Source organism: Aliidiomarina soli, assembly GCF_003986975.1.
GTDB classification, from domain to species: Bacteria; Pseudomonadota; Gammaproteobacteria; order Enterobacterales; family Alteromonadaceae; genus Aliidiomarina; species Aliidiomarina soli.
Genome location: NZ_PIPO01000005.1, coordinates 169,819 through 227,489 on the forward strand (window position 1 = coordinate 169,819; position 57,671 = coordinate 227,489).

Here is a 57,671-nt window from a genome sequence, read left to right on the forward strand (position 1 = left end):
GCGGAGACGGAAAAAGCGGTCACATATTAGTTCAGGCTAGTACGCTGGACGCCAGTCGGAACCTGAATATCGCCACTGGTCAGTTCGATGTGCCGGCCAGTATTGTAAACCTGATATTGTATACCGGAATGCCGACGGCCAAGTTGGGTTTATTGAAGTTAAAACCGGCAAGGTAGGGTTGAGCAAGAAGCAAGCTGCTATATTCCAGCGGGTTGGAGAGAGTGATTATCGTATTCCTCCGGACAGGGTGCTGAGTCCTCAGGCCGCTGCAGCGATAGGTGCTAGATATCAACCGGGTCTGACAGTGGCAGATGCGGGTTACCCGAATGGTATTCCGGTGGTGATACAACGAGAAGCAGGCGTAGGAGGTTAAAGTGATGAAGAAAGCCGAATTAATAAAGTATTTTAAAAGTCGCTACCCGGCAGTCAATGAGGGTGGAGGGGACTGGCGTTTTACTCTTAAAGACGATGATGCAGGTTACTGTATTTTTTACGCTAAGTTAAGAGGTGTACCTAGTAATCAGATAATTGGTGTAGCTCCGGCTATGGGTCCACGCTGGTTTGAGTGTCTAACGAATGATATTTATCAAAATAATGGCGGTTCTTATTTATTTACTACTGGGGACGGCAATATTTTTATTGAAACAGGAGGAGAAGTCACCGAAACGCATCTAGCGGAAATTACCCAAATGGCGCTGGATTGGTTTAATAAGTGCTGTACTGAAGAGGTTATTGCGCCGGAGTTAAAGCGTAAATACGAGATTTATAATCGCCCGGGCGGTTGGCAGTTTACTCATATTATCGCCTGTGTTCTTAAAGGCGACGTCGAGAAGCTGCAAAGCTACTTAGACGCGTTCAAGCGTGGCGACCGAATGGAATTCATTCCTATCATTCAGCAAGAATACTTCGAGCGAGCAATTCCGTTGGCAGAAAAGTACCGTTCAGGTGAGTTGGTGTCTCCGGTAGACTTTTAATTACTGAATACAGAATCTTTTAACCTGAATTCAACTATTACCTAGCTGATGGCCAGCAAGGCATAGACTAGACGTTCGCCGCCGCGCGGCAAGGGCGAGGGGATGATGGATGATCTCGGGACCCCCAGAGCTAGTTCGTCAAACCTTTACCGGGATGGAGCGGAATATTCTTTGGAACCGAGGATGGACTTTTGACGGCGAGTTTTGTCGACAGCCGGTAAGTGATTGATTTTTAAATTAAGAGTTGATTCTGATGATACATGGGCAGCAATTTGTAAATCTTGTTAAACGCTACTTTTATTTTCTTGTAGATGATTATGGCTTTTCATTGATATCTGAAAAGCAAGTTAACGATACGGGAAGCGTGCGCTATCAGTCGAGCGATGTGTATGTGAATTTATCCGTTGATCAGCCGGGTTTTGAACTCAACTTCGTTTTCGGGCGCATCGGAATAGACGATCAGGCTAATTCGTACAGCTTTGAACAAGGCGACCTTATATTATTAGAGTGCTGCCATTCATGGGTTTGGCATCAAGGTCCAGAGAGTGGTGTTGAACTTATGATTAAAGAGTTTGCGAGGCTTTTAAAAAATTGCGGGGACGCTTGTCTGCGGGGGGATTCAGCCGTTTATTCTGAAATGCGAACACGCCGAGACGAATGGGTTGGACGAAGGTTGAAAGAACAGTGTAACAGTTCGTTGAGAAAGGATGCTGAAAAAGCTTGGCAGAACAAAGACTACCAGACAGCTGTTAAGATCTACCGACAATTGTCTGACAGTCTTACTGACGTGGAAAAGAAAAAATTCGTTATCTCCGAAAAATTCTAATATTCCTTCATATGTACCCATGCCGCTGCCCAATGCCATAGCGCAAATCAACCAGGAGGAAATCCCCAATGAAAAGGTTTAGCTTGATTATCGCTCTACTATTGTTTGCTTCGGGATGCTCAAGCCTAAGCTATGACATTGCACATCAAAACATAAGCGACCAAATGATATGTGTTGAAAAAGGCATATGGACCCGGGATACCTGGGGCGGTGGTTGTATAGGCGCCTTTACCGAAGAGATGCTGTTTCCCGTGCAAAGAGTGAACGGAGATCGCCGCGAAAGCCTACCTGATTCAATTGGTGTTGTCTGGACGAATGCTGAGGAGGATGTGTTAGAGGAGCATATCCCCCTTAACAAGGAAAGTCTGCCAAAACTGCGGCGAGGCGAAAGCTATAAGTTTGTTGTATCTTTGACGCAGGAGCGTATTCAACAATTGGAAGTAATAGTTATCCCTACCGGTAATGTTAGACAGAAAAAAAGGAAATCCATGTTGTATTGCGCCAATGGTGAAGGCATGTGTGAATTCCTTACTCCTTTTACGACAGACTCCTACTACGACCCGGATACATTGACAGTTCCCCAGAAAGAGAAGCTAGAAAGGCAGCGAGAAGTAGGGAAAAAACTTAGAGAGGGTTAAGAGAGGATTTGGAGGAAGTACCTGGTACTACTCAAAGACCTGGGATGAAATCCCGAAGGACGAGAATGAAGTTAAGTGATTTTATCTGGCCTGAGAAGTGGATTCCTTTCAATCTTCGGAAGCGGGGCAGATAGTTAGAACACTCTTTTCTTTGATGGCGCTGGTTGTATTTTTTCTCGTTCAATTTTTTGGTGACTGGTAAATAGCCTCTAAGAAGATGCAGCGCCTTTTGAAGACTGATCACTGCAACACTTATGCGAGAGGGGGGACTGTCAATGTGCTGATTATTGAGTCACCTTACTCCTTGAATTGCATAAGTTTATTCCAAAAATATGACGAGAAAAGTGATGTGATTAAGGCCCGAATTAAATTACAATGCTGATTGGTAAGCATGGCCAAGAAGCATGCGCACGTACAGTCGGATTTGCACCACGGCTTTAGTTTGGCTGCGAAGATCGAATTGCGTTCTAAAAAAACAAAAAAGGAAAGAATAGTGAAACGTTATAATATTTTTCTGGTGATTTTTTTATCATTCCTGTTAGGGGGATGTTCAATGATGAATGTATACAGGAATGCATATGAGGCACCAGATAGAGAAGGAAAGGAAACATGGGCGTTAGTTTCAGCTGAGGAAGGACCGGTAGGTAGAATTTTAATTAGTCCACGGCCTAGAGATAATAAATTTAAAGCAGCAGTATCGGCGAATAACATGCAAGCTCGGAGCCAAATCCTACTTGAACCAGGGGTCAGAGATATAAACGTTTACGCGTTTAACGGTGGGGGAAATGCAATTTTTTCCGTAAGTGACATTGCTGTAGAAGAAAATGAAGAATACGTTGTGCGATACAATGTTGACGGTAATAGAATTACTGCATGGGTTGAAAACGCTGACGGAGAAAAAGTTAGCGAGTAAAACTGGTTGTAATGAAAAGGTAAATTTGCCGCATATTAGACTTTAAGCCAATAGCGAAATCCGCGCGAAGCACGCAAACTTAGTAGTCAACGCCAGGATGAAGGAAGGAGAGCGCTGACGTGCAGTGTACTTTGGCATTTGATGTCTACGGGACTTTATTTGATCCTCAGGGGATCGAGCGGGCAGTGGCTGCGTTTGCGCCGGAGCGGGCGACCGAGGTAGCGGCGATGTGGCGGCATAAGCAGCTTGAGTACGCGTTTCGCCGTGGCTTAATGCAGAGGTTTAAAGACTTTTCGGTGTGTACGCGGGATGCGCTTCGCTATTGCAACGAGCTATATGGGTTAAAACTGACCGACACCGATGAAGCGGTGTTGATGGAAGCCTACAACCTGCTGCCGTTATTCGACGACGTGCAGCAGGCGTTGCAGATGCTTGGCAAGCAGCATCGTATTTATGCGTTCTCTAATGGTTGCAAGCCGATGGTGGAGTCGCTGCTGGAAAACGCTGGTATTGCCAACGAGTTTAATGGCGTGGTGTCGGTAAGCGATGTGAAGTCGTTTAAGCCGGATCCTAAGGTCTATACGCACTTTCTGCGTGAAGCGAACAGCCACCCCGAACAGACCTGGCTGGTGTCGGCCAATGGTTTCGACATTATTGGTGCGGGGTCGGTGGGCATGCGCACGGCCTGGGTAAAACGTGATCCGGCCGCAGCATTTGACCCTTGGGGGGCACAACCCGAACTGGTGGTTGAGTCGCTGATCCGGTTGCCAAACCAGCTGCCTGTGCGATAATCGTGGCCAGTAATTAAGCTTCTTCCACTTAATAGAGAATTATCGTGAAACCAGGCTTCCTCCAGAAACTAGTCTTTTTTGCGCTGCTTATTGTGGCGCTTGTCTTTGGCGTCTTCGTAGCGAGCGCATTTTTGATCCTTGGGTTGCTGTTGGTGCCTGTTTTTCTGCTCCGTGTTTACCTCCAGCGTAAGGCCTTTCAAAAGGCCTGGCAGAAGCAAAAAAGACAGGCTAACAGCGCTGGTGCGGCTGACTTTAGCTCATCGGAGCAGCGCGGAAAGACCCGTGGTACAGTAATTGAGGGCGAAATCGTCGATAACGATAAAAATTCTCCTTAAGCCCCCTCTGTTGTTCCCGATACATAGATAAAGAAACCTAATAAAGGGATTAGGTTTGCTATGTTAAAGAGGAACAACCATGCCAAAACTGCTAACCAGCATCGTAGTAATTTTGCTGGCCGCTCTGAGTATTGAGCGAGCTCACGCACAAACATCTGAAGATGTAGATATAGAAATTTATGGACGGGCCCATTTGTCACTGGATCAACTCGGTGATGGCGAGAGTTCCGGCCTGAATGTGTCCAGTAACCTCAGTCACCTGGGTTTTCGCGGTGACTACGATATTAATCAGGACTATGAAGTATTTTTCCAGATTGAGCAGTTGATCCGTTACGGTCAGCGCGGCTCAGAACTGGCTTCGCGCGACAGCTTCGCAGGCATTCGCAGTGACATGGGGTCGGTTCGTATTGGCTACTTTGAGCCTCCGGGAACCACCCTGCGCTCGCGTGTTGACATGTTCAACAGCCGTATTGGTGATGCCCGTAATATTGCCAGTGGCAACAATATGGCGTTCGATGTCCGTTTCCGTAACGGCATTCACTACACCAGCCCAACCCTGCAGGGGTTTACCTTTGACCTGCAGTACACCCCCCATGATGACACCGGACCGACGGTCAGCAATGACCAGGAAGGGCTTAGTGCCCGGGTAACCTACACCACAGACGCGCTCTATCTGGGCCTCGCTTATCAGGAGTACGAAGAGTTTGCGCTGACCCCGCAGGCATGGCGTCTGGGCATGGAATATAGCTTCAGTTCGAGCTGGATGATGACGGGTTACTATCAGCGTGCTGAGCAGCTCGAAGGCGGGCCCCGTGATGTTTACGGTGTTGGTCTGGCCTATCTGTTTGGCGACTATGCACTGCGTTCGCAGTGGTATACCTCCTCGGCCAACAACGACCCCAACACCGGGGCCAGTATGTGGGTGGTGGGGCTGGATAGACGCTTTACCCGTCGTTTTTCCGGTTACCTGGTGTATGGCTTAACCGATAACGAACCGGCCGCTGACTTCAGCGTCTCCGCAGGCGGCCGCGACACCGGCCTTACCCCCCTTCTTGGGGAAACAGCAACCGCGCTGTCCTTAGGTATGATTTTTAATTTCTAACTTCTGGTAACGACTTAACCCTAAGTAGCTGGTAGCTATTGGAGAGACTCATGAAAAAATTCTGGAATAATTTAGGTTTTGGGGGCCGCCTGTCAGCGATGATTATCGCGCTGGTGTTGTTCTCGGTGGTGATTGTTGCTGCGATGGTATACAACGAATACCGCAGTACCTCAAACGAAGCAGCGTTGAACCGTTTGCAGGGCACCAGTGAAGGCGGCGCTCAGTCGTTTATGGACTGGTTGCTGGCACGTCAGGACGAACTGCGCCTGTACGCTAGCCTGGATGCCTTTGTTGAGCAGGATGAAGCACAGATGGAAAACCTGCTGGTCAGGCTTGCCGAAGAACACGGTTACTGGGACACGATTTACTTTGTCGATACCAGGGGCGTCGGTCAGTTTGCTGTAAGTTATGATGGCAACGCTGAGGTGCTCTCGCAGCAGCAGGCAAATCAGTTTGTGGTGGCAGACAGAGACTGGTTCCGCAGTGCGATTCGCGGCAATGAAGTGTTCTCTGAGCCACTGGTGTCCAGAGCCTCGGGTAATCGGGTCAGTACGGTGGTGATCCCGGTCTATCGTGATCGTGAGATAATCGGCGTGCTGCGCGGCGCTGTGATGCTGGATACGGTCACTGACCGGGTCCAACAGTTGCCGGTCAGTGACGATGCCGAGGTATTCTTATTGGCGGCCGACGGTACTGCAATTACCCGTAGTAATTCGATTCGTAATCTTGATGATGCCATCGATACCCAGGCCTCCGGCGCGATTCGCAGCAGCCAGGACGGCGTAGGTATATACCCCAATGCGCAAGGCACTATGGTGGTGGGTGCGTACAACTACATTGACCTGTTGGGCTGGGGGCTGGTGGTTGAGGAACCGCAAAGCGTTGCCCTGGCTGCGGTCAGCCGGATGTTCTGGTTACTGGTGGTGGTGGTGAGCATTATTGTTGTGATAGCGGCAGCTATCTGTATCGCGATTGCGCGCAATGTGCTCAGCGTGATCGGCGGCGAACCCAGTTACGCGTCTGCAGCGGTTTCTAAAGTGGCCGAAGGCGACTTAAGCACGCCTATTACTCTGAAGGCAGGCGACGATAGTAGCATTCTGGCGTCAATATCTGCGATGCAGCAGCGCTTGCGTGAGGTGATCAGCGATATCAGCAGCTACTCAGAGCAGGTGGCTTCGGCTTCGACCCAGTTAAGTCAGGTCAGTGACGCGACCCAGCGCGGTATTACCGAGCAGAACGCGCAACTGAGTAATGCGGCGACGGCGATTAACGAAATGAGCTCAACCGCGGAAGAAGTTGCCCGTAATTCGCAGGATGCTGCGGATGCAGCGCAAGCGGCGAACACGGAGGCTGACAAAGGCCAGAACGTGGTGGGTGAAACTGTGGAAACGGTGCACATGCTGTCGAAGGATATCGCCCATAGCAGTGATGTGGTGGGTCACCTGAAAGAAGACAGTGACAAAATTGGTAAAGTGCTGGATGTCATTGGCCAGATTGCCGAGCAAACCAACCTGTTGGCGTTGAATGCGGCGATCGAAGCGGCCCGGGCTGGCGAAAGTGGGCGTGGCTTTAGTGTGGTAGCGGATGAAGTTCGCACGCTGGCGTCGCGCACTCAGGCCTCAACACAGGAAATTCAGCAAATCATCAGCACCCTGCAAAACCGTGCGGACAGCGCTGTCCAGGCAATGAAGGGCAGTTCTGAAGCGGTTGATCAGGCGGTTCATAAAGTCAGTTCAGCAGGTGAGTCGTTAAGCAATATCACCATGGCTGCGAATAAAATTAATGAGATGATCCAACAGATAGCCAGTGCTGCCGAAGAGCAGACCATGGCCACCCGCGAGATCAATCAGAGTATTCATTCGGTGAGTGATATCGCTGAACAGGCGAGCGGACATGTCAAAGAGTCGGTTGAGTCGAGCGAGTCACTGGCTCGACTGGCCGAACACCTGCAGGACATGGTCAAGCGCTTCCGGCTGTAAATTGCGGTAACACTTACTAGCAAAAAGACCAGCAAAAAAGATCAGACAGCGACCTATTCGGTCGCTGTCTGCATTTGTGGGGCAACAAAACCACTGCCACTGGCTTCGAGTATGCGGGCCAGCTCCAATAGTTGATAGTCGCTGTAGTTGGGCCCAATCAGGCTGATACCCAGCGGTAACTCATTCTCAAACCCGGCACGCAGGGTCACTGAGGGGTATCCGGATACCGCCCCAGCGGTAGAAGTACCAAAGTTAAAACCATCGCCGTTTTCGTGGTCAATCGGCCAGGCTGGGCCATAGCTTGGGATAACAATAGCGTCTGCGCCATGCTGCTCGAGTAAGTTGTCAAGAAACTCACTGGCGAGTTGTCGCCCTGTCTGCAACGCTTGCAGATAGCTGTCTTCACTTGCTTCAAGATCAATGGCGCTGGCCTGTTCAAAGTATTCCTGGCCGAAATGAACTAGCACGCGATCAGCATGTGTATTGTTGTAAGCGATCACAGCATCGATAGTTGCCGCTTGCAACGGTGCATCGTAGTCACTTAACCACTGATTGAGGTCACGCTTAAATTCGTACAGCAAAACCTCTAGTTCGGCGTCGCCAAGTCCGTCCGGGAGCTGCCACTGGTCAGTACTGACCACGTCAATGCCGACTTGCTCTAATTGCAGCTCGACACGTTCGGTCATCGCTTCCACACCCACAAATTGCTCATCGTAGGCACGTACTAACAGGACTTTCTTCGTATCCCCTTGTTGCTGTTCCATTTGCTCGCGTGCCACGGGCGTTAGCATGGCATTTAGCAGCAGGCGGGCGTCGTCCACATACCGCGCCATTGGGCCGGCGATATCCTGCGCCGAGGCTATCGGAATAATACCGTCGCCGGATACACTGCCGCGGGTCGATTTAACGCCGACCACTCCATTTATCGAGGCCGGGCACATAATCGAGCCATCGGTTTCCGTGCCAACGGAGAGTAAGCTAAAGTCAGCAGCAACGGCGACAGCGGAGCCGGAGCTGGACCCACAAGGGGTGTGAGTTGGCAGGTACGGGTTACGCGCCTGGCCACCAAGCCCTGACCAACCGCTGGACGAACTAAAACCACGGAAATTTGCCCATTCAGAGAGATTGGCTTTACCCAGTACGATCAATCCTTGTTGGCGTAACTGGGCGACCACCTCGGCGTCACTTGCGGTGTAATGATCCTGCAGGACTTCAGCTCCGGCGGTGGTTGGCAAACGGTCAGCGGTGGCGATATTCGCTTTTAATACCACTGGCATACCGTGCAGCGGTGAACGCAGGGTGCCGTTAGCCCGTTCCTGATCCAGCTGACGGGCAATTTGTAGTGCGTCCGGGTTTAGGTCAATGATGGCTCTGAGCTGCATACCCGTTTCGTTATTCGCGGCAATTTGTGCCTGGTAATAACGGACCAGTTCCTCGCTGCTGAGCTGATTGCTGCTATACAGTTGCTGGATCTGCGCCACTGAGGCGAAGGCCAGTTGTTCTTTTACTGTTGGTTCTGTTGAGGCACAGGCAATTAATGAGGTGGCCGCTAACAGCGCGAAAAATTGCAGATAACACCGACGTAAGACGGTCATGCGAAGCTCCTGAATTGAATAACGTTCATTACCATGCCTTAAACAGACCTGAGCAGACAAGAAAAAACGGTTAAAAAGGAAGCGTGGCTGTGGATAACTTATTCATGTCATCAAAACGGTCATCAAAACAACACAGGACTGACACGGCATGGTCAAATAAACGCAATAAAAATGTCAAATTGTCATTTTAGTGTCACAAAGTGTAACTATAGTATCTCTCCAGCAACCCCTTACTCGAACTTTGCTGGAGACAACACTGTGAAACTTAACCCTATTTTTGCTGCATGTGCAGTAACACTTGGCCTTGCGAGCGCAATGCCAGCGCAGGCGACTGACATTGAAGTGTATGGGCGTGCTCATATCAGTACCGACATACTAGGCGATGGCAGCGACTATGGTCTCAACGTTTCAAGTAACTCGAGCCGTTTAGGTTTTCGGGCGAAACATCAGGTCGCTCCTGGTCTCGAAGCCTTTGTTCAACTGGAACAAAACGTTCGCTTTGATCAGCGTGGCGGTGACTTCGCGACTCGTGACTCCTTCGCCGGCTTGCGCGGCAGTTGGGGACAGATGCGCTGGGGCTCATTTGATACCCCAGGTAAAATATTACGCGCTGATGCGGATGTCTTTAATGACCGCTTGGGTGACTTGCGCAACGTTGCCCAGGGGCCGGGAATGAACTATGACCAGACCACTGGCCTTAATAGTGACCCAAACTATGATCAGCGTTTCCGTAACAGCCTGCATTACCGCAGCCCTTCATTCAATAATATTACCTTTGACCTGCAGTATTCTCCGCACAATCAGACAGATGCGACAACCGAGAACGACTTTGAGGCAATCAGTGTGGCGCTGAACTATGAAGCCAATGGGTTGTGGCTGGCCGGCTCGTACGAGATGACCGAAGGTGCTGAGCTTGACCCGAGCGCGATGCGGCTGGCGGCAAGTTACTGGTTCACGGAGCAGTGGCAGGGGATAACCTTTTACCAGAAAAGCTCTGACATGCTGTTTGGTGACCGCGACGTGTTCGGTGGTGGGTTCAAATACCTGTTTGGTGACTACGGGCTAATGGGCCAAGCCTACCAGGCTAGTGGTAATGACCTTGACGACACCTCAGCGACATTGGTTGCCCTGGGTCTCGACTATTATATGCATGAAGACTTCACTCTATACGCAATTTTAGGTCTGACGGACAACGACGACCAGGCGAATTTCCTCGTATCTGGTGGTGGCCGGGACGTCAAATTAACCCCTGCGGTGGGTAACCAGGCGACCGGTTTGTCACTCGGGTTTATTTACAATTTCTAACCGACGAATTGTCATATTGCTGCAACATTGGTGCGGCATTATGACAGCAATCTTACTTGCTAGACCCTAAGGGGATGTACTTATGAACATGAAACGATTTGCGACACTGGCTTGCGCCACAGCGGCTTCGCTGGCAGTTTTTTCTGCTTCAGCACAACAACGTGATGTGATTCAGATTGCTGGTTCTTCGACTGTATTACCATTCAGCTCGATTGCAGCGGAAGAGTTCGGTAACAACTTCACCCGCTATCGCACGCCGGTGGTTGGCTCTGGTGGTTCTGGTGGTGGTTTACGTCAGTTTTGCCAGGGTGTTGGCGCGAATACCATTGATATCGCCAACTCGTCGCGGGCAATTCGCCCTAACGAACTGGAAAATTGTAAATCGAACGGTGTTGAAGAAGTCATCGAAGTGAAAATCGGCTATGACGGCATCGTATTCGCTTCCCGCGCTGGCGGTGGCCGTTTTGAGCTGGAACCAGAGCATGTCTTTCTGGCCCAGGCACGACGTGTTCCGCAAGACGGCGAAATGGTGATGAACCCTTATTCCAGCTGGGCTGAAATCGATTCGTCGCTGCCTGATCAGGAAATCGTATTGGCTATCCCAGGTTCCAACCATGGTACCCGCGAAGTCTATGAAGAGAAGGTAATTCTGGAGGGCTGTAAGAAGTTCGAGCAAATTCAGGCGTTAGACTCATCAGCGCAGAATGATGCCTGTCTTGCCATGCGCACCGACGGCCGCGTGGTTGAAATTGCCGGTGATTACACTGAGACTCTGGCGCGCCTGGAATCCAACCGCAATACCGTGGGTGTCTTTGGCCTTAGCTTTTACGAAAGCAACCGTGACCGCCTGCAAGTTGCCACGGTGTCAGGAGTGACTCCAAGCATTGATAATATCATTGCTGGTGACTACCCGGTTTCGCGTCCTTTATATTTCTATATCAAAGGCGCGCACATTGGCGTAATCCCGGGCTTGCAAGAGTTTGCTCAGTTCTTTGTCAGCGACATGACCTCAGGCTTTGGCAGCATTCTTGAGTCGGCTGGGTTGATCCCACTGTCAGACGAAGAGCGCGACCAGGTACTCCAGACCATTCGTGAGAAAGAGTCTCTGTAACAAGAGCTTATAGACCATTCAAAGGCCACCAGTCAGTGTGGCCTTTTTTAATTTGAACGAGTGAAAGCATGCATCTTTGTCATATTGCTGTCACATTTGTGTCTTAGACTCGTCATCATGATGTCATAACCCTTGTTGCCAGTTATGGAGCAAACATGAGTAACCTCACCGTAATTGCTGTACTGCTTATATTGATGGGCCTGGCGTATCAGCTGGGTACTACCAAAAGTAGTAAGCAGGCTTCGCGTGCAGCACGCGATAAGACGACCCCCCCGATGCATTCCAGGCCACACCATCATGGTGCGTTAGTTGCGTTCTGGACGGTGGCACCAGCGCTGTTGCTGGTGTTGTTGTGGAGTTGGTTCTCGCCCTGGATGATAAACCAGATGCTGATTAGTCAGTTGCCAGAACCTATGGCGAGTTTCAGCGGTAGTGAGCTGGACGCCATCTTGCGGCGTGTACACAATGTGGCGGGCAATTTCGTCGCGGCTGGTGTACTGGCCGACTGGGAAATGCAGGCGGCGCAATATTATCAGGAGATGCGTGCGCTGAGTCAGGCGATCATGGTGGCGGCGGTGAGCGCCGCGGCGGCAGCCGGTTTATTTCTAAGTTACCGCCGGGTCAACCCGCAGCTACGTGCGCGTAATGCGATGGAGCGGGTGATTAAGGGGGTGCTGATTGCGTCTTCCACGGTGGCGATTCTGACCACCATCGGCATTGTGTTATCAATGGTCGGTGAAACGCTGCGTTTCTTCCAGTTTGTCAGCCCCATGGACTTCTTCTTTGGCACCACCTGGAACCCGCGTTTTTCCACCGTAGGTGGCGGCGATCAGGGCGAGTTTGGCCTGTTGCCGTTGTTGGTCGGTACTCTGTTAGTCGCGTCAGTGGCCTTATTGGTCGCAATTCCACTGGGTCTGCTCACCGCTATCTACCTTGCTGAGTATGCACCGTCGCGTTTGCGCAGCATTGCCAAGCCGGTCATTGAAATCCTCGCGGGTATTCCGACCATCGTCTATGGCTTCTTTGCTTTGGTCACGGTGGGGCCGTTTCTGGCCTCACTCGGAGCCAGCGTTGGACTGGATATCAGGGCAACCTCGGCGTTAACCGCTGGGGTGGTGATGGGCATTATGATCATTCCTTTTATCTCCTCACTGTCCGATGACATTCTGACCCAGGTGCCAAAAGCACTGCGGGACGGTTCATTGGGCTTAGGTGCAACGAAGTCAGAAACGATTCGCAAAGTGGTGCTGCCTGCGGCCTTGCCAGGTATTTCCGGAGCGGTGTTATTGGCCGCCAGCCGTGCGGTTGGTGAAACCATGATTGTGGTGCTCGCAGCAGGTAACAGCCCGGTTCTAACCGCCAACCCGTTTGAAGCGGTGTCGACCATGACGGTTACTATTGTTAACCAGCTGACCGGTGATAATGACTTTTCCAGCCCGCAGTCGCTGGTAGCGTTTGCCCTTGGCTTAACGCTGTTCGCGATTACGTTGGTACTTAATATCATTGCACTTCTGATTGTTCGGAAGTTCCGTGAGCAATACGACTAAGGCGGCTTTAGTATGTCTCAGGATAATTCAAACTTAACTGTGCAGGATAAAGTAGTGGCGTCGCTAACCCGTCGCCGCCGTCAGGAGAAGCTGTTTCGCACTCTGGGGCTGGGCAGCGTGATGGTAAGCCTGGCGCTGGTAGCTATTCTGTTTATCAATATTTTCTCCAAAGGTATTCCTGCATTCTGGCAAACCAGTATGACGGTAGAGGTCTATTTTGATCCTGACGTAATCCGTATTTCTGAAAAGCCGGAGCAGCAACCCAATGAAACGTTCGAAGACTTTGACGAGCGTTTACTGGAGTGGGAGACGCAGCTCGGTTTCGTTAACTTCAACCGTATTCTCAGCGACTCGATCACGCCGTTGCTGAGCGACTTTGAACGCTCACAAACCCGTTATGTGACGCAGTTGGTGACCTCGGGTGAACGACATGCCTTACGTGATATGGTGATGGAAGACCCGTCAATTGTGGGTGAAACCCGTAGTCTGACATTGTTAACCTCAGCCGATGTGGATGTCTGGCTAAAGGGCAACATTGACCGCTCATTGCCGGATGAACAGCTGCAGTTGACGAGCGTGGTTCGGGAATGGGCGGATGAACTGCATGCTAATGGACATATTCAGAATCGTTTTAGCACGGCGCTGTTTATGAACCCTGACTCTCGCAGTTCTCTGGCATCGGCAGGTCTGGCGGGCGCGTTCGTTGGCTCGTTCTACATGCTGCTGATTGTAATTTTCCTCGCTATTCCGATGGGAGTGGCTGCAGCTATCTACCTTGAAGAGTTCGCGCCGAAGAATAAACTGACCGATATTATTGAAGTGAATATCAATAATCTGGCTGCGGTGCCTTCAATTATCTTCGGTTTGCTTGGTGCGGCTGTGTTCATTAACTGGTTCAAGCTGCCAATGTCAGCGCCTGTGGTGGGTGGCCTGGTATTGTCACTGATGACCCTGCCGACGGTGATTATTGCGACCCGCGCCACCTTGCGTGCTATTCCGCCTTCGATCCGCGCAGCAGCGCTGGGCCTGGGAGCGTCGAAAACCCAAACCGTGTTCCACCATGTGCTGCCGTTGGCGATTCCGGGCATTCTGACTGGCTCGATTTTAGGTGTGGCGCAGGCGTTAGGGGAAACGGCTCCTTTACTGTTAATCGGAATGAAGTCATTTGTGGCCAGTATTCCGCAATCACCGATGGACCAGGCAACGGCGTTGCCAGTGCAGATTTATCTTTGGCAGGGCAATGAACTGCGTAACTTCTTTGAAGCGCGAACCTCGGCGGCAATTATTGTATTGCTGATGCTTATGATTAGCCTCAATAGCCTGGCTATCTGGCTGCGCAGAAAGCTCGAAGTGCGTTGGTAACTCATTCAATATTGATCACAAAGGTTTTAAACTATGCAGAATTCACAATCAGCCCCGGATATCGCGTCTCAGCAGACCGCAATAAGAGCGCGCAATGTTGAGGTGTTTTATGGCGATACCCAGGCGATCAAGGGTATTGATCTGGATGTTCGCAACAACGAAGTGCTGTCATTTATCGGCCCGTCAGGGTGTGGTAAGTCAACTTTCCTGCGCTGCCTGAACCGGATGAATGACACCATCGATTCCTGTCGTGTTACTGGCAGCATTGAACTGGATGGGCAGGATATCTATCATTCTTCAGTCGATGAAGTCCTACTGCGGGCTAAGGTTGGTATGGTTTTCCAGAAGCCAAACCCCTTTCCTAAGTCGATCTACGATAATATTGCTTATGGCCCTAAATTGCATGGCCTGGTTGAGCGCAAACCTGAACTGGACGAAATTGTGGAGTCGAGTTTACGCCGTGCCGGTCTGTGGGAAGAAGTGAAAGACCGCCTGACTGAACCCGGCACTGGTTTATCGGGTGGTCAGCAACAGCGTTTGTGTATAGCACGAACCATTGCGGTAAGCCCGGAAGTGATTCTGATGGATGAGCCATGTTCGGCGCTGGACCCGATTGCGACCGGCATTATTGAAGAGCTGATCCACGACCTGAAAGAAAAATTTACCATTGTCATTGTGACTCACAACATGCAGCAGGCGGCGCGGGTTTCAGACCGCACGGCATTTTTCCATCTGGGTGAAGTGGTGGAAGTGAGCGAGACCGATGACTTGTTCACCAACCCGAAACATAAGCGTACCGAAGATTACATTACCGGTCGCTACGGCTAAGACGCTAAGAGGCAAAGAGACAGCTATGGAACATGTAAATAGTGGCAGACATATTTCTTCGCAGTTTGACGAAGAGCTAAAAGAGGTGCGCAACGCTGTCCTGTCAATGGGCGGCGTGGTGGAAAAGCAACTGACCGATGCGATTCAGGCTATCAAGGCCAGTGATCATGAACTGGCTGACAGAGTGCTGAGCAATGATACCCGGGTCAATGCCCTGGAGATGGATATCGACAATGCCTGTACTCAGCTTATCGCCAAACGTCAGCCGACGGCGCGCGATCTACGTCAGATCATCGCGACCTTCAAAACCATTGCCGATCTTGAACGGATTGGCGATGAGGTGAAACGTATTGCGGCGGTAGCAAAAGAGAGCTTCAGCAGCGAACAGCAGCACTTGCTGGCGGCGCTGGAGAACCTTGGCCAGTTAGTCCTGAACATGTTGCGTACGGTGCTCAACGCTTTTGCCCGCATGGATGCTGAAGAAGCGCTGGAAGTGCACCGCACCGACCAGGGCATCGACCGTCAGTACGAAGGCATGCTGCGTCAGCTGATGACCTATATGATGGAAGACCCGCGTAGTATTCCTAAGATCATGGATGTGGTTTTCTCTGCCCGTTCGTTAGAGCGGATTGGTGACCGTTGTCAGAATATCGCCGAGTACGTAATTTACAACGTGCATGGCAAGGACGTCCGCCACACCAGCGATGAAGATATGGAACAAACTGTGCGCAAGACCCGTTAACCATGCTGTTCAGCCAGCTGTCGCCCGCAATCCGCCAGTACCTGCTTGTTACTGGTAACTACTGGGCGTTCACCCTGACCGACGGTGCGCTGCGCATGCTGGTGGTGCTTCATTTTCACCAGCTTGGTTACAGTGCCCTTGAAGTGGCCATGCTGTTCCTCTTTTACGAGTTCTTTGGCATTGTCACCAACCTCTTTGGTGGCTGGCTGGGCGCTCGCTGGGGCCTGAACAGGACGATGAACATTGGCCTCGGGGTGCAGATCCTGGCGCTGGCGATGTTGCTGGTGCCGGCTGGGATGCTGACTGTAGTGTGGGTGATGGCGGCGCAGGCACTGTCCGGCATTGCCAAAGACCTGAATAAAATGAGTGCCAAAAGCACTATTAAGCTGTTAGTGCCGGACAACCAACAGCAGCAGCTGTACAAATGGGTGGCGATCCTTACTGGTTCGAAAAACACCTTAAAAGGGGTAGGTTTTTTCCTTGGTGGCCTGCTACTTACACTGCTTGGCTTTACTGGCGCAGTGTTGGTTATGGCGCTGATGCTTAGTGTGGTCTGGCTTTGCAGCCTGCTGTTTCTTAAAAAAGAGTCTGGCAAAGCGCAGTTTAAACCGAAATTTAATGATATCTGGTCGAAAAGCCGACCTATCAATGTGCTCTCAGCCGCGCGCTTTCTCCTGTTTGGTGCCCGTGATGTCTGGTTTGTGGTGGCCTTGCCTGTATTTCTGGCCAGCCAGCTTGGCTGGGGCAACTGGCAGGTTGGCAGTTTTCTTGCGTTGTGGGTGATTGGCTACGGGTTCGTTCAGGGGCTTGCGCCAAGACTCACTCAGCAAGCGGATGCCAGCCCGCGGAATCAGGCGGTATTGTGGGGCGCTTTACTGACCCTCAGTCCGTTACTGTTATCGCTGGCGCTTTGGCAGGGGTGGCCGGTCGCAACCAGCATTATTATTGGTCTGGCCGCTTTCGGTATTTTGTTCGCCATTAACTCGTCGCTGCACAGTTATCTGATTGTATCCTACTCGCGTGCCGATGGTGTGTCCCTGGACGTGGGTTTTTATTATATGGCCAACGCGGCGGGCCGATTGCTTGGCACTGTACTCTCCGGCTGGGTTTATCAGCAGTGGGGGCTGCTTGCGTGTCTGCTAATCTCTACTGCGTTGATTTTCTTCTCTACCATTGCCATCAGCGCGCTACCGCAGCGTAGCGCCGGTCCGGCCGGGCCAATGCCTGGCGAGCCAAACCAGAACGGCGTAAACTAAAGCCAGGATAAACCAGATTCGCGCAACCCGCGCGAATTTGGTATATACAATCAGGCTTTCAAAATACGTCATATAAGGTTTTGCTATGAAATCGATTACATACCTCTCGCTGGCGGTCGCGGCTGCCTTAAGCGTCGCAGCCTGCAGCGCTGAACGCAGCCCGTCAGAGCAACCCGGGGCTGGTCATACGCTGGTTGCTGGCGCGGAACAGCGTCTGGATATTTACCAGCCAGTTCGCTTAGATGCGGATCTGTCGCACTTGTCAGACAATCAACGGCAAATGGTAGCGACCCTGATCGAAGCCTCAGAGATTATGGATACCCTGTTCTGGCGGCAGGCCTACAGCGGTGACCGTGAGGAGTTGCTGAATGGGATTAACGACCCACAAGTACGTCGCTTTGCCGAGATCAATTATGGGCCATGGGACAGACTGAATAATAACCTCCCATTTTTAGCTGGTTACAGCGAAAAGCCGCTGGGCGCCAATTATTACCCGGCTGATATGAGCCGCGAAGAATTCGATGCTGCGCAGTTCGACGACAAAGACAGCCTGTATACACTGGTACGGCGCAATGACCAGGGCGAGTTGTATGCATTGCCCTACCATGAAGTCTATAAAGACGAACTGCAACGCGCGGCGTCACTGCTAAATGAGGCTGCGGATCTGGCCGATTATGAGCCCTTTGCTGACTACTTGCGCGCCCGTGCTGAGGCGTTCCTTAGCAGTGACTATCAGCCATCGGACATGCAGTGGATGGACCTTGAGGACAACCTGGTTGATGTCATTATCGGTCCGATTGAAGTCTATGAAGACCGTCTGTTCGGCTACAAGGCAGGTTTTGAATCGTATGTATTGATTAAAGATCTGGAGTGGAGTGAACGTTTAGCGGTGTACGCAGAGCATCTGCCAGCCCTGCAGCGTGGCTTACCGGTGCCAGAGCAGTACAAAGCGGAAGAGCCGGGCAGTGATGCACAATTAAATGCTTATGACATTGTGTACTACGCCGGTCATTCCAATGCCGGCAGCAAAACCATTGCGGTTAACCTACCGAATGACGAGGAAGTACAGCTGGCCAAAGGAACCCGGCGTTCGCAGCTGAAAAATGCGATGCGGGCGAAGTTTGACGAGATCCTGCTGCCAATTGCAGATGAGCTGATTGTACCTGAGCAGCGCGACAACATTACTTTTGATGCGTTCTTTGCCAATACCATGTTCCATGAAGTAGCCCATGGGCTGGGAATTAAAAACACCATTGATGGCCGTGGTACGGTGCGGGCGGCTCTGCGCGAGTACAGTTCACCACTGGAAGAAGGCAAAGCAGATATTCTGGGTTTGTATATGGTGACGCAATTGCTTGAAGAAGGCGTTATCAGTGAAGGTGAGCTGGAAGATTACTATGTTACCTTCCTCGCTGGTATCTTCCGTTCGGTGCGCTTTGGTGCGTCAAGCGCGCACGGGCAGGCCAATATGGTGCGCTTCAATTACTTTGCTGATGCCGATGCCTTTACCCGCAATGACGATGGCCAGTATTCAGTGAACATGGACAATATGCGTGCAGCCATGAATGATCTGTCGGCACTGATTCTGCAATTGCAGGGTGACGGCGACTATCAAGGTGTCGGAGAATTGTTTGCCGAGATGGGTCATGTTGGCGAAACGCTGCAGTTTGACTTAGACCGTTTGCAGCAAGCGCAGATCCCGGTTGATGTGCACTTTGAACAAGGTAAGTCGGTACTGGGTCTGAATTAAACCGCCCGTTCCCGATGTTGGATATGCAAAGGCCCGGTCACATGACCGGGCCTTTTGTTTTCAGGCTTTGTCTTTGCCGGTGTCGCTTTCTTTGTCGTCGTCACCGTCGTTGCCATCGCTACCTGCCAGTTTATCTTCCCAGATAGCTTCCGGATCTTCTTCTATATCCAGCTCTTCATCATGCTTCGCCATATCCCATGGCAGCGTACTTGGGCTGATCTTAAGGAAGGCGAGGTAGTTTTCGAACTGATTGAGAACATCATCCATCAGGTCTCGCTCGTTGTAGCCGTAGACGTCGTAGGCCTGGCCACCCTGGCGCAGAAACACCTCTGCGGTTGAGTAGTGTTCTTTTTCCTTAATGTTGCGGCGCAACATCGGGTAGGCGTAGTCCGGCAGTTCATGCTCGCGCAGACGCACCTCGTAGAAGAAATCGAGCTGCTCTTCGAGCTTTACTTCCAGATAGACACGCTGATTTGATTCGTCCCAGATTACTTCGGCTGGCCATTTCTTTTCTACCAGGGAAGCTTTCAGCTTATCCAGGGTTGCCTGGACGTCGTTCTCAATATACTGCAGCACCTGGTCCTTATGCGGGAAGTCGACCAGACTGCTCAGGCGTCGCTCCCAGGACCCTTTGCCAGCGCCACTGTTGGTGCGGGCACCTTTCATATGGCTGCGCAGGCTGCCGGACTGATGCCCTTCAATGATCAGGGCGCGCCACATACCAAAGGCTGCAATCAGCATGATGATCGCAAACGGCAGGGCACTGGCGACGGAGGCCGCTTGCAGGGCACTTAAGCCACCGGCAATCAAGAGTACCGAGGCGACTACCCCTTCCAGCGTGGCCCAGAACACACGTTGCCAGACAGGTGTGTTCATCACCCCACCTGAGGCCAGCGAGTCAACCACCAGTGAACCTGAGTCAGACGAGGTGACAAAGAAGGTGATAATCAGAATAACTGTCGCTATCGAAATCACCGTGGTAAAGATCGGCGGGTAGCCGTCTAACAAGGCTGAGTACATTCTGAATAAGGCGACCGCTTCATCTGCCTGTACTTCTGCAATGAGCGAGGTATAGCCCTGCTGCATAATCAGGTTGAGTGCGGTGTCGCCGAATACACTGAACCAAAGGAAGGTGAACATGGTTGGCACAAACATAACACCGAACACGAACTGACGAATGGTGCGGCCGCGACTGATTTTTGCAATAAAGAGGCCGACAAAAGGTGCCCAGGCAATGGTCCAGCCGAAAATGAACAGGGTCCAGTTACCGATCCAGTCACTGCGCTCATAAGCCTGCAGGTTAAAGGTCCGCTCCACAATGTTATTAAGGTAAGAGCCGGTGTTCTGCAGGAAGGTTTCGAGCAGGAAAATGCTGGGGCCGAAAATAAACACAGAAACTAGTAAGAACAGCACCAGAGTCATGTTAATGACTGAGAGTCGTTTAATCCCCTTGTCCATGCCGGCCGCCACAGAGGCAATCGCTGCCAGGGTAATGATACCGATAAATATCACCTGCACCGTGGTATTGACCGGGACCCCCCATAACTCGTTAACCCCGGCATTAATTTGCGCCACCGACAGCCCCAGGGTGGTGGCGATACCAAACATGGTGCCGAGAATGGCAAAGGTGTCGACGGTGTGGCCAATAGGCCCGTAAATTTTATCGCCGATAAGCGGATAGAGCGCCGAGCGCATCGACAGCGGTAAACCATGGCGAAAGGCAAAGTAGGCCAGCACCAGACCGGTCAGGCCATAAATAGCCCAGATATGAAAACCCCAGTGGAAAAACGAAATCTGCATCGCTGCTTTAGCGGAATCAAGGGTTTCAGGTGCTCCCATGGGTGGTGTTGAATAATGCAGGACCGGTTCGGCCACGCCGAAAAACAGCAGGGCGATACCATAACCAGCTGAAAACAGCATAGCGAACCAGGCAGGGAAACTGTACTCTGCGTCCGCGTGATCAGGGCCTAGTTTTATCCGTCCCCATTTGGTCAGCGCTATACCGACGACAAAAACCAGAAATATTGCCACCGCCAGCATATAAAACCAGCCGAACCGGGAGGTGATTTCTGCTAACGTGGTTTCAAAGATGCTTCCGGCCAGGTCAGGATTACTTATGGTACCAATAATGAGTAGAGCAATGACTATAATGGCAGGAAGGAAAACCGGTAAAAGTAGTGTGCTTTTTACCTTTGAGGACGTTGCACCCATGCAAATACTCCCTAAAATGAAGAACTTATTAGCGTAAGTTTATGTAAAGACTAGCAGCACCTGACTTGAATACAAGAAACAAGGACAACAGATGTTTCACCTCAAACTGATTGATCACCTCAAGTTTTACCTCGAACGCCAGCTGGCAAAAGGGGCTTTCTATCAGTTGCTGGTGGCCTGGATGCTGGTGGTGCTGGTGTCGGTAACCGGCGGTGTTCTGGTAACGGCTCTGCATGGTCCGCAAGAGGTTTACGCGGAGAATATATGGTGGGCTTTTCTACGCCTGACGGACCCGGGTTACCTGGGCGATGACCAGGGGGTGATGCGCCGGGTCATTTCCACGATACTGACGGTATTAGGTTATGTGCTCTTTATGGGTACGCTGGTCGCGATTATGACCCAATGGCTGTCTGCCAAAATGCGCACCCTGGAGCAGGGCCTGACGCCGGTGTCGTTGCGCCGTCATATCGCGGTGTTGGGCTGGACCTCGCGGACCATACCGATCCTACTCGACGTACTTGGCCGGGGGGCACTGTTGGATGAGCGTGATAAGCGGACCCAGACCCGGATTACGGTGCTGGCTGAAGACATTACTGAGGGTGCGACGGCGCAGTTTTACAGCAATGCTGAACTCTCCCGGCAGCGCCGTCAGGTTATCCTGCGTTCTGGTTCGATGCTTAACCCTGAGCACCTTCACCGTGTCGCGGCCGCCAATGCGCGGGTGGTCATTATTCCGTCGCCGGCGGTAACCCCGGCAGAGTTGCTGTCAGCCGATGCGGAAGCGATTAAAGTGCTGTTGTACCTCAGTGCGCAACGGCCACCGGAGCAGTTGCCGTTGGCGATTGTTGAACTGCAAAGCGCAGAAAAAATAGCCTTAGCCCGCCATTCGTATCGCGGACCTTTGCAACTGGTAGCAAGCGATATCGCGATTGCCCGCGCTTTTAGTCAAAGCGTACTTCAGCCTGGGGTTTCCGACATACTCGATAACCTGCTGGTCGACGCCTATGGTTGTCAGTTCTATACCAGCCCGGCCACAGCGCTGCAGGGACAGCCGTGGCGTACGGTGAGCCAACATTATAAAGCCGCGATACCCTGCGGCTTGATCCGACGTGAAGAGGGTCGTAGTTTCCCGGTACTGGCGCCAGCGCATGATCTGGTGATTGGCCGCGACGACAGCCTGGTGCTGCTGGCTAAAGCTGAACGGGATATTGTACTGCTGCCGCCTGACGAGGCTCTGGAGCCCCAGTTACCGGCACCGGACTGGTCTGATTATCCGCCTGCAAAGGCGCAACGGTCAGTGCTACTGCTGGGCTGGAACGGACGGGTGCCGAGATTTGTTGAGCACATTGCGCAAGCGACCTCAGAGCAACTGTCGTTAACCTCAATTTCGACCATGCCAGCCACAGAGCGCGCGCAACAGCTTGAATCCCTGGTTTTGGATTGCCAACTGATAGAAGCGGATTACACACGACCTTCTGTGCTAAGCAAGCAAAGTCTGTCGACCTATGACAGTATTGTGGTGTTTGCCAGTGACCGGCTGGAAAGTGGTGAAGAAGCGGATGCGCGCAGTATTGTTGCGAATCAGCTACTGGACTTACTGCTCGATGACGAACAGCAACGGCCACAGGTGGTGGTTGAACTGACCGACCCGAACAATGCAGTCTATGTTAGTGCGAACAAGTACAAGTTACGCAGTGAAGTGGTGCAGAGCTCAGCGATTATCAGCCACTTATTGGCGCAGCTGGCGGTTTACCCTGAACTGCGAGCCGTGTATGACACCCTGCTAAGCCCGAAAGGGGTTGGTTTGCAGGTGCGGCCTGTGCCGCACAAATGGCTGGGGCAACATTATTTTCGCACCCTGCAGCAAGCGGTAGCCGCCGAAGGGGCTGTTTTGCTCGGGGTTAAACATGCAAAAGAGCGTGCTCAACTGAACCTCGCGCCCGGCTTCAGCGTAGACTGTACAGAGCAGACCAAACTGGTCGTCATGGGCTAGCAAGGTTAGCGCGTTTTTTATCTCAATTGGTTTAGTAGGTGTAATGTGCAATATGCAACCAGGCTAAGTAGTCCGCTTACACTCGTGTTGTTGCCGGTGGTGGTACTGCTGGCTGCATGTTCACGTGACGCTGATGACAGCGACACCACGCAAGCAGCTGAACGGCGCACACCAATTGCGGTGTACGAGGTGTCTCCCCGTGACTTATCACGTCAGGTGCGATTGTCAGCAAGCGTTCGTCCTCGATTTCAGATTGCAATCAACAGCCGTCTGCATGGGTCGCTGGTTGAAGTGCTGGCTGAAGAGGGTGACCGTGTCGAGCAGGGGCAGCTTCTGGCACGCTTCGATGTGCAGGAAGAAAGCGTCGAGTTGCAACGCGCCGAATCGAGTAAAGAAGAAGCCCGCTTAGAGTATCAACGGCTTGAGCAATTACTGGAGTCACGCAATATTAGTGACGCCGAGCTGCAACGGGCACGGGCGGCCTACGAAGTAGCCAGAGCCGAGCAGCAGTTATGGCAGACCCGGGTCGATTTTGGTTCGGTACGGGCACCGCAGAATGCGGTGGTAACGGCCCGCCATATTGAGCCCGGTGAAGTGGCCGAGTCGCAACAACCTCTGTTCGAACTTGGGGTGATGGAAGAACTGGTGTTGTTGCCCGGCATTTCCGAGCGCGATGTTCGCCATTTACGTGTCGGTCAGGTGGTTCCGGTGCAACTGGATGCGTTACCGGAGCGAACCTTCAACGGACGCATTCGGCGCATTTTCCCCATGGCAGATGCGACTACGCGAATGGTTACGATTGAAATAGCGCTGCCCGAGGACAGTTTTGCGCAGGGCGTCCGACCGGGTTACTTAGGCCGCATCCCGATGGTGATTGACGCCCGCCCCGATACTATTGCTGTGCCCGCCGCTGCAGTAGGGGAAGGGGATGACGGTCACTATATCTATGTGGTGGAAGAGGAACGGCTGGTTCGTCGTGAGGTCACCGTCGGCATTACCCGTGGCCAATGGACCGAGATAGAACAAGGGCTGAGTGCGGATGAGCTGGTGCTTGCCAGTAATCCGATTGATATGGCGGAAGGGACCGCTGTACGAATTGTCGGTTACCGGGGGTAGCGCATGCAGCACCCGGACGGACAACCACGCCGTGGTCTCGCCAGTTTAGCTATCCGGCGTCCGATAGGTACCCTGTCAATTGCCTCGGTGATTTTTGTCCTTGGCTTGTTCTTTGTGCAACGCCTGCCAGTCGATCTGCTACCGCATATTGAATACCCGCAAATTACCATCACGGTGAATTACCCCGGGGTGGCACCTGAAGTCATGGAAGAGCAGGTCACTCGTGTCGTTGAGCGTAATATGGCGGCGGCAGAGAACCTGGTGTTGATTGACAGTCGCGCTTCCGAAGGGCGCACCAATGTGAATCTGCACTTTGAGCTAGGCACGAATCTGGACCTCGCGTTGCAGGATGCAGGCCGTTTGCTGGAGCTTGCCAAAACCCAGTTACCCACTGACATTGAGCCGCCTCGGCTGTACAAACGAGATCCGTCTCAAGACCCTGTGTGGCAGGCTGGGTTTAGTTCCAGTGTGCGCAGTGAGGTTGAGGTGGATAATTGGGTGACCAACCAGTTAACACCGCAGTTAAATGCGATTCGTGGGGTCGCCTCTGTGGAAGCAGCCGGCGGTCAGGAACGCGAAATTCAGGTGGTGGTGGATCAGCATCGACTAGCCGCCTTTAACCTCAGCATGAATGATCTTATCGAGCTGTTGGCGGCAGAGAATGTGGATATTGCGTCAGGCTGGATGACCTCAGAAAGCTTTGATGTCATGGCCAAAACCGATGGCATGCTGACCTCGGCCAGTGAAATCGCCAATTTGTTGCTGACAGTACCGGGCACAGACCAGCGTATTCGCCTTAGCGAGGTCGCCGAGGTTTCTGACGGGCATGCTGAACAACGTTTGTTTTCACGCTTAAATGGTGTTCCCGCTGTACAGGTGTCGGTAACGAAATTGCCCCAGGCGAACACAGTTGAAGTGACCGAGGCCGTTCAGCAGGTGATGCAACAGCTGGAGCGTTCAGGGTTCCTGCCCGACGATATTGAGTATCAGGCGGTGGATGACCAGGCCTATTTTATTCGGGGTGCTATTACCAGCGTCGGAACCGCCGCCTTGCTGGGCGGAATACTGGCGATGTTGGTGGTATTTTTGTTCCTCGGTTCATTGCGTAAAAGCTTTGTCGTCGGGCTATCGATTCCGATTGCGATCATGGCCACATTCAGCCTGATGGGGTTAAGTGGATTAACCTTAAATGTGATCAGTTTAGGTGGCCTCGCGTTGGGCGTTGGTTTGTTACTGGATAACGCCATCGTGATGCTGGAAACTATTTTCCGCAAGCTCAAAGAAGGTGCCGCAAGCGGTGAGGAAGCGGCTCACGAAGGGGCTCGCGAGGTCACCTCGGCCATTACCGCGGGCACCTTAACCAACTTAGCGGCGGTCCTGCCGTTTTTACTGATTACTGGCTATGCGGCAATTATCTTTCGTGAGCTTATTCTGACTATTTCATTCGCTATTCTCGCGACGCTGGCGGCAGCATTAACCGTGGTACCTATGCTGGCGGCGCTATTGGTGAAGGTGAAATGGCAAAGTGGACTTGCACAGAGCCGCCTTATTACTGGCTTTGACCGGTTGATTCAGGTGTTAAGCAATGGCTACGCCCGCGCACTGTTGCCATTGCTGCGGATGCCGTACCTCAGTCTGCTGGTGACTGCGTTGGCGCTGTGGGGGATTATCGCTATCGGCAGTAAACTGGGCAATGAGTTTCTGCCTCAGGTTGATGATGGTGGAGTCAGTGTGCGCATGGTCTTACCCAGTGGTACGCCGCCGGGCGAGACAGACGCCGCCGCACGCCAGATAGAGGCGGTGGTAATGGATATGCCCCATGTCGACACTGTATTTTCGCTGGTTGGTGGTCACCTTGGCGGTGGCATTATTAACCCCCGTCCAGGCACCAGTAATATCGGTATCCAGCTAACCTCAGCGTCGCAGCGACCTGACATGACGGCCGGACAATGGGTCAGTGAAGCGCAGCAGCGGCTTGATCAGCTTGACTTACCGGGGGCGCGGATTAGTGTGCGGCCCCCTTCAATTTCGGGTTTGCAGTTTAGCCCGGGCGGAGCGGATTTCTCCCTCACCCTGGTCGGTGATGAGCTGCAGTTGCTGCGCTCGTACGCTCGTGATATCGAGGCTTTGCTGCAAGGTATTCCGGGTTTGGACGGACTGGAAGTAGGCCGTGAAGACCGCAGTCCGTTAATGCGTATCGTGGTCGACCGCGAGCGTGCCGCGGATTTGGGCTTGCGTGTATCCGAAGTCGGAAATGCGGTGCGCAACGCGGTCGAAGGGGCAGTTCCGACGCGGTTTATTGACGGCTCCTATGAGTATGATGTGCGGCTGTTGCTGCCACGCGAGCAAATTTCTGATGAAGAGACCTTGGGTAACATGATTTTGTTTCGCCATCAGGGGGAGCCGATTTTCTTACGTGATGTGGCGTCATTTTCATTAGGCGAAGGGCCCGCCCATATTGAGCGTGAGAATCAGAACCGGGTAGTTCGGGTTAACGGCGATATTAATACCGAAGCCTCGGATGTTGGCACCATTATGGCCGAAGTTGAAAGGCGCATGGCTGACTTCGAGATGCCGGATGAGGTCGCGGTAATTTACTCTGGCCAGTGGGAAACGATTCAGGAAACCAACGCGGAATTACGCACTGTGGTGTTGCTGGCATTGTTTCTGGTTTTTGTGGTGTTGGCGGTGCAGTATGAACGCTTGAGTAATCCTTTGGTTATTCTGACTGCGGCGCCACTGGCCTTGCTCGGCGTGGTGGCGATGCTGGGCGTGACAGGTACTGCAATGTCAGCGCCGGTGTTAATTGGTGTGGTGCTGCTGATAGGGATCGTGGTGAATAATGCGATTCTGCTGGTCGAGTACATTGAAATTGGCCGTCGGCAGCAGAATATGGCGGTTATCGACGCGGTGCAAAGTGCGGCGCGGGTGCGCTTACGACCGATCCTGATGACCACACTGACGACAGTGCTGGGCATGTTGCCGCTGGCTTTAGGTCTGGGTGAAGGGGCCGAAATCATGCATCCGCTTGCGCTTGCGGTGGTCGGCGGCTTGAGCGTTTCAATGCTGTTAACGCTATTTTTGATCCCCGCCTTTTATATGATTGTCAGCGGGTTAAGTGAGCGTTTGGCGAGCTTACTGACAGGGCGTTAGGCTGATCGGATGTGAGACAAAGCAACAGACAAAAAAAGGTCGGCAAATGCCGACCTTTTTCGTCAAAGATTCTGTGACTCCTTAGATAGGAGTGACGTTCTCAGCTTGAGGACCTTTTTGACCCTGGGTAACTGTGAAAGAAACTTTTTGGCCTTCGGCCAGTGAACGGAACCCGTCCGCATTGATCGCACTGAAGTGTACGAATACGTCTGGACCGTCTTCGCGCTCAAGGAAACCAAAACCTTTAGACTCGTTGAACCATTTAACGGTACCAGTAATTACGTCAGACATAATGTATCCTGAAATTTAACATATTAATTGCGTAGCCTTGCGGCTGATTTAGCTGGAAGCAGCTAGGACTTATTTAGAACCGGACGAGAATCTTCTGAAGGGAAATCGTACGTGTTTATAAATTCGAGCTGGTATTCAAGCTATTCTCAGTATACATCCGATAGGGCACTGGTCAAATTAAATAGCCTATTATTTCAGCACTATCGCGTAGGTTATGGCGTAAAATAACGAACCTTTACAAGAGGTGATACCGGACCAACACTGCTTTATACTAAACGCCTGTTATCAGTGCATTTACCCAGCTAGGGAGTTTCATCATTATGCCCGGATTACGCCGTGCTACCAATCAGGCTGAATTAATTGGCAACACCGATTTACTGCGAATTTCATCATTATCTGAATTATCCGGCAGTGATATTTTCGTCAAGTGTGAGTATCAGAACCCGGGTGGTTCAATCAAAGATCGGGCGGCGTTGCAGATGGTGCAGGACGCTCTGGCGCGAGGTGAACTGAAACCCGGAATGACCATTGTTGAGGGCACAGCGGGAAACACAGGTATTGGCCTGGCGGTGGTAGCCAAGTCGCTGGGACTCAACTTGCTGGTGGTGATGCCAAATGATCAGGCCGCTGAGAAAACCCGTATGATCGAATTGCACGGGGCCAAACTGATGGCGGTCGACCCGGTACCATTTAAAAACGACAACCACTTTTACCACACAGCGCGTCGTCTGGCCGAAGAGAACCCGGACTATTGGTGGGCGAACCAGTTTGAGAACACCAGTAATATGCGCGCCCACTATTTGAATACTGGCCCTGAAATCTGGCAGCAGATGGAAGGTAAGCTGGATATTCTGGTTTCCGTGTCGGGAACCGGCGGCACTATAGCTGGCAACTCGCGTTACCTCAAAGAGCGCAACCCGCAACTGGAAGTCTGGCTGGCTGATCCGGACGGCTCAGGCAGCTATAACTTCCTCAAAACCGGCGAATACAAAGCCGAAGGCGGCTCAATGACGGAAGGCATTGGGATCATGCGTCGGGTTGAGAACTTTCGTCAGGCAGAAATCGATTATGCACTGAATCTACCGGATCAAGATTTGGTCAGCATCGCTAATTATGTGCGCGAAGAGGATGGTATTGTCCTTGGAAGCAGCTCAGCGCTGAACGTGGCAGCGGCTTACTTCGCTGCACTGCAGCGACCGTCTGGCCAGCGCATTGTCACCTTTTCCTGCGACCTTGGTGAGCGCTCCGGTTCAAAACTGTATAACCCCGATTATCTGGTCAGTCGTGAGTTGAACCCTAACGCTGAGCCAATAGCCAGTTTAACTGAGCGCTACCGGCAGGGCGGTGAGCGGGTATTAAAAGTTAAGCGCAACTATAAAAATTAGATAAACCGTTCTAAAAAACCAATAAGAACAGATGGTTTTTTGATGGAATTTAGTTAAATACCATATAAGCTATAAAATCAGGATTGGTTTGTTTATTCTATGTTGCATTTAGGGGCTGAAGAGCCCTTATATGCCATATTAAATGTTGATTCCTTATTCAGATCCTGCTGAAACACCTGGTTTTATTGGTTTGTAATATAAATCCAACCTATTTCATTCATTTCTCCGCTCTATTGCTCATAATGGTACTCTTATGCCTTTAAGGTAATCAGGGTAAACAGTAACGTTATGCAAGCAACGACCAGCTCCTCTGCTCAACTGAATGACGACAGCGTTTTTGTGTTCTCTCTTAACGTTAAAGGCTCTGTACGGACTGCCTTGCCGTCGTTTCAGACCCTTATGGGGAGCGACCAGACTCAGTTAAAATCACGCCACCTGCACGATTTAATTGATGCAGCGCCACAGGCTGTGTTGAATGAAATAGCCAATGCGCTGGAGAGCGACCTTCCATGGCGTGGGGTGCTGTGCTTCAAAACACGGGCCTGGGGCAATGTCTGGCTGGATGTTTTTGCCCGGCCAACCTACCGCGCTGGCAAGCGCAACGGGAGTCAGTGGTTACTGACCAAAGCCACGCCAGAATTGGCGCAACGTGCCAGCCAGCTGTACCGTAAGAAGAATCCGGCGCAACTGTTCAACTGGCAAGGTTACAGCGCGCTGGCGTTAGTGCTGTTAGCTGTGCTTATTACCAGCAGTGTTGGTCCGTGGTGGCTTGGCGTGGTGCCATTATTATGTTCTGCCATTATGCTAATGCTGTTAAGGCCGCATGCCCATGTGCGCAAAGTTATGGCTGAGCTGGATGGGCGGCACAATGTGATTCAGCGCCAGGTATTTGCCGGCCAGGATCTGGCGGGCTCATTAATATATGAGATCGCGTTACGTGACAGCTCGATCATGGCCATCACTTCCCGTCTGGAATACGGTACGGAAGATCTTGCGTCGACCATGAACTCGACCCGTCAGCGCTCCGAGAAAATCCTTGATAAGACTCAGTTCAGCGTCGACTCCGTGACTCAAATAGCAACCGCGATGGAAGAGATGTCGACCACGGTGCAGGATATTGCCAGTAACGCATCGGATTCGGCCCGGGTATGTGAAGAAACCACCAGCAATATAGACCGCAGCGCGGCCATTATCGCCAATACCGCGACTCGCATGAATGAGCTGGTTGACCGAGTGTCCAGTGCGGCTGATGAAACTGCCACCCTGGTAGGGCATTCCGAGCAGGTCCGTGCGGTAAGTCAGCAAATCGATGCGATTGCCGAGCAAACCAACCTGCTGGCGCTGAACGCTGCTATTGAAGCGGCCCGCGCCGGTGAGTCAGGACGTGGTTTCGCGGTGGTTGCGGATGAAGTGCGTAATCTGTCTCAACGTACTCAGCATGCGGTGAATGAAATTGAAAATACCATTTCGTCGATGAGTAACGCCATGCAGCGATGGGAGCAGGAAATGCACTCGCAGCGTGAAATGGCGACTGAATGTGGTGAGTTAAGTCGCGAATCTGAAAAGCATATGACCAGCATTACTGGCGACGTGCGGGCAATTAATGACCGCATGATTCAGATCGCAACGGCAGCTGAAGAGCATAGTTCTGCAGTGGGCGAAGTACAGAGCAGTGTGCAACAAATTAATGATGCCTCACAGGATACCCACCAGCTAGCGATTGAGTCGGCCAGTGACGTGGAAAGTGTCGGCAAACGTATCCAGGAATTCCGTTCGCTGGTGGAAGCTTTCGAAGAAGATGATTAACAGAGCCTGACTAACGCCTAGTTCCAGCTGAGCTGCATTTTATAGCCGTCAGTACCATCTGAGTAGTAGCCGGGCAGTATATCGGTCACTTCAAAGCCCAACTGGCGGTACAGAGCAAGCCCAGCCTGGTTGTCGCATTTGACCTCAAGGCGCATCCCCTCCGCCTGAGGTTTTGCCTGCTCAAGCAAATAGCAAAGTAATGTCTTACCCAGCCCCAGGCCGCGCGCCTGGGTACTGATAGCCATCGAATACAGCCGCCAGTAGTGACTGCCCCGACGGGTAAGGATAATGGCATAGCCGACAAGCTCGCCGGCGTTGCTGCCATGGGCAGGTTCAATCACATAGACCTGAGCGCTGGGACTGCGCAGCAAATGAGCAAAGCTGCGTCGACCCAGCTGATCATAGCTGAAGGTGGCTGACTCAAGGGCACAGAGTGCGTTCAGATCAGTTGGCTGTGCCTGGCGAACTCTGTGTTCAGCGGCCATCAATGCTCCAGACGGCGCACGAAGTCGGCCATGATGATGCGATACAGCTCATCACTAAGGTGCAGGTCTTCGACCCCATGATCGATAGAGGGGTTGTCATTGACCTCGATGATAACCGGGCCACCCGGGGCTTCTTTCATGTCGACCCCATAGAGTCCGTCACCAATCAGGCGGGTCGCCTGCAATGCGACTTTAATCACTTCTTTAGGCACCTGATGCACGCCCATGCACTCAAAATCGCCGCTACGATGGCGCGAGCTTTCTGCATGGTTGTATATTTGCCAGTGATTGCGTGCCATGTAGTACTTACAGGCATAGACGGCCCGGTTATTGAGGACCCCAATGCGCCAGTCGAAGTCTGTGCGCATGAATTCCTGTGCCAGCAAAATGGTCGATTTTTCAAATAACCGATTTGCGGTGGCACGCAGTTCGTCTTCGTTACTGGCCTTTTCCACCCCAATCGAGAATGCGCCGTCTGGAATTTTTAGCACCACCGGGTAGCCAAGTTTGTCGCCAATTGCGGCATAGTCCAGATTGTCGCCGTCGATAAGTAACTCGGAACGGGGCATCGGCACTTTATTCTTTTCCAGCAACTCATGTAAAAAGACTTTATTGGCGCATTTTAAAATTGCTTGCGGTGAGTCAATGACCACCAGCCCGTTGGCCTGCGCTTTTTTGGCAAAGCGATAGGTATGGTGATTTATACGGGTGGTTTCGCGAATAAAAAGAGCGTCAAATTCAAGCAGGCGGCTGTAGTCATCGGCCGTGATCAGCTCAGCGTCCATGTCATTGTAGCGTGCGGCCTGAATAAATTTTTGCAGCGCCTTTTTATCACTGGTCGGAATTTTTTCATCCGGATCATGCAAAATCGCCAGATCGTAGCGGTACTCTTTGCGCGCACGGGCTTTGCGCCAGACCCGCTTGTTGAACGCGTCCAGTGCATTGGCAAATAAAGTCTGCTGCTCGTCGTTAAGCTCGTTCAACGGTCGGTTGCTAAGCTTCTCGATCGTCCAATTCTGCCCGTTACGGATAAAGGTCGCTTGCAATGTCGGGCATGGATAGGCTTCAAATAAATGGCGTGCCAGCTCAGTTAACTCGCTGGACTCTGTTTGTCCGAAACAAATCAGAATGCTGGCGCGCTCGGCGTTGCTCATGCTATCTGTGACATAGCGGTTCAACTGGCGGCTCATGTCCCGTAAAAACAGCTGGTAGTGATCCAGGTTAGCCAGGTCGTTCATTACGCCTGCCGACGGCAGTGCACGCTGACCTCGCGCTTCGGCAAGCAGGCTGACATAGTAGCCGGTCGAAAGATAAGACAAATCGGCACATAAATTAATAATAGTACCGCGATGTCGCGCGCCCGCCTGTTGCATATATTCACGGGCACTCATAACCGATTGGCTCGGGTGGTAGGGCTGCCAGTCGGCCAGGTCATCAACGATGATCAACGCTGTATTACGCATGTTACTCCAAAAAAATGAACCCACAATTTCAGCTTAAAACCAGGCCAGGTATGAAGTCTGTCAACGAACTGAACTTTAGATTAAGCTAATTCGTATTAAGCGGACTTAATGGCCAGGATTGTCGTTTATAATGGCGCAAATTTTGTAGAAAGGAAAACAGAATATGAAGTACAACGGGCGGTCTGACTTTAAACATGGTGAACGCGCGAAAATTGGCGTGCTGATTACTAACCTGGGCACACCTGAAGCACCAACCAAGTCGGCGTTACGACGCTATCTGGGCCAGTTCCTGTCCGACCCGCGGGTGGTTGAAGTACCGCGTTTGCTGTGGAAAGTTATTTTACACGGGGTGATTTTGCGTATTCGCCCAGCCCGTTCCGCAAAAGCCTATCAGACTGTATGGACTGACAAAGGCTCGCCACTGATGTTTCACACTCAGGCACAGCGCGACGCCTTAGCGGTCAAGCTGGCGGACGAGTTCGGAGATGGCGTCGAAGTCGCCTTCGCCATGCGTTATGGGCAGCCGTCTATTCATAATGCCATTGAAGGGCTAATGCAGGCCGGTGTACGTAAATTGGTGGTGCTGCCTTTGTATCCGCAGTATTCAGGGTCCACCTCGGCGTCTACCTTTGATGACATTGCGGCGGACTTTACCCGGCGTCGCTGGTTACCGGATTTTCGTTTTATCAGCCATTACCCGGATTACCCGCCGTACATTGCCGCTGTCGCCGAGAAAATTAAGGCACATTGGGCCGAACACGGACGCACCGACAAGCTGCTGTTTTCCTACCATGGCGTGCCCAAACGTTACCTGCTTGAGGGCGACCCGTACCATTGTGAATGTTATAAAACCACGCGGCTGGTGGCAGAATACTTAGATTTGGGCGAAGATGAGTACATGACAACCTTCCAGTCGCGCTTTGGCCGCGAGGAATGGTTGCAGCCTTATACCGATGAAACGTTAAAGGCGTTGCCTGCTAAAGGCGTCAAGTCGGTGCAGATGGTTTGCCCGGGTTTTTCTTCTGATTGCCTTGAAACTATTGAGGAAATTGGTGAGGAGAACCGTGAGTACTTTATCGAAGCCGGCGGCGAAACCTATCAGTACATTGAATGTCTCAATGCCGACAGTGCGCACATCGATATGATGGCGCAGTTGGTATTGGATAATACACAGGGATGGCAGCCTCAGGATCTTGCGCTGACAACACAAACCGCGCAGCGGGCCAAAGAGCTTGGGGCAGCTGACTAACCAACCATTACTTTAACGAGGGTATTCTATGTTAGGAATGCTTGCCCGTTTGCTCAAAGCGCTGAACTCGGAGTCGGGGCCCTGGGCAATCGCCTGGGCCTTTGTCCTTGGCATGATCATGGGGCTGACGCCGCTGTTTAGTCTGCATAATTTAGTGATTCTATTTCTTGCCATGTCGCTGCGGGTTAATTTCAGCGGCTTCCTGCTGGCCTGGATTTTCTTTTCCGGTGTGGCCTATTTGTTTGACCCGGTCGCGGACTGGATTGGTGAGGCCTTACTTCAGGCCGATGCCTTGCAAGGGCTTTGGGTCAGCCTGTATGACAACCCGCTGGCGCGGCTGCTGCAATTTAACCACACCATCACCTTAGGCTCGCTGGTTTTTGCATTGGCGTTTGCACCAGTCTGGTTGTTTATCAGTTATTACCTGATTATTAATTACCGCCAGCGGGTCCAGGCATGGTTTGTGAAACTGAGAGTGGTGCAGGGGCTGAAAGGCTCTAAATTCTGGAGTGTGTATCAGCGTGTTAACGGACTACGAGGAGGCTAACCATGAATAAATATATTCGTTGGCAGGGCCTGCTGACATTCGTTGGATTTTTTGCTGTTCTATTTCTGCTGGTGTATTTATTTGCGGCACCGCTGATGCGTTGGGGCCTGACCACCGGCCTGACCCGAGTAAACGGGGCTGAAGTCAATATTGATAAACTTGATTTACGCTGGTCACCTTTCGCGCTGGAGCTGCAAAAGGTTCAGTTTACAGACCCTGAAACGCCTGAGCTAAACCGCTTTCAGGCTGATCGCGTCGCCTTTGAAATGCAGCTGTTGCAAGCGATGATTGGGCGTATCTATATCGATGAGCTAAATGCTGATGGCATTGTGATGGGGGTTGAGCGCGAGAGCCGGGGTAAAGTTCGCGCCGATTATATTGCTGAGCGGGAAGCTGAGGGTGACACACCGACCTGGGGCGAGCGCTTCGCCGAGCTTGGCTTTGAATTTCCGGACGTCGATGAGTTACTTGAGCGCAGTGAAATTCGCACCCCTGAGGTTATTGAAACTACCTCAACCCGCAGCCGCGAAAGCCGTGACAATGTTGAGGGTAGTCGTGACCAGCTGCCGGATAGCGAGCGCATAGAGAGCTATGAAGAACGGTTAGATGCACTGCGTGAAGCACGGCCGCGCTCGATAGAAGAGTTCGAAGAATTGCGTCAGACCTTGAGTGAACTGCGTGATGACATGCGTACGGATCGTGATGCGGTACGCGAGTTTAAAAACTCAGTCGAAAGTGCGTACCAGCAGGTTAGTGAAGACGTCCAGCGTTTGCGTGATGCGCCTTCGGCAGATATTGACCGGGTCCGCAGACTGATAGCGATGGATGATGAAGCTATTAGTGATATGGCTGGCATTTTATTCGGGCCGCAGGTGCAGCGCTGGACCGATTATGCACTGGTCGCTTATGACTTTGTCGCGCCTATGCTACAACGTGAAGCGGAAGATAAGCCTACTCGCTGGGAAGGGCGCCATATTGATTTCGACCGTGGTAACCGGCCGGTATTTTTGATTGCACTGGCTACGACCTCGATGCGTATCGGCGAAGTTGACCTGGCGCTGCGCTGGGACAATATTACCTGGCAGCATGAGCGTATCGGCAGCCCGACCACCTATCGTCTTGAGCTTAGTGAAAGCCCTTACTGGCAGAGTCTGAATGCAGACGGTAACTTTTTTATTAATGAAGCCATCGAATTCAGCGGTCAGCAACAATGGGCGCTGCAAGGTGCTCAGTTGTCGGCGCAAACGCTGCTTGAGCAGCGTGATATTCGCATTGATATGGCCGAGGCGATGATTAATAGCCGGGGTGATATCCGCATTGAGAACGGTCGCTTTAGTGGTGGTGGCAACGCTGACCTAAGTGCGGTTGACCTGAGCACAGAAGGAGAGCGCAGCTGGACCGCGATGCTTGGCAGTGCGTTACAGCAAATCAATGCCTTTGATCTCGATATTGGCCTTGAAGGGCGCATTGGTTCACCGCGACTGCGGATTGATTCTGACCTTGATAACCAGTTGTCATCCGCCTTATCAGGCGTTGTTCAGGAGTATGCCAGTAGTCAGTTGGCTGATGTACAGGCCCGCTTACAGGGCCAGGTGGACGAAGCATTAGGCGATATTCAACCGCGTCTGGAGCAGATCCAGCAACTGCGTAGCCTGGCTGAAGAGCGCGAAAGCACCCTTCAGGGCATGCTTGATGAAGAGCTGGATAATTTGCGTGACAGCGCCCGGGACGAATTAGAAAACCGTTTGCGCGACGTAATCCGGGGTCGACTCGGGGGCGGTTAAGCAGAGTTGTATATGGCAGAACCCATCGCCTGGTAGAGCAGGCGATGGGTTTTTTATTACTCTGAACGCTGCCGCTTCTCGGCGAGAAAGGTTTTTAGCCGATCCGCCTGAGTCGCAATAGAGACCAGACCGTCTAAATGCCCCCAATCTCCTTCGATTTCGACATACTGACTCTCTTTGCCAAGTCGCAGCAGGCTTTCATGGGCGTGCCGGGCCATACTCGGATGTAGCAACAAATCATTCTTCGCTGGCATAAACAGAGCAGAGGCTTGCAGCCTGGCTAACCCCTGATCCAGGTTGTCCTGCATACCCGCGATAAATAACTGATTCGCCCGTATCAGGTAAAGAATATGGTTGGCGTCGGCGTAACGGGCGCGCTCAGAAGCTCGCTGCCGCAGCCATTCTACCTGTGGGTGAACGGCAAGGGGATCCTCCAACGCGGCGGTGTCGAGAGTATTAAAATCACTGAACATCGCGTTGATTGCCCGAGGGTGCATAGCCTGTAAGCTGATTTGCATAATGCTTTGGCGGAGTCCTGCCTGCGGACCGACGCTGGTAGTCTCGTCGTCATTTCTTTGGCTATAGTAGTTGCCCTGATCCCAGTTGGGGTCGTTAAGAATAGGCTCGGCCCATTGTTGCAATGACAATAGCGTCCAGGGATCGGTTTGCGCCATACCAATCACAGACACCATACGGTCCACTTTATCCGGATAAGCGACAGCCCATTCAAGTGCCTGCAACGAGCCCATGGACGCTCCGATCACGGCATGTAAGCGTTCAATCCCGAGGCTTTCTAACACCTCTTTTTGTACATTGACGAAATCGCGGATAGTGACAACCGGGAATTCAAGTGCATAAGCCTGACCTGTATTCGGGTTAATACTGGCGGGACCTGTGGTGGTCACATAGGGGTTATGCGGCTCTTGATTGACCAGCGTGTCGATGCTGATAACAAAGTATTTGTCGGTATCGATTGCCTTACCGGGGCCGACGATGGCGTCCCAATAGCCAAGTGCGCCGCCGTCTTCATAGCGGCCCGCGACATGGCTGGAGCCGGAGAAAAAGTGGGTAATGAGAATGGCGTTATCGGCCTCTTCGTTGAGTTCACCATAGCTTTGCCAGCCGACTTCGAACTGATCGATTTGTTGCCCGTTAAAAAAAGTAAATGCACCGCCCTGATAAACCTGTTTGCTCACCAGTTGGTCGTTCGCTATGGCGGACAGGGAGAGTGCGCTGACCAGGCACAACGCGCTGATAACGGAGTTGATTAGTTTCATAACGATTCCTTATTCGGCAGCTCAGACTTGCTGGCGGCAGGCATTAAATAATCGGCGTACTGATCGCGCAGCACGTTCTTGGTTAGTTTACCGGTGCCGGTGTGAGGCAGACTCTCGACGAAGACAATGTCATCCGGCGTCCACCATTTGGCGATCTTCCCTTCGAGAAACTTATAGATCGCGGCTTTGTTGTCGCTTTCGCCGGGATTTAGCACCGTTAGTAGCAAAGGACGCTCATCCCACTTCGGATGACGAACGCCAATGACACAGCATTCGTTGACCGCAGGATGTTGCGAGACGATGTCCTCAATTTCCAACGAACTAATCCATTCGCCACCACTTTTGATCACGTCTTTCTTGCGGTCGACCACTCGCATGTAGCCATTGGCTGCGATCACTGCGATATCACCGGTCGCTAGCCAGCCATTCGGGAAGCTGCTGAGATCGCTTTGTTTATAGTACTGACTGCAGATCCAGGGCCCCCGTACTCTAAGTTCGCCGCGGGTTTCACCGTCATGGGGCAGCGCACGGTCGTTGCTGTCAAAGATTTCCATCTCGACCCCAAATACGGCACGTCCAGCGGTGGTTTGAATCTGATACCTGTGGGCATCGGGTAACCTCAGAATTTCCGCCGTGGGCGGCGCTGAGGTTGCCAGCGGACCCGTTTCGGTCATGCCCCAGATAGGTTGCCAGTAGACGTTGTAACGGGTGTCAAAGGTTTTCACCAGGCCCATCGGCGAGGCCGCACCTCCGACACAGACCCGCTGCAAGGGAACATCGGTAATCGCCTGTTCCGCCAGGTAGTTATGCAGGGTAAGCCAGATCGTGGGAACCCCGAGACCAATGCTAACCCGGTAGTCGCGGATTAATTGCCAGACGGATTCACCGTCCATGCCATTGCCCGGTAGCACCAGTGCGCAACCGGCCAGCGGCGCAGCATAAGGGGCACCCCAGGCACCAGCATGGTACATAGCGACCATTGGCATCAGTACACTGTCCTGACGCAGCCCCAAAAGTGCCTCCGAGGCGGTAGCCTGCGCATGTAAAACCATCGCCCGGTGTGAATAGAGCACACCCTTGGGGTGGCCGGTCGTGCCGGATGTGTAACACAGCAAGGCTCCGAGGTTTTCATCCAGCATGGGCCAGTCGTAGTCGGTGGGCATTTTCGCTAGTAGTTGCTCGTAGCATTGAGTGGGTAAGACGGTAGCTGGCATGTGCTCATCGTCGGTTAGTACGATCACGCCTTTGATTTTTGGCAGTCGACTGAAAATGGGTTCCAGCAACGGCAGAAAATCGAGGTCTACAAAAATGTAGGTGTCTTCTGCATGATTGATAATGTATTCAATCTGCTCGCTGAATAGCCTTGGATTGACGGTGTGAAGGACCGCACCAATGCCGCTGACGGCGTAATAAAGCTCAAGGTGACGATGGGTATTCCAGGCCATGCTGGCAATGCAGTCGCCGGGTTCAATGTGCAACCGGGTCAATGCGTGGGCCAGTTGGGCGCTGCGCTGCAGTGTCTGCTCGTAGTTGGTATGGTGAATCTCACCTTCCACAGTCCGGCTTATAATGCGCTGCTGTGGATGGTTGCGCGCAGCATGGCGCAGCAGGTCGATGATCCGTAAGGGGGTGCGCATCATATTCGCGGAGATCCCCTGGCTGGATGACAATGAAGGTTCAAACGATTGCATGAGAGCCCCTTAGAATAGATTGAACAGTGCAATAGCCAGCGCCAGACCGATCACCGGCACCACGACGGTCACCGCAGCAACCGGACCATAGGCGGCGCTGTGGGTTTCGTTGCAGATGGCGCGAATGGTGGTGACCACGTAACCATTGTGCGGCAGGGAGTCGAGCGCACCTGAGGATATCGAGACAATCCGGTGCAGTTCGTCAGGGTGCACGCCGGCATCCAGATAATGGGGACCGATTTCCGGCAGGGCGATTGCCTGTCCACCGGATGCACTGCCGGTTAACCCGGCAATAACGCTCACCGCGATGGCCGCGCCAACCAGTTCATTGCCCGGAATTGCAGTCATTGCTATAACCGCCGCCTCAAACCCCGGTGTCACCTTAGCCACCGAACCAAAACCGACTACTGCAGCGGTGTTACCGATTGCAATCAAGGCCCCTGTGGTAGCGTCGCTCATGGCATTTTGAATATTGTTAAAATAGCGCCAGTTAATCAAAGTCAGGCTCAGAACACCGCCTAATAAGGCAACGATAAGCGCCATTTGCTGCAGCCGTTCGTGAAAAAAGAATGACAGTGCAAGCACCACTAAAAGTGGAATAAGACCAGTAATCGGGTGTGGACGTCGACGGTCAGCTACCTCAGGATCGCTGGCCCGCGACTGAAAATGCTCACCGCGGGAAATCGCCGCCAGAATCATGTGGCGCAACCACCAGTACCCGATAATAGCCATAAATACAGCCACCACCAGACTCACCTCCCAGGCTGCGTACGGCGAGGTGCCAAGGTAGGCAATCGGAATCCAGTTCTGGATCTCCGGTGAACCCGCTGAGGTCATGGTGAAGGTGACTGAGCCAAACGCCAGCGCGGCAGGAATAAAACGGCGGGGCAGATTGGCGTCCTTAAATAGAGACAATGCCATCGGGTAAACGGAAAATGCGACGATAAACACGCTGACGCCACCGTAGGTTAAAATGGCACAGGCGAGGACCACTGCAAGCACCGCGTTTTTCATTCCGATACGCCCAACAATCCACTCTGCAACGCTGTCGGCGGCACCAGTGTCTTCCATGAATTTACCAAACATAGAGCCGAGTAAAAACATAAAGAACCAGGCGGCAACAAAGCCCGCGAAACCATCCATATAGTTTTCTACGAAGTTTATCTCACCGAGAAAAACCGGAATACCGCTGGTCAGGGCGACAAGCAGCGCACACAGTGGTGCACTTATGAAGAGGTTCCACCCCCTCAGTGTCATTACAATGAGCAGCACCAGGCCGCCAACCAATCCTATGATACTTAACATGCGTTACCTCAAACTAGTGATTAACAGTCCTGCCATGACGTTAAGAGCACCTGCCGCTATTGTGCGTCAGGTTCGGATAATGCCCCATAGTACTATGGTACAGATCACAAATTGCCAACATTCGGTTAAAGTCTATCCGCCATGACATAAGAATGAGTACCAGAACACAGAATCTGGATATCTAATAATTAGAGGAAACACTCATGAATAAGCAGACATTTAATCGCTCTCTGATTGCATTAACCGTTGCATCGGTTACTAGTGGGATCAGTATGTCGGTGTCAGCGCAGGACCAGGCGGACGCTGAGGACGAACAGGGGTTGGAACGGATTCAGGTGACCGCGCGACGTTCGGTTGAGAACCTGCAGGAAGTGCCTGTGGCGGTGACCTCGTTTAGTGCAGCAGATATGGATCAGGTTGGGTTAGGCGACATTACTGAACTGCAGCAACGCTTACCGAATACCACGCTGCAGGTAAGTCGGGGCACCAACTCGACGTTGACCGCCTACATCCGCGGCATTGGTCAGCAGGACCCGTTGTGGGGCTTCGAACCAGGGGTAGGTATTTACATCGATGATGTCTACATTGCCCGGCCACAGGGGGCGGTGCTTGAAGTCTTTGATGTAGAACGGGTCGAGGTACTACGGGGCCCTCAGGGGACCTTGTACGGTAAAAACACCATCGGTGGTGCGATGAAATATGTTACCCGCGATTTAACCGGTGATACTGAAGGGCATATTCAGGGCACCGTCGGGAGCTATAATCAGCGCGACCTAAAACTGAGCGGCCAAACGGCACTGACTGATAACTTCTATGTGGGTGGCGCTTTTGCCACCCTGAACCGCGATGGCTTTGGTGAATTCCGCAACACCGGTGATGAAAACTACAACAAAGAACTTATGACGGGTCGTATTAGTGCCCTGTGGAACGCCAGCGACCGGATCCAGCTGCGTTTTTCGGCTGACCGCACCGATGACCATTCTAATTCGCGTGGTGGCTACCGGCTGACGCCGAGCCAGGTCAGTGAGCAACAGCCGTATGACAGTGTGTTTGATTCCGATACCGCGTTGCCCGTGCGCAACCGTGTCCGCACCGAAGGCGCGTCAGTGACTGTTGACTGGGAACTCAATAACGACTGGATGTTCAAGTCAGTTACCGCCTACCGTGAAGGGTATACTAATACCAACATCGACTTTGACTCGACGCCAAATCCGGCACTGTTGGTTCCGGCTATTTATGAGGATGACCAGTTTACGCAGGAGCTTCAGTTAAATTACAGCAGTATCGATTTCAACTTCGTTGGCGGGCTCTATTTTTATGAAGGTGAGGCCTGTGGGGTGTTTGGAACTATTCTTGGACTGGCTGGTGTGACTGTGGAAAACGGTGGCTGTGTGGATACCTCAAGCCAGGCCATTTTTGGTCAGGGTACCTATGATTTAACCAGTCAGTGGTCGATTACTTTGGGTGGCCGTTATACTCAGGATGACAAAACCGCCGATGTATTTAGAGCAACCTATCTGGGAATGAAGTTCCTCGACGATGAAGCAGAGCCTTTCGCCGTAAACTCGAACTTTGAGACAGAGGCCGACTGGAGTCGCTTTTCACCCCACGCCAGCGTTCGTTATCGGGCAAATTCAAACCTGATGTATTACGCAAGTTACAGCAATGGCTTTAAGTCTGGCGGTGTTGATATGCGCGCAGATGCTAGCCTGAACCCGGATGCGAGTGAGCCATATGACCCGGAAATTGTTGACACCTATGAAGCTGGTATAAAGGCAGAATTCTGGAACCGTAGAATGCGCATGAATGCGGCCGTTTTCTACAGTGACTATCAGGATATGCAGGTGACCGTTCAGCGTGCTGTTGAGAACGGTGTCGCTTCGCAGGTTCTGAATGCTGCCGATGCAACGGTGCAGGGTTTTGAAATTGAAAGTATTTTTGCCCTGACTGACTTGTTGTCAGTTAATGCCACCATAGGTTTCGTCGACGCCAGCTTTGATGAGGTAGCCTTCTTTAATCCGCAGACTCAGCAGGTTGATGACGTTTCTGACCTTTGGTCATTTGCAAATACACCGGAGTGGAGTGCTAACTTGGGAATCACTCATGAGTTCCCAAGCCAGTATGGTGATTTTGTCTGGTCAGGGAACCTCGCGTACCGCAGCGATACGCAAATCTTTGAGGTTCCATCGTTACTGGATATGGATGCCTACACCCTGGCGAATACCAGCGTGGTCTGGTACTCCAATGACGGGCGCTGGAATGCAGGGTTACATATCAAGAACCTGTTTGATAAAGAGTATCGCTTAGCAGGCTACAATTTCGCAGCACCACGCGATGATCAGGGCAATGTTATAGGCCCGGGCCTGGGTGGTGAAGATACTATCGTTGGTTATTACGGTGAACCGAGAACTGTGTCGCTCTCTGTGGGCTATCGCTTTTAAGTCGGATAATTAAAAGCCAGCTCTCAGCTGTTGCCACCGGCTCGGGAAACCGTTCCGGTGGCTTTTTTTACGCTGCTTGTTTTAAAGTCCTTTTTTGCCAGCAATGCCGTTACACTAGAAAATAAAGGTTGAGGAGACTACGTATGACCAATCAGGCTAAAGCAGTTATCGCAGATGACCATCCGTTGTTCCGTGCCGCTTTGCACCAGGCGTTATCGGCAAGCCTTGGCGATGCTATTGAAGAAGTGTCGAGTTACGCCAGCCTGCGTGATTATTTGCAAAGCACACCACGCGCAGACCAGGTAGAACTGATATTTCTAGATCTAAATATGCCCGGGAATCAAGGGCTGACGGGGCTCGGCGCGCTGCGTAACGCATACCCTGGTATTCTGGTGGTGGTAGTGTCGGCCAACGAACAGCTTGACGTTATTCGTCGTGCGTTGGACCTTGGAGCCAGCGCCTATATTCCAAAGTCAGTGCCGCTGGAGGCACTTAACGAGGCAGTCGGGCAAGTGTTAGCAGGCGAAACCTGGGTCCCGCAAGCGATTCGCCGCGAGCTTCAGGCGCAGCCGCAGAATACAGCGAAGAGTATAGCCGAGCAGGCATTTGCAGCGCAGCTTGAACAACTGACTCCGCAACAGTTCAAAGTGCTGCAATGCATTGCGGACGGGCTGCTCAATAAACAAATTGCCTACCAGCTGAATGTTCAGGAGACCACCATAAAACAGCATGTGTCGGCGATTCTGCGCAAGTTTGCAGTCAACAACCGGACGCAGGCAGGTATATTGTTCCGCCAGATGTTACGGGTAGAAGACGACACGGCGGTGACCGAGCTTTGAAATTCAAGCTTTGAACTTCAAGCTTTGTTAAGTAAGCGTTTGAGCAGTCGTTTGAGGGCGGCGGTCTTTACCGGTTTGGGAATGAATAACGCATCTGCATCCGCTGCTGCCTGACGAATAGACTCACTGTCATCAGCAGAATTGAGAATTGCCGCCAATGGGCTTTTATATCTCGTCCGAACCGCATCAATCATCTCGACACCGGTGGTATTGTTATCTAAATGGTAGTCGACCACCATCACATCCGGTGCCTGCTGCAACTGATCTAACTGGCTGATATCGCTTAGCCGGGTAACCTTAGCGCCCCACTCTTCAAGTATGCCTGCCAGGGCGCTCAGTACCTGGGGGTCATTATCGACTGCAAGCACATGACGATGCAGAAGGAAGGCATCAACACCGGGAACGGAACTGATGACTGGCGCAGGAGCTGGTTCTTTCTGGTATCCCTGAAGGGGCACGCTCAGGTTAAAACAGGTCCCTTTTCCGGGTTGGGACTGAATACTGATAGGCAGACCGAGCAAGCGTGCAATTCGTTCCACGATGGCCAGGCCGAGACCTAACCCTGGGTTATCCCCTCGACTTTCGAGTTGCTGAAACTCGTCAAATATCAGGTGTAACTTGTCTTCTGCGATACCAATTCCAGTATCAAGGACCTGAATATCTATATAGGCACCACGACGGCGTACCCCGCATACCACCTTGCCATGGTCGGTGTAACGTATCGCGTTGGAGAGTAAATTCTGCAATATTCGCTGGAGCAGTTTGCGGTCGCTTCGAACCACCGCACTGGTGGCCTGGAATTGTAATGAGAGTCCTTGATCCTGAGCCACCACGCTAAATGCATTGTCTAGATTATGAAAAATTTCCTGCAAGGGGACTTCGGTTATTTGTGCCTGCATTGAGCGCGAGTCAAGTTTAGTGATCTCAAGCAGCATGCTAAGGAGTTCTTCAGCATTGTGCAGCGAAAGCTGGACCTGCCTGACGATACTGGCATTGTCTCCCTGTAACCGCTGCAACAGCATGTCACACAGTAGGGTTGCGGCATTGAACGGTTGCATTAGATCGTGGCTGGCGGCCGCAAAGAAACGGGTTTTACTTAAATGGGCTTCTTCAGCTGCTTGCTTAGCGGTACTCAGATCACGGGTCCGCTCGGCCACGCGTTGCTCAAGTTCCTGATTAGTCCGTTTCAGTTCACGCTGGGTCTCGACCAGCTCGGTTATATCGGTGTAGGTGGTGACGAAACCGCCCTCCGGCATGGGGTTGCCCTGGAGTTCGATCATGCGGGTGCCATGAGCACGCTGATACCGGTAGGCGCTGCCTGCGCGGAGGAAGTGCAGGCGTTTCTCCACCTCCGCTTCCAGCTGCTGCTGGCTTTTATCGCCAAACAGTCCGCGTTCGGCGTTGTAACGTAACAACTCGTCCACTGGCATGCCGGCATGAATTTGCTGCTCGGGGTAGGCAAATATTTCCAGGTAGCGGCGGTTCCAGGCGACCAGCCGCAGGTCGTTATCGACCACGCTAATCCCCTGTGGAATATTCTCGACCGACGCCTGTAAAAGCTCGCGGTTAAATTTATACATTCGGGAGGCTTCAGTCGCCCAGTTAACAACCTGGTCAAGAGGTAAATCGGGTTGTTGCTCGAGGCTTTCGAATATCAGCCGGCTGGCGGTGCTGCCGATAGCGCCTGCCAGTTCGCGTTCCACCTGACGAACCAGCGCTGGCGCTACCCTGGTGTCGGCTGGTTGAGTTAGCAACGAGGTATTGAGTCGGTTCTCCAGCGCCTGAATATCACTCTCGTCGACAAAGCGGGCAAGTACGCTGCGCAGGCGCCCCCAGCTAATTTCGGTTTCTCCCTGAAGGCTTGTTGATGACGCTGAGTCAGAGTTCAGCCCATTGCTTTGCTGGCTATTGCGACGAGGGCCTGGCAGTAGCATCGAAACAAAAATGTACAACAGCAGGTTGGCGCTGAGGCTCAGCCAGATGCCCTGGCTTAATCGGGCTTCGAAATTTGCATCGATTGAAGGACTGACACTATGCAGGGCTGGCCACACAAGAAGCCATGCCCAGACCAGGGTGCCAAGCAGAATACCACTGAGGGCGCCATAGCGGGTACCTTTTGACCACAACATGGGACCGAGCATAGACGGAGCCAGCTGGATCAATAGCGCCATGGCAATGACACCATTGCTAACCAGCGGGAGCCCGGCTTCTGTTAGCTGATGGTAGCCCCAGGCCAGCGCAATAATTGCGACCATTGAAAGGCGGCGAATATTCAAGATGGCGGTCGAGGTAAACTTGCGAGCCCGGCTGCCTGGCGTACTGTGGCGCACCCATAGCGGCGTGATTAGGTCATTGGCGATCATAATACTTAGCGCCAGGGTTGCCATGAGCACCATGCTGGTGGCAGCACTCAAGCCACCAATGAACGCGATGAGTGTGACCAGTGGCTGCTCTGCAGCAATCGGCAACGAGAGCATGAAGGTATCTGTTACCTGCGCCTGCGGTGTCAGCATGATGCCTGCCAGCGCAATAGGCAGAATAAAGAAGTTAATCGCGAACAGGTAGAGTGGAAATCCCCAGCGAGCGGTCTTTAATTCGCGTTCATCGGTGTTCTCAATGAAGGTGACCTGAAACTGGCGTGGCAGGACAAACATCGACAGCGCACCGAGTAGCATATGGGTGACAAAGATATAGCCACCATTGGGAGCTCCTGACAGCACCGCCCGGGCCTGCGGATCAGCCGCTGCCTGAAGTAACAAATCCGCCATCCCATCGAACAGATAGTAGGTTACGAATACGCCAACCAGCATAAAACTGAACAACTTAACCAGTGACTCGAAGGCGACCATGTTCATCAGCCCCGGATGTTGCTCTGACAGGCTTAAGCGGCGAGCGCCGAATAAAATGGCAAACCCCATCATAACAATGGCAACCAGGGTTGAGACATCGTTGAACCAGGGAAGGCTCGCTGCACTAAACCCGGTGACGGCGGCGAAACTGGCGGTGACCGCGCGCAGCTGAAGTGCAATATAAGGGATCAGAGCAACCAGCGTAATCATCGCTACCAGCCCGGCAAGCCACTGAGACTTGCCGTAACCCGAACCGATAAAATCGGCAATGGAGGTTATGTTGCGTCGTTTGATAACTCGCAACATGCGCAGTTGCAAGCCGTGAGCGAAAAGGAAGACCGCGATGGCACCTAAATAGGTTGGCGCAAACGACCAGCCGTAATAGGCGGACTGGGTAACTGTGCCGTAGAACGCCCAGCTGGTGCAATGCACGCCGAGTGCCAGGGTGTAACGCCAGGGAGCAGGTCGTTGTGCCCGTGGTTTACGCTCGCCGCGCGACGCAATGTAGAAGAGTAATAACAAATAGAGGCTGGCAACGAGAAGAACGCTTGCAACCCCTAACATGGTTAATGTTTATCCTGTTGCTCGTTAAATACCGGCAGCGACCAGTGGTAGCGCAGTGCGCCCATCCGTAACGTGAAGGTGATAACCAATGCGACAATCATCGCCAGAGCGTCGCTGTAGGGGTACAACAGGACGAAGGCGGTGGCCCCGGCAATGCAGGTCGTGGCGTAGAGCTCGCTTTTCAGTACCAGCGGTACTTCACGGGCGACGACGTCACGCAACATACCGCCAAACACGGCGGTCATGGTACCAAGAATAATGGCGGTGAACCCGCTAACGCCGCTGTTGAGGGCTTTCTCTGCACCAAGCACGGTGAAAAACGCGATACCCAAAGCGTCCGCTAAAAGGAGCCGGTTGACCGGAATATAAGCGCGAAAACGAAGCCAGCCAATGGTCAGCATGGCCGCGCTTAGAATGACCACGAAATACGTCGCATCGTGCAACCAGAAAACGGGTGCATCGAGAATTAAATCGCGAGTGGTGCCGCCGCCAATTGCAGTTAATGACGCCAGTACGACCACGCCGAACCCGTCCATGTGTTTGCGAAACGCGAGCAGTGTGCCTGATACTGCAAAGACAGCAACGCCCAGCAGATCTGTAATATAAAACCAGTCCAGCATATAAGTGGTGAGAACCCGGATAATGTGATGAAAGAACAAAGTGTGCCAGCATTATATCTGGTTTCAAACGCTTTTAGTTATTAGTATGGCCATTACTATGGAAAAATGGGCTCATGTCAGTCTAGACAAATGCAATAATAACAAGGCGATGCCGTTTAAAAAGGAGGGCGAGTGAGTAATCATTTTGACGAGCCTACACAACAGTTCTCGAATCGCGGTCAGGCGGTGTGCAAAAGCACTCGGGATGCGCTGTTGCCCGTTGCAATTATTGCCTGTCACCCGGATCCGAATCGACTCGGAGAGTTTTGTGCTTTGGATGGCTTAATGCAGTTTGGCGAGCAGGAAATTAATCGCCATTGGCCGGAGTTTCATACCACTACAAGCAGTATTGGTCAGGGCTTGTCGGTACCTCAGGTCAGCCGTAAGTCGATGCGGCTGGTGCGGGAAGGTGGGTTGACGTTTATATTGCGACGTCAGGACTATTCAGCGCCGGTTTCACTGAACGGCGAGGTCTTACAGGACGAGCTTCGAATAGACCAGCAAAGCCTGGAGCAAGGGGTCGAACTTTGCCTCGGTGACCACGTGATGCTTTTCATTAAGTGCATGCCGGAACCCGCTATGCTGCAGGATGATCTGGGTCTGGTTGGGATTAGCCAGGGCGTGCAGCAGGTTCGCGAGCGTATCGGTAAAGTGGCGTCGATGGATGAGCCGGTTCTTATTCGCGGGGCCACTGGTACCGGTAAAGAACTGGTGGCTCAGGCCATCCGGCGTCAGTCAAAGCGTTTTGGCAAGCCGTTTATTGTCGCGAATATTCCAGCCATGCAGCCGTCGCTGGCAGTATCTGAGTTATTTGGCGCGGTCAAAGGCGCGTTTACCGGCGCGTCCACGGACCGCAAAGGGTACTTTCAGGCCGCTCATCAGGGAACCTTGTTTCTGGATGAAATCGGCGAGGCCTCCCAGGATGTGCAGGCGATGTTGTTGCGTGCACTGGAAAGTCAGCAAGTGGTGCCGGTAGGGTCGACCGAGGCCGACCAGGTAAATGTGCGGGTTATCGCGGCGACCGATGCCAATCTGGAAGCCCAGGGAGAGAATGAATTTAAACAGCCCCTGTTGCACCGCCTGAGTAGTTATCAGATATTTTTGCCGCCGTTAGCAGAGCGACGTGAAGATATTCCGGCTTTATTACGCAATTTTCTGCAGGGGCACTGGCTAAAAGTTGAAGGCAGCGATAGTCTGCCTGTCTCATTTGAGGCGCCCTGGCTTAGTTGCGACCTGGTTCGTCAGGTGATGCAGGCCCCCTGGCCGGGAAATGTACGCCAGTTGCTGAATATAACCCGCCAGTTGGTGGTCGATAGCCGTGGCGACCAGCACCTGCAAATGGACCCGCATTTACTGAGCAGTTTAAGCCACAGCTCGGTAACGGGCGAAGCCGGGCGTGTTGCAGAGCCGGCGACAGTAAAACGTCGCAAACCGAGCCAAATTACTCAGGACGAGCTGCTCAAAGCACTGCAGAATCAGCGCTACGACATGCAGGCGACCGCTGATGAACTAGGTATTTCGCGGGGCTCTGTGTACGAGTTGATAAAACGTCATCCGCAGTTGCGCGCGGTTGGGGATATCCCGGACAGTGAGCTGCGGCAGGCTTATCAGGACAGTGGCGGCGACCTCGAGCAAATGACGACGCGATTGCAGGTGTCGAGAATTGGTTTGCTCAGGCGCTTACGAAGTATGGGGATCGATGCCTGACCGTTTAGATTTGCGCCGCTTTTAGGTAGAATGCGGCGCTATTTTAAAAATATTTTAGTCGGTAATGCTTGTGTGTCACTCCGGTGGACCCAATAACTCACTGGAATGACGCCCTAATTTATTACAATTTACAGAGGAACTACTATGGATTTTCTAATTTCAAGCGCACATGCTGCGGCGCCGGGCCAGGCTGAAGGTGGCACATTTTCATTGATTATCATGCTGGCACTGTTCGGTCTGGTTTTTTACTTCATGATTTATCGCCCGCAGAGCAAGCGAGTAAAAGAGCACAAAAACCTGGTTCAGGCATTGGGCAAAGGTGACGAAGTACTGATCCAGGGTGGCCTGGTAGGGCGCATTGTGAAAGTATCAGACGACAATGATTTCATGGTAGTTGAAGTTGCAGAAGGCGTGGAAATGACAGTGCAGAAAAGTGCTGTAGCTGCGGTTCTGCCAAAAGGTACTATCAAAACTCTGTAACGCCCGCTCTGGAAGGACGTACTCGTGTTAAATTATTACCCGAAGTGGAAGTACCTGATGGTGATCGCCGTGGTCCTCATCGGGGCCCTGTATGCGTTGCCTAATTTGTATGGGGAAGACCCTGCTATTCAGATTTCGGCAACGCGCAGCGGGGAGATAAATACCACCACTCTGCAGCAGGTCGAGTCCGTATTGCGGTCTGAAAGCATTGAGCCACGTGGAATTAGCATGGAAGACGGTCAGATCCTGATCCGTCTTAACTCGGATGATGCACAGCTTGCTGCGCAGGACGTGTTGGCGACTGAGCTTGGTCGCGATTACATTGTTGCGCTCAATCTGGCACCTGCTCAACCAGCCTGGCTGGCGGCCCTTGGTGGTCAGCCATTAAAATTGGGGCTGGATTTGCGTGGTGGTGTTCACTTCCTGATGGAAGTGGACATGGAAGAAGCGATGAAGAAAATCCGTGAGCAAATGGTGACTGAAGTTCGCAGTAGCTTACGTGAAGAAGGTATTCGCTATAGTGGGGTTGAGGAAGACGGTAACGATGTTCGGATCACCTTGCGTAGTGCTGCGGATTTAGAGCAAGCCAACAATGCCTTGCGCAATACCTACCAGGGTTACACCACAGATGTCGATGGTGATTCGAATTCGCTTCGTCTGGAAATGACAGATGAGTATCTGCAGGAAACCCGGGTCAATGCGATTTCTCAGAATATTACGATTCTCCGCAACCGGGTTAATGAACTGGGCGTTGCTGAGCCGGTGATTCAGCGTCAGGGGCAAGACCGTATAGTGGTTGAGCTACCGGGTGTGCAGGACACTGCACGAGCGAAAGAAATTCTTGGCGCCACGGCGACTCTGGAATTCCGTTTTGTGGATACAGAGAATGACTTACGTGATGCACAATCAGGACGGGTACCTTTTGGTAGCCGCCTGTATGACGTGCGCGGCGGCGGTCAGCAGTTGCTGGAAAACCGGATTATTCTTACCGGTGACCACATCGTTAATGCAAGCTCGGGCTTTGATGAAAACAATCGGGCGCAGGTAAACATCCAGCTTGATTCTGCCGGCGGTAACATGATGTCACTGGCAACCCGTGACCGCATTGGCGATCCGATGGCAACGGTTTTCATCGAGTTCATTGCCACTGGTGAAACCACTGAAGACGGGCGCATCGACTTTGAACGTGTGGAAGAGGTTGTTTCGGTGGCGACGATTCAGGCGCGTTTGGGCTCAAACTTTCGCATTACCGGTGTTGGTTCGCCTGCCGATGCACAGAACCTGGCGCTCTTGCTGCGTGCCGGTGCACTGATAGCACCGATTCAGATTGTCGAAGAACGCACTGTAGGCCCAAGCTTAGGGGCGCAGAATATTCGTGACGGTCTGACTGCCATTGTCTCGGGCTTCGTTCTGGTTCTGCTGTTCATGGGTATCTATTATCGTAAGTTTGGTTTAGTTGCCAACGCCGCGCTGTTTACCAACTTAGTCCTGATTGTCGGCGTTATGTCGCTTATCCCGGGGGCTACTCTGACCATGCCGGGCATGGCGGGTATTCTGCTTACGGTGGGCATGGCGGTTGATGCCAATGTGCTTATTTTTGAGCGTATCAGGGAAGAGCTTAAAGAAGGACGCAGCCCGCAGCAGGCGATTAAACACGGCTATGACAACGCGCTGTCATCGATTGCGGATGGTAATATTACCACTCTGATTGCGGCCATTATCCTGTTCGCAGTGGGCACCGGACCGATTAAAGGGTTCGCAGTGACACTGGCGATAGGTATTTTGACGTCGATGTTTACCGCTATCATTGGTACCCGTGCCATCGTCAACTTCGCGTGGGGCCGTAAAAAACGCCTCAGCAAGCTATCCATTTAGGGGATTAGAATGTTTGAGATTACAAAGGTTGATGAAAACCGCCCCTTAAACTTTATGAAACTGAGTACCCCAACGGCGATTCTCAGTGTCATTTTGTTACTGGTGGCGATAGTGACTATGGCTGGCAAAGGGTTGAACTGGGGACTGGATTTTACCGGTGGTACGCTGGTAGAAGTCGGTTTCTCGCAGCCCGCGGACCTGGAGCAGCTGCGTGACGTGTTGGCCGACAACGAGCTGAGTGATGCGGTGGTACAGAACTTCGGTTCGTCACGCGATATCCTGGTTCGGGTGCCGCCACGTCCAGAAATGGCGGACGCTGATTCAGTCGGCGATAACCTGTTCCAACTCCTTCGCAGTGAAGTCGACAGTGATCTGGAAATGCGCCGGGTTGAGTTTGTCGGCCCCAGTGTAGGTGAGGAGCTGGCAGAAGCCGGTGGCCTGGCGATGATCGTGGCAGCTATTTGTATCCTTATCTACGTGTCATTCCGCTTTGAATGGCGGATTGCGCTGGCGTCGGTGATTGGCTTGGTACAGGACGTGGTGATGATCCTCGGATTGTTCTCGATCCTGCAAATTGAAGTTGATTTGACGATTCTGGCGGCATTGCTTGCAGTTATCGGTTACTCGCTGAATGACAGTATTGTTATTTCAGACCGTATTCGTGAGAACTTCCGTAAGCTACGCAACACTGAAGTGCAGGATGTGATCAATATTTCACTCAGTCAGTGTCTGAGCCGAACTCTGATTACCTCGTTGACCACCATTATGGTGCTCTTCACGCTGCTGTTTTTCGGCGGTCAGATGGTCAGTGGCTTTGCTCTGGCGATGCTGGTTGGTGTGGTAGTGGGTACCTACTCGTCGACATTTACCCGTACTACCATCATGGTAGCGCTGGGTATTTCGCGGGAAGACTTGATGCCACCAGAGGTGGAGAAAGAGGGCGAAGAGCAGGACAATCTGCTGTAGCGCTACTTTTACTCAATGAAGGCCAGCTTTTAAGCTGGCCTTTTTATTTTAAAACTCAACGGTCACTGTGATGGTGTCGGTATAGAAGCCGGGAGTTACATTTTGTCGCGCTGGAATACGTCCGTACAGATCATGGTTCGTGGCGCCATCGGTTGTCCCTGAGACCACGGTGGAAACGCCACTGCCGTCCCCCCACACCTGGCTGTAGGCGGCATCTATATAGAGGTTATAGATAAGTGTCGACTGGTCGCCCGTTAAATAGCGTTCAGTGTAGCTACCCGTTCCGGCACTCAGCAGCACGGTATAGCTGGTTGACGGCGTACAGCTGACAGTCAGGTTACCTACGCCTTCAGTGGGCGATTCGTCAAACACGTCATACTGACCGAAACTTAACCCCTCAGCACTAATGGTGCAATCTGCCAGGGCAGGTGCTGAAACCAACAGGCAGGCTAGACTGGCTAGGGCAGTGCGCTGTGTTGTTGTCATAGTTGGTACCTTTATCAGAACCATTAGTGTGCCTCAGGGTGGCAGGTTGCAGTGCCTAAATCGAGCAGGGCGTCGTCGCTTAGCGGTACGCTGAGTACGAATGAGCAGCCTTGCTGCCCCCAGCGCACATGTATTTCGTTGCGCTCTTGCAGTGCGGTCATATAGGTTTCGCCGCGGTGTCCAACCATAAAGCTGTTGTCGTTTGTACTGCTTGCGGTCGCTCCGACCGGAACCGGCTCTCCGTTTGGTAACTCAATGCGGAAAAATGCACTGCGCGTCAGCCGTACCGGAAACTCAAGTTTAATCCCGCTGCGATAGTACGGCGCGACTTCCTGTTCCAGTGAGTCAATCGTAGCGTTCAGCGGTAAGTCGGCTTGCTCAATCCGAATGCGGTTGCGTTGATACGGTCGTAAACGAGGGATCATCGCATTGCCTCGGTGGTTGGTTCGTCCAACCAGCTGGTTATCTGCGTACACCCGGACATTCGGGAAGTCTGGCAACTGAACCAGCGCAAAACTTCGGTTGAGCTGGCGGCTTGCTGATAATTGGCCATGCATGAGGGTAAAGGCGCCGCGTAATCCGGCGCGGGTTGCGGTTATATCCTGGCGCTTTGAAATGTCCATACTGTATCGGGCATGGTCGTTTTGATACTGAATGCTCGCCAGGCTTAGGTCGCGCTCACTGAAACCCTGACGCAGGCGGTAGCCGACCCCAGTGCCGCTGGGCAGGCTACGTTGCAGCTGGGCATAGCCTGAGGTGTCATCGCCGCGGTTCTGCGCGGAGACGCTGGCACTGGTGCGGTTCCAGCCTAGTGGAACACTCAGGGTCAGGTTGAACCGGGTGTCCTCGTCATCCAGATAGTGCAGAGCGGAGAGTCGCAGACTGACAAAGCGAGCGAACTGGACGCTGTAACCGGCATTTATAAACTGAATGCCTGGCCGGGTGCGAAAATCCTGCTCGGTATAGGACAGACTTAAGGTGCCACTGCGTGCGGTCGAATAGCTACTGAAAGCGCGAAGTTGCTGGCGCGGAACAAAAGCAAAGCGGGTCGTGCCAACACGTTCAAAGTTCTCACTGGCGATTTCGGCGTCTATTCCAAAATTGAATCGGCGACGCTGGTACTGCATACCAATGCTAAGCAACTGACCACTACGGTCATCACCATAACTGGTGGCGACAGCTGCGTGAACCAGGCTATTCCAGGGCAGGGTATAGCTTGCGCCGACCCCACCAAGCTGCTGTTCTGAGGTGGCCTGAAGATGCACCTCGGAGGTGAAGTTATTGGTCAGGCCAAAGCGATGCAACCCACTGACCAGCCCCGGCCCATAGTCATCGTTACGTAAGCCGAAGTTTTGCCGGATATAACCCAGCTCGATGGAGTAATCATGCAGGCCTGCCCGCAGCATTCGACGGTTGGCAAAATAGTTTTGTTGGATGACCTGCTCGCGGCCAAGAATATCGGTAACCACCATGCGAGCTTCGCCGTAGCCGGTAATGGCGGGCAGATCGTCGATGCTGAAAGGCCCTGCGGGTACCTCAGTACGGAACCGCAATGCTTCGTTGATAAAGAGATCAATCGTCGACGGCTGGCTGGCTTCCCCCACAAAACTCAGAGTTGGCATGGTCAGCATCTCGGGCTGGGTACTGAAATTGGAGCCCCATTGTACTCCGGCAAAACGAGTGGCCCGGTTCCAACTGGCAGTGCGGCTGATGCTGTCGCCAACAATAAGGGTAGTCATACGTTCGGGGTTGTCATAACGCCACTGGGTATCGAGCCGAATGACCCCTTGTTCATGGTATTCGGATTCGTTGCGCGCGAGTACCCGGGTGGAGCCACTGCCCCAGCGGTTAAACAGGCCCAATTCGAGTAGCCCGGACGCACTTAGGTCGTCCTCGCGCTCAGTGGCATTCAGGTCGTAGTTGAAAAATGCGCCGAGACTGGATGCCGTCAGTTGAGGGCGTTCCCGCTCGTGACCACGTAGTCGCAGGCGGGCAAACTGGGCGGCGGGCACCTCAATATTGAGCTGCAATTGCTGAGGGTTTATCTGATAGCGTACACCAAGCTGGCGCAGTGAATAATAGGGCTGCTGGTAATGCGTCATATATGCCTCAGCGGGCAGCTCGATACGCCAGCGTTCAAGGTCACTGCCAGCTAACAGGACATCGTGGTCGAGTGTGGTGAGCGCCAGTACCGTGCCAAAGCCTCCTTTGTTGTTTATGAAGACATCCAGCCATTGTTCACTACTGACCTTGGCCAGTTGATAGAAGTCCAGCACCAGCCGGAACTGGAACCCTTCCATTGGGCGCAAATCAAATATGTTGAGGCTTACAGGACTATGGAAATGAAATCTGACGCGAGCACTGTTAACTTGAAGGTCGGTTATCTGAACGTGTTGCAGCGCTGGGTGGTCACCCGGAATAACCTGTTCTAACCAGCTGGGGAAGTCGTGTTGTTCAGGGAAATAGAATACCAATGACAGTTCGGTGGCCGAACTACCATGTTCAATCTCTGCACTCATTCCGCTGACACCTTCCAGTACTAACCGGGTTCTGTCCTGCCAGTCACCTAACCGTACCGTGCTTATAGCACTGGCAATCGGTTGGTTAAAAAGCGGCTTGGCAACGACTGGCGAGGTAACCAATGGCAGAAAGCAACAACCAGTAATAACAAGTATTGAAAGGAATTTAGTCCAGCTGAACGGTGCGTGACTGTTGGTTGCCATTCACTCTCGCTCTTAATTGCAGGGCGCTGCTGTCGCTTACTGCAAAGTCAGACGGCAAAACCCACGTGCGGCTGGAACCCGGTAACACATAATCGTTCAGTGACCGGCTAAAATCCTGACCTGAAGAGCTGGCTTGCAAGCGCGTTATTTGCGCATGACCGTTGCCGCGATTCACCACTGATATAACCTGTCTGCCTTGGTTATTGAGCCGGGTCTGCCATTCCAGTTGGTGGGTAGCGCTGCCGGTAGCCGGTTCGACAAATACCGGTACACCGATATTCAGCGCCATTTTGACCCCATTCGAAGTGTCGTCTGCCGGGGGCAGTTCACGCAGATAGAGTCGATAGCTTAGTTCCAGCTCCGGATCTGGCGCCCGACGCAGGCCGACCCGAATAGTCTGGGTCTGGTTCGCCGCTACCGTGAAAATAGGTGGGACTGCGAGCAGTTCATCGGTGTCTGTGTATTGCTCGTGGCCGTTGATCTGTTGCCATTGTTTAATATCAAGCTGAATCGAAACGTCGCTTGAGCTGGTATTGCGCACACGCATTGCAAACACTTGCTGATTGGCAGAAAGCTCGGCGCGAATTGGTTGTACGGTGAAGCTAGTGGCGTGAGCCGGGACTAAAAGCAAAAGTACCAGCAATAATACCAGCGAGCCGCAAACCAACAGACCGGTGCGACCGGTCTGTTGTAGCTTAGTTGCAGGGGATTTCATCAGAAAGTAACAGTTACAGTCACTGTGCCAGTGTAAGCACCAATTTCTGTGGTGTTATCAATGGCCAACTGAGCAAACACATCATAGTTTTGTATAGCGCCGTTACCTGTTGCTGCGAGGGTATCTGTCGTATCATTCCAGACCGTTAGGAAGCCGGCATCCTGGAACAGACTATAGGTTACCGCAGGAGCAGTGGCATGGGTTAATTGTCCTGTATGACCTAAAGCAATATCGTAACCAGCTCCGTTGGTGCAGGTTACATCGAGAGTTGCTGGTGCGGCGGCAGTAATAGCATCAATGTCGGCGAATGCGTCGACGTCACCGAAATTGACTGGGTTGGCGACCAATTGACAGCTGGCAACAACGTTAACATCGATATCAAAGGTGCCAACTTCCTGAGCCTGCGCAGTCATAGACATGGTGGTTGCGGCCGCAATGGCCGTCGCTAGTACGAGTTTTTTCATGGTCGTTCTCCTGACAGGTAAAGACCTGCGTTGTGTTGCATTGTTATGTATGGGACATACCCATGGGTACTGCTTGGTTCCCGAACAGTATTG

The 57,671-nt window shown here is 52.4% G+C and carries 45 protein-coding genes; 31 read left to right on the top strand and 14 right to left on the bottom strand.

Translation table 11 applies throughout. The annotated features are described in order from the left end of the window. The first annotated feature begins 178 nt into the window (after window positions 1–178). The 9 genes from CWE14_RS11675 (at window position 179) to CWE14_RS11715 (ending at window position 7,558) form a co-directional block, all read left to right on the top strand. Window positions 179–373 (top strand): hypothetical protein, encoded by a 195-nt coding sequence (locus tag CWE14_RS11675; RefSeq protein ID WP_126799536.1) that lies wholly within the window; start codon window positions 179–181, stop codon window positions 371–373. Between the two features lie 4 nt (window positions 374–377). After that, entirely contained in the window at window positions 378–974 is a 597-nt protein-coding gene (locus tag CWE14_RS11680; protein ID WP_126799537.1) for a DUF6990 domain-containing protein, read from the top strand. A 253-nt stretch (window positions 975–1,227) separates the two neighbouring features. Beyond that, window positions 1,228–1,800, top strand: coding sequence for a hypothetical protein (locus CWE14_RS11685; protein ID WP_126799538.1), 573 nt, complete (start codon window positions 1,228–1,230; stop codon window positions 1,798–1,800). A 68-nt stretch (window positions 1,801–1,868) separates the two neighbouring features. After that, window positions 1,869–2,438 (top strand): hypothetical protein, encoded by a 570-nt coding sequence (locus CWE14_RS11690; RefSeq protein ID WP_126799539.1) that lies wholly within the window; start codon window positions 1,869–1,871, stop codon window positions 2,436–2,438. A gap of 493 nt (window positions 2,439–2,931) precedes the next feature. Beyond that, window positions 2,932–3,351 (top strand): hypothetical protein, encoded by a 420-nt coding sequence (locus CWE14_RS11695; RefSeq protein WP_126799540.1) that lies wholly within the window; start codon window positions 2,932–2,934, stop codon window positions 3,349–3,351. A 119-nt stretch (window positions 3,352–3,470) separates the two neighbouring features. Then, window positions 3,471–4,142, top strand: a complete 672-nt coding sequence (locus CWE14_RS11700) for a haloacid dehalogenase type II (RefSeq protein ID WP_126799541.1) — start codon at window positions 3,471–3,473, stop codon at window positions 4,140–4,142. 44 nt (window positions 4,143–4,186) lie between these two features. Beyond that, window positions 4,187–4,477 carry a hypothetical protein gene (locus CWE14_RS11705; RefSeq protein ID WP_126799542.1) on the top strand — a complete coding sequence of 97 codons (291 nt, stop codon included), beginning with the start codon at window positions 4,187–4,189 and terminating at the stop codon, window positions 4,475–4,477. Between the two features lie 79 nt (window positions 4,478–4,556). Next, window positions 4,557–5,579 (top strand): porin, encoded by a 1,023-nt coding sequence (locus CWE14_RS11710; RefSeq protein ID WP_126799543.1) that lies wholly within the window; start codon window positions 4,557–4,559, stop codon window positions 5,577–5,579. A 50-nt stretch (window positions 5,580–5,629) separates the two neighbouring features. Further along, the gene (locus CWE14_RS11715; protein WP_126799544.1) at window positions 5,630–7,558 is read left to right on the top strand and encodes a methyl-accepting chemotaxis protein; all 1,929 of its coding nucleotides are present in this window, start codon (window positions 5,630–5,632) and stop codon (window positions 7,556–7,558) included. A 53-nt stretch (window positions 7,559–7,611) separates the two neighbouring features. On the opposite strand, the gene CWE14_RS11720 is transcribed toward CWE14_RS11715, so the two are convergent. Next, window positions 7,612–9,153 (bottom strand): amidase family protein, encoded by a 1,542-nt coding sequence (locus tag CWE14_RS11720; protein WP_126799545.1) that lies wholly within the window; start codon window positions 9,151–9,153, stop codon window positions 7,612–7,614. A 258-nt stretch (window positions 9,154–9,411) separates the two neighbouring features. Here CWE14_RS11720 and CWE14_RS11725 point away from each other — a divergent pair, with 258 nt between their 5' ends. From CWE14_RS11725 to CWE14_RS11760, 8 genes are all read left to right on the top strand, one after another. Then, window positions 9,412–10,458, top strand: a complete 1,047-nt coding sequence (locus CWE14_RS11725; protein ID WP_157981819.1) for a porin — start codon at window positions 9,412–9,414, stop codon at window positions 10,456–10,458. Between the two features lie 82 nt (window positions 10,459–10,540). Next, entirely contained in the window at window positions 10,541–11,569 is a 1,029-nt protein-coding gene (locus CWE14_RS11730; RefSeq protein WP_126799547.1) for a substrate-binding domain-containing protein, read from the top strand. A gap of 155 nt (window positions 11,570–11,724) precedes the next feature. Beyond that, a complete protein-coding gene (gene pstC, locus CWE14_RS11735; protein WP_126799548.1) occupies window positions 11,725–13,116 on the top strand; it encodes a phosphate ABC transporter permease subunit PstC in 1,392 nt (463 codons plus the stop codon). 12 nt (window positions 13,117–13,128) lie between these two features. Then, window positions 13,129–14,478, top strand: coding sequence for a phosphate ABC transporter permease PstA (gene pstA / locus CWE14_RS11740; RefSeq protein WP_126799549.1), 1,350 nt, complete (start codon window positions 13,129–13,131; stop codon window positions 14,476–14,478). A 33-nt stretch (window positions 14,479–14,511) separates the two neighbouring features. Then, window positions 14,512–15,306 (top strand): phosphate ABC transporter ATP-binding protein PstB, encoded by a 795-nt coding sequence (pstB, locus tag CWE14_RS11745; protein ID WP_126799550.1) that lies wholly within the window; start codon window positions 14,512–14,514, stop codon window positions 15,304–15,306. Window positions 15,307–15,331: 25 nt separating this feature from the next. Then, window positions 15,332–16,048 (top strand): phosphate signaling complex protein PhoU, encoded by a 717-nt coding sequence (phoU, locus tag CWE14_RS11750; RefSeq protein ID WP_126799551.1) that lies wholly within the window; start codon window positions 15,332–15,334, stop codon window positions 16,046–16,048. Between the two features lie 2 nt (window positions 16,049–16,050). After that, a complete protein-coding gene (gene arsJ / locus CWE14_RS11755; RefSeq protein WP_126799552.1) occupies window positions 16,051–17,304 on the top strand; it encodes an organoarsenical effux MFS transporter ArsJ in 1,254 nt (417 codons plus the stop codon). 85 nt (window positions 17,305–17,389) lie between these two features. Beyond that, window positions 17,390–19,054, top strand: coding sequence for a dipeptidyl-peptidase 3 family protein (locus tag CWE14_RS11760; RefSeq protein ID WP_126799553.1), 1,665 nt, complete (start codon window positions 17,390–17,392; stop codon window positions 19,052–19,054). Between the two features lie 60 nt (window positions 19,055–19,114). On the opposite strand, the gene CWE14_RS11765 is transcribed toward CWE14_RS11760, so the two are convergent. After that, the gene (locus CWE14_RS11765; protein WP_126799554.1) at window positions 19,115–21,265 is read right to left on the bottom strand and encodes a BCCT family transporter; all 2,151 of its coding nucleotides are present in this window, start codon (window positions 21,263–21,265) and stop codon (window positions 19,115–19,117) included. A gap of 91 nt (window positions 21,266–21,356) precedes the next feature. Between CWE14_RS11765 and CWE14_RS11770 the strand changes: the two genes are divergently transcribed. Genes CWE14_RS11770 through CWE14_RS11780 form a run of 3 tightly spaced genes read left to right on the top strand, consistent with a single transcriptional unit; the run spans window position 21,357 to window position 27,527 of the window. Beyond that, window positions 21,357–23,258, top strand: a complete 1,902-nt coding sequence (locus tag CWE14_RS11770) for a CASTOR/POLLUX-related putative ion channel (RefSeq protein ID WP_126799555.1) — start codon at window positions 21,357–21,359, stop codon at window positions 23,256–23,258. A gap of 45 nt (window positions 23,259–23,303) precedes the next feature. After that, entirely contained in the window at window positions 23,304–24,374 is a 1,071-nt protein-coding gene (locus CWE14_RS11775; protein WP_126799556.1) for an efflux RND transporter periplasmic adaptor subunit, read from the top strand. A 3-nt stretch (window positions 24,375–24,377) separates the two neighbouring features. Continuing rightward, a complete protein-coding gene (locus CWE14_RS11780; RefSeq protein ID WP_126799557.1) occupies window positions 24,378–27,527 on the top strand; it encodes an efflux RND transporter permease subunit in 3,150 nt (1,049 codons plus the stop codon). Window positions 27,528–27,608: 81 nt separating this feature from the next. Here the strand turns inward: CWE14_RS11780 and CWE14_RS11785 are convergent, their stop codons facing one another. Then, window positions 27,609–27,818 (bottom strand): cold-shock protein, encoded by a 210-nt coding sequence (locus tag CWE14_RS11785; protein ID WP_126790102.1) that lies wholly within the window; start codon window positions 27,816–27,818, stop codon window positions 27,609–27,611. Window positions 27,819–28,138: 320 nt separating this feature from the next. Here CWE14_RS11785 and CWE14_RS11790 point away from each other — a divergent pair, with 320 nt between their 5' ends. Together CWE14_RS11790 and CWE14_RS11795 are read left to right on the top strand one after the other, a co-directional pair. Continuing rightward, window positions 28,139–29,203, top strand: coding sequence for a cysteine synthase A (locus CWE14_RS11790; RefSeq protein WP_126799558.1), 1,065 nt, complete (start codon window positions 28,139–28,141; stop codon window positions 29,201–29,203). 288 nt (window positions 29,204–29,491) lie between these two features. Beyond that, the gene (locus CWE14_RS11795; RefSeq protein WP_126799559.1) at window positions 29,492–31,009 is read left to right on the top strand and encodes a methyl-accepting chemotaxis protein; all 1,518 of its coding nucleotides are present in this window, start codon (window positions 29,492–29,494) and stop codon (window positions 31,007–31,009) included. Window positions 31,010–31,026: 17 nt separating this feature from the next. Here CWE14_RS11795 and CWE14_RS11800 read toward each other — a convergent pair whose 3' ends face one another. Next, window positions 31,027–31,494 carry a GNAT family N-acetyltransferase gene (locus CWE14_RS11800; RefSeq protein WP_126799560.1) on the bottom strand — a complete coding sequence of 156 codons (468 nt, stop codon included), beginning with the start codon at window positions 31,492–31,494 and terminating at the stop codon, window positions 31,027–31,029. Further along, window positions 31,494–32,957, bottom strand: coding sequence for a RimK family protein (locus tag CWE14_RS11805; protein ID WP_126799561.1), 1,464 nt, complete (start codon window positions 32,955–32,957; stop codon window positions 31,494–31,496). Before CWE14_RS11805 ends, CWE14_RS11800 begins: the two co-directional genes overlap by 1 nt. A gap of 163 nt (window positions 32,958–33,120) precedes the next feature. Between CWE14_RS11805 and hemH the strand changes: the two genes are divergently transcribed. Genes hemH through CWE14_RS11820 form a run of 3 tightly spaced genes read left to right on the top strand, consistent with a single transcriptional unit; the run spans window position 33,121 to window position 36,537 of the window. Next, on the top strand, window positions 33,121–34,206 hold the full coding sequence (gene hemH, locus CWE14_RS11810) for a ferrochelatase (RefSeq protein WP_126799562.1): 1,086 nt from the start codon (window positions 33,121–33,123) through the stop codon (window positions 34,204–34,206). Window positions 34,207–34,234: 28 nt separating this feature from the next. Continuing rightward, the gene (locus tag CWE14_RS11815) at window positions 34,235–34,753 is read left to right on the top strand and encodes a TIGR03546 family protein (RefSeq protein ID WP_126799563.1); all 519 of its coding nucleotides are present in this window, start codon (window positions 34,235–34,237) and stop codon (window positions 34,751–34,753) included. Between the two features lie 2 nt (window positions 34,754–34,755). Next, window positions 34,756–36,537, top strand: a complete 1,782-nt coding sequence (locus tag CWE14_RS11820; protein WP_126799564.1) for a TIGR03545 family protein — start codon at window positions 34,756–34,758, stop codon at window positions 36,535–36,537. A 56-nt stretch (window positions 36,538–36,593) separates the two neighbouring features. Here CWE14_RS11820 and CWE14_RS11825 read toward each other — a convergent pair whose 3' ends face one another. From CWE14_RS11825 to CWE14_RS11835, 3 genes are read right to left on the bottom strand one after another with little or no spacing between them, the layout of a single operon-like run. Continuing rightward, window positions 36,594–37,814: an E22 family MetX-like putative esterase gene (locus tag CWE14_RS11825; RefSeq protein ID WP_126799565.1), complete on the bottom strand. Its 1,221-nt coding sequence runs from the start codon at window positions 37,812–37,814 to the stop codon at window positions 36,594–36,596. Continuing rightward, window positions 37,811–39,505 carry a long-chain fatty acid--CoA ligase gene (locus tag CWE14_RS11830; RefSeq protein ID WP_241972397.1) on the bottom strand — a complete coding sequence of 565 codons (1,695 nt, stop codon included), beginning with the start codon at window positions 39,503–39,505 and terminating at the stop codon, window positions 37,811–37,813. The genes CWE14_RS11825 and CWE14_RS11830 overlap by 4 nt, the downstream gene beginning before the upstream one ends. Window positions 39,506–39,514: 9 nt before the next feature. After that, window positions 39,515–40,810 (bottom strand): GntP family permease, encoded by a 1,296-nt coding sequence (locus CWE14_RS11835; RefSeq protein WP_126799566.1) that lies wholly within the window; start codon window positions 40,808–40,810, stop codon window positions 39,515–39,517. 203 nt (window positions 40,811–41,013) lie between these two features. Between CWE14_RS11835 and CWE14_RS11840 the strand changes: the two genes are divergently transcribed. Together CWE14_RS11840 and CWE14_RS11845 are read left to right on the top strand one after the other, a co-directional pair. After that, window positions 41,014–43,251, top strand: coding sequence for a TonB-dependent receptor (locus tag CWE14_RS11840; RefSeq protein WP_126799567.1), 2,238 nt, complete (start codon window positions 41,014–41,016; stop codon window positions 43,249–43,251). A 143-nt stretch (window positions 43,252–43,394) separates the two neighbouring features. Then, window positions 43,395–44,090, top strand: coding sequence for a response regulator (locus tag CWE14_RS11845; RefSeq protein WP_126799568.1), 696 nt, complete (start codon window positions 43,395–43,397; stop codon window positions 44,088–44,090). Window positions 44,091–44,107: 17 nt separating this feature from the next. Here the strand turns inward: CWE14_RS11845 and CWE14_RS11850 are convergent, their stop codons facing one another. Together CWE14_RS11850 and CWE14_RS11855 are read right to left on the bottom strand one after the other, a co-directional pair. Beyond that, window positions 44,108–47,503, bottom strand: a complete 3,396-nt coding sequence (locus CWE14_RS11850) for a hybrid sensor histidine kinase/response regulator (protein ID WP_126799569.1) — start codon at window positions 47,501–47,503, stop codon at window positions 44,108–44,110. A 2-nt stretch (window positions 47,504–47,505) separates the two neighbouring features. Further along, complete coding sequence (locus tag CWE14_RS11855) at window positions 47,506–48,123, bottom strand: trimeric intracellular cation channel family protein (RefSeq protein WP_126790170.1); 618 nt, start codon at window positions 48,121–48,123, stop codon at window positions 47,506–47,508. 171 nt (window positions 48,124–48,294) lie between these two features. Here CWE14_RS11855 and CWE14_RS11860 point away from each other — a divergent pair, with 171 nt between their 5' ends. The 4 genes from CWE14_RS11860 (at window position 48,295) to secF (ending at window position 53,190) form a co-directional block, all read left to right on the top strand. Then, window positions 48,295–49,869, top strand: coding sequence for a sigma 54-interacting transcriptional regulator (locus CWE14_RS11860; protein ID WP_126799570.1), 1,575 nt, complete (start codon window positions 48,295–48,297; stop codon window positions 49,867–49,869). A 144-nt stretch (window positions 49,870–50,013) separates the two neighbouring features. Continuing rightward, on the top strand, window positions 50,014–50,349 hold the full coding sequence (gene yajC, locus CWE14_RS11865; RefSeq protein WP_126790092.1) for a preprotein translocase subunit YajC: 336 nt from the start codon (window positions 50,014–50,016) through the stop codon (window positions 50,347–50,349). A 24-nt stretch (window positions 50,350–50,373) separates the two neighbouring features. Further along, window positions 50,374–52,224 carry a protein translocase subunit SecD gene (secD, locus tag CWE14_RS11870; RefSeq protein WP_126799571.1) on the top strand — a complete coding sequence of 617 codons (1,851 nt, stop codon included), beginning with the start codon at window positions 50,374–50,376 and terminating at the stop codon, window positions 52,222–52,224. 9 nt (window positions 52,225–52,233) lie between these two features. After that, window positions 52,234–53,190, top strand: a complete 957-nt coding sequence (gene secF, locus CWE14_RS11875) for a protein translocase subunit SecF (RefSeq protein WP_126799572.1) — start codon at window positions 52,234–52,236, stop codon at window positions 53,188–53,190. 48 nt (window positions 53,191–53,238) lie between these two features. On the opposite strand, the gene CWE14_RS11880 is transcribed toward secF, so the two are convergent. From CWE14_RS11880 to CWE14_RS11895, 4 genes are read right to left on the bottom strand one after another with little or no spacing between them, the layout of a single operon-like run. Continuing rightward, complete coding sequence (locus CWE14_RS11880) at window positions 53,239–53,676, bottom strand: Csu type fimbrial protein (RefSeq protein WP_157981820.1); 438 nt, start codon at window positions 53,674–53,676, stop codon at window positions 53,239–53,241. 23 nt (window positions 53,677–53,699) lie between these two features. Next, window positions 53,700–56,399: a fimbria/pilus outer membrane usher protein gene (locus tag CWE14_RS11885; protein WP_126799574.1), complete on the bottom strand. Its 2,700-nt coding sequence runs from the start codon at window positions 56,397–56,399 to the stop codon at window positions 53,700–53,702. Further along, window positions 56,362–57,114 carry a fimbrial biogenesis chaperone gene (locus CWE14_RS11890; protein ID WP_126799575.1) on the bottom strand — a complete coding sequence of 251 codons (753 nt, stop codon included), beginning with the start codon at window positions 57,112–57,114 and terminating at the stop codon, window positions 56,362–56,364. The genes CWE14_RS11885 and CWE14_RS11890 overlap by 38 nt, the downstream gene beginning before the upstream one ends. Next, window positions 57,114–57,578 (bottom strand): spore coat protein U domain-containing protein, encoded by a 465-nt coding sequence (locus CWE14_RS11895; protein WP_126799576.1) that lies wholly within the window; start codon window positions 57,576–57,578, stop codon window positions 57,114–57,116. The genes CWE14_RS11890 and CWE14_RS11895 overlap by 1 nt, the downstream gene beginning before the upstream one ends. Between the last annotated feature and the right edge of the window lie 93 nt (window positions 57,579–57,671).

Excerpts from the sequence above, each read along its gene's own strand:
- yajC (WP_126790092.1), top strand. The coding sequence starts at position 50,014 with ATGGATTTTCTAATTTCAAGCGCACATGCTGCGGCGCCGGGCCAGGCT.
- CWE14_RS11790 (WP_126799558.1), top strand. The coding sequence starts at position 28,139 with ATGCCCGGATTACGCCGTGCTACCAATCAGGCTGAATTAATTGGCAAC.
- CWE14_RS11820 (WP_126799564.1), top strand. The coding sequence starts at position 34,756 with ATGAATAAATATATTCGTTGGCAGGGCCTGCTGACATTCGTTGGATTT.
- CWE14_RS11855 (WP_126790170.1), bottom strand. The coding sequence starts at position 48,123 with ATGCTGGACTGGTTTTATATTACAGATCTGCTGGGCGTTGCTGTCTTT.
- CWE14_RS11765 (WP_126799554.1), bottom strand. The coding sequence starts at position 21,265 with ATGGGTGCAACGTCCTCAAAGGTAAAAAGCACACTACTTTTACCGGTT.
- pstA (WP_126799549.1), top strand. The coding sequence starts at position 13,129 with ATGTCTCAGGATAATTCAAACTTAACTGTGCAGGATAAAGTAGTGGCG.
- arsJ (WP_126799552.1), top strand. The coding sequence starts at position 16,051 with ATGCTGTTCAGCCAGCTGTCGCCCGCAATCCGCCAGTACCTGCTTGTT.
- CWE14_RS11685 (WP_126799538.1), top strand. The coding sequence starts at position 1,228 with ATGATACATGGGCAGCAATTTGTAAATCTTGTTAAACGCTACTTTTAT.
- CWE14_RS11785 (WP_126790102.1), bottom strand. The coding sequence starts at position 27,818 with ATGTCTGACGTAATTACTGGTACCGTTAAATGGTTCAACGAGTCTAAA.
- CWE14_RS11840 (WP_126799567.1), top strand. The coding sequence starts at position 41,014 with ATGAATAAGCAGACATTTAATCGCTCTCTGATTGCATTAACCGTTGCA.
- CWE14_RS11715 (WP_126799544.1), top strand. The coding sequence starts at position 5,630 with ATGAAAAAATTCTGGAATAATTTAGGTTTTGGGGGCCGCCTGTCAGCG.
- CWE14_RS11850 (WP_126799569.1), bottom strand. The coding sequence starts at position 47,503 with ATGTTAGGGGTTGCAAGCGTTCTTCTCGTTGCCAGCCTCTATTTGTTA.
- CWE14_RS11780 (WP_126799557.1), top strand. The coding sequence starts at position 24,378 with ATGCAGCACCCGGACGGACAACCACGCCGTGGTCTCGCCAGTTTAGCT.
- pstC (WP_126799548.1), top strand. The coding sequence starts at position 11,725 with ATGAGTAACCTCACCGTAATTGCTGTACTGCTTATATTGATGGGCCTG.
- CWE14_RS11805 (WP_126799561.1), bottom strand. The coding sequence starts at position 32,957 with ATGCGTAATACAGCGTTGATCATCGTTGATGACCTGGCCGACTGGCAG.
- CWE14_RS11830 (WP_241972397.1), bottom strand. The coding sequence starts at position 39,505 with ATGCAATCGTTTGAACCTTCATTGTCATCCAGCCAGGGGATCTCCGCG.
- CWE14_RS11835 (WP_126799566.1), bottom strand. The coding sequence starts at position 40,810 with ATGTTAAGTATCATAGGATTGGTTGGCGGCCTGGTGCTGCTCATTGTA.
- CWE14_RS11815 (WP_126799563.1), top strand. The coding sequence starts at position 34,235 with ATGTTAGGAATGCTTGCCCGTTTGCTCAAAGCGCTGAACTCGGAGTCG.
- pstB (WP_126799550.1), top strand. The coding sequence starts at position 14,512 with ATGCAGAATTCACAATCAGCCCCGGATATCGCGTCTCAGCAGACCGCA.
- CWE14_RS11730 (WP_126799547.1), top strand. The coding sequence starts at position 10,541 with ATGAACATGAAACGATTTGCGACACTGGCTTGCGCCACAGCGGCTTCG.
- CWE14_RS11825 (WP_126799565.1), bottom strand. The coding sequence starts at position 37,814 with ATGAAACTAATCAACTCCGTTATCAGCGCGTTGTGCCTGGTCAGCGCA.
- CWE14_RS11890 (WP_126799575.1), bottom strand. The coding sequence starts at position 57,114 with ATGAAATCCCCTGCAACTAAGCTACAACAGACCGGTCGCACCGGTCTG.
- CWE14_RS11710 (WP_126799543.1), top strand. The coding sequence starts at position 4,557 with ATGCCAAAACTGCTAACCAGCATCGTAGTAATTTTGCTGGCCGCTCTG.
- phoU (WP_126799551.1), top strand. The coding sequence starts at position 15,332 with ATGGAACATGTAAATAGTGGCAGACATATTTCTTCGCAGTTTGACGAA.
- CWE14_RS11770 (WP_126799555.1), top strand. The coding sequence starts at position 21,357 with ATGTTTCACCTCAAACTGATTGATCACCTCAAGTTTTACCTCGAACGC.
- CWE14_RS11880 (WP_157981820.1), bottom strand. The coding sequence starts at position 53,676 with ATGACAACAACACAGCGCACTGCCCTAGCCAGTCTAGCCTGCCTGTTG.
- CWE14_RS11845 (WP_126799568.1), top strand. The coding sequence starts at position 43,395 with ATGACCAATCAGGCTAAAGCAGTTATCGCAGATGACCATCCGTTGTTC.
- CWE14_RS11760 (WP_126799553.1), top strand. The coding sequence starts at position 17,390 with ATGAAATCGATTACATACCTCTCGCTGGCGGTCGCGGCTGCCTTAAGC.
- CWE14_RS11895 (WP_126799576.1), bottom strand. The coding sequence starts at position 57,578 with ATGAAAAAACTCGTACTAGCGACGGCCATTGCGGCCGCAACCACCATG.
- CWE14_RS11720 (WP_126799545.1), bottom strand. The coding sequence starts at position 9,153 with ATGACCGTCTTACGTCGGTGTTATCTGCAATTTTTCGCGCTGTTAGCG.
- CWE14_RS11800 (WP_126799560.1), bottom strand. The coding sequence starts at position 31,494 with ATGGCCGCTGAACACAGAGTTCGCCAGGCACAGCCAACTGATCTGAAC.
- secF (WP_126799572.1), top strand. The coding sequence starts at position 52,234 with ATGTTTGAGATTACAAAGGTTGATGAAAACCGCCCCTTAAACTTTATG.
- hemH (WP_126799562.1), top strand. The coding sequence starts at position 33,121 with ATGAAGTACAACGGGCGGTCTGACTTTAAACATGGTGAACGCGCGAAA.
- CWE14_RS11690 (WP_126799539.1), top strand. The coding sequence starts at position 1,869 with ATGAAAAGGTTTAGCTTGATTATCGCTCTACTATTGTTTGCTTCGGGA.
- CWE14_RS11795 (WP_126799559.1), top strand. The coding sequence starts at position 29,492 with ATGCAAGCAACGACCAGCTCCTCTGCTCAACTGAATGACGACAGCGTT.
- CWE14_RS11680 (WP_126799537.1), top strand. The coding sequence starts at position 378 with ATGAAGAAAGCCGAATTAATAAAGTATTTTAAAAGTCGCTACCCGGCA.
- CWE14_RS11885 (WP_126799574.1), bottom strand. The coding sequence starts at position 56,399 with ATGGCAACCAACAGTCACGCACCGTTCAGCTGGACTAAATTCCTTTCA.